The following is a 57671-nucleotide window of genomic DNA, read 5'->3' on the forward strand; positions in this document are numbered from 1 at the left end:
GTGCCCCTTGCAGGCATTATGTGGCATCTGTGCCCGGCGGACAGCGTCGATATTCAGCCAAAGCAACCGGAAAGACAGTTTACAATTAAGAAAAACACGCATTATAAGAACTGTTGGCATTTCATACCGGATAAAGATAAATCCCCTGTGAATCCCGTAATATTCTTCCGGCAGCTCCTGTCCCCTTTCGCAATCGCCTGACCAGAATCAGATAAGAAAAGAGGTTTTACTATGTCAGAAAACGAAGCAAAAGAAACCATGCAGGACTTTGAAGCAGAGCTTGAGGCTTCCTTCCGGAAAATCAACGAAGGAGACATCTTAACCGGAACCGTTATCTCTGTGGATGAAGACGCCATCACATTGGACTTAAAGTATTATGCCCCGGGAATCATCAAAGCAGATGAAGTCAGCAACGACCCCTCCTTTGTCATTGACGAGCACATTCATCCGGGAGATGTCTTAGAAGCAACGGTCATCCGCCGGGATGATGGAGAAGGCAACATTTTACTTTCCATGAAAGAAGCCAACGAAGTGCTTGCCTGGGATAAGTTAAAAGAGCTGTTGGAAAACGAAACCGTTGTTACCGTAAAGGTCATTGAAGCGGTAAAAGCCGGTGTAGTTGCATACCTTTATGGCATTCGCGGATTTATTCCGGCTTCACAGATTACCACAGCCTATGTAGAAGATACCGAAAGCTATGTTGGAAAGGAATTAGAAGTCCGTGTCATTACTGTAGATGAGGAAGATGACCGTCTGGTGCTCTCCGGTAAATCCGTTGCTCTTGAAAAAGAAGCAGAAGAGAGGAATCACAAGATTGCGATGTTAGTTCCGGGCAGTATTGTAGAAGGAACCGTGGAAAGCCTGATGCCATATGGTGCATTTATCAACCTTGGGGACGGACTTACGGGACTTGTCCACATTTCCCAGATTTGTGAACGCCGTATTAATAAGCCTTCCGAAGTATTAAAGGAAGGACAGCATGTAAAAGCCAAGCTTTTAAATACCAACGACGGCAAAATCAGCTTAAGCATGCGTGCATTGGAAGAAGAAATGGTAGATACTTCTGTAGAAGAAAAAGAAGACTTATCCGCCTACACCTCTGATGAAAGTGCTTCTACCAGCCTTGGCGCACTGTTAAAGAGATTGAAGCTCTAAGTCGTATTTCATAAAACGCAACAAGGGACAGATATTTCTATCTGTCCCTCATTGTTTTTAAAGGTTGGAGAATACTTTTATCAAAATTTAGTCTAATTTCCAAATATCTTTGTTGTACTGCTCAATTGTACGGTCAGATGAGAAGAAGCCGGCTTTGCTGATGTTTGTCAGCATCATTTTTGCCCATGCTTTTCTATCTTCATAATCTGCAAGCATTTCATCTTTCTTTGCACGATAAGATTCGAAATCCGGAAGAGTCATGAACCAGTCTTTGTTGATTAACTCATTGAAAAGTCTCTCTAAGTTCTCTGCATTTCCGATTGCTTTCATTTCATCACTTACGATGAAGTCGATTGCACGTTTGATATCTGCATCATTATCATAATACTTGCGTGATACATAATCAGCTTTTGCGTAATGCTCAATTACTTCGTCAGAAGACTCTCCAAAGATGTAGATGTTATCATCTCCTACTAACTGATGCATTTCTACGTTTGCTCCGTCCATGGTTCCGATTGCTACTGCACCATTTAACATGAACTTCATGTTAGATGTTCCGGATGCCTCTTTAGAAGCTAAGGAAATCTGCTCATGGATATCTGCTGCCGGGATTAATTTCTCAGCTAAAGTAACATTGTAGTTCTCTACCATAACAACCTGTAAGTACGGACTTACTTCCGGGTCATTTGCAATTAACTGCTGTAAGCAGAGAATTAAATGGATAATGTCTTTTGCAATGATGTAAGCCGGAGCTGCCTTTGCACCAAAGATTGCAGTAATCTTTCTTGCCGGTTTCTTTCCTGCTTTGATTTCAAAATATTTGTTAATTACATAGAGTGCATTCATCTGCTGTCTCTTGTACTCATGTAATCTCTTAATCTGGATATCAAATACTGAGTTCTCATCTAAGTCGATGTTCTGTGTTGCCTTTAAGTAGTTCTTAAGAACAACTTTGTTCTCAGTCTTGATTGCAAGTAATTTATCTAATACTGCATCATCATTTACGAACTGTCCTAATTTTTCCAGTTCCATTGCATCTTTCTTGAATCCTGGTCCAATCAGTTCTTCAATTAAGGATGTCAATCCCTTATCACAGTGTAATAACCAACGACGGAATGTGATACCATTTGTCTTGTTATTGAACTTCTCAGGATAAATCTTGTAGAAGTTATTTAACTCAGAATCTTTTAAGATTTCTGTATGAAGGTATGCAACACCATTTACGCTGAATCCGTAGTGGATATCCATATGAGCCATGTGTACACGTTTTTCATCATCAATGATGTATACAGACTTGTCATCATATTTAGCAACTACACGGTTGTTTAATTCGTAGATGATTGGCATTAACTGTGGAACAACTTTCTCTAAGAAAGAGATTGGCCATTTCTCTAATGCTTCTGCTAAGATGGTGTGATTGGTATATGCACAACACTTGGAAACGATTGCAATAGCCTCGTCCATGCCGATTCCTCTTTCCATTAACAGACGAATCATCTCCGGGATTACCATAGATGGATGGGTATCATTAATCTGGATTACTGCATAATCAGCAAGATCATGTAAGTTACATCCTCTTTCTACTGCCTCATCTAAGATTAACTGTGCAGCGTTGCTTACCATGAAGTACTGCTGGTAAACACGAAGGAGACGTCCCTTGTCATCGCTGTCATCCGGATATAAGAATAATGTCAGGTTTTTCTTGATATCCTCTTTGTCAAAGTCAATTCCATCACCAACAATGCTCTCATCTACTGTTTCGATATCGAATAAATGAAGCTTGTTGGTTGTGTTTTCATATCCGGTAACATCAATATCATATAATTTTGAAGTTACATTAAATCCACCAAACTGTACCTGGTAGCTCTTATCTGTCTTTGTAAGCCAGCTTTCATCCTGAATCCAAGGATTCTTGGTTTCTTTCTGAAGGTTGTTTTCAAATACCTGTTTGAATAATCCGTAATGATAGTTAAGTCCAACTCCATCACCGTTTAATCCTAATGTTGCAATAGAATCAAGGAAGCATGCTGCAAGTCTTCCAAGACCACCGTTACCAAGTGATGGTTCCGGCTCAACCTCTTCAATTGCACAGATGTCTTTGCCATTTGCTGCAAGTACATCTCTTACTTCATCATATACACCTAAATTAATCAGGTTGTTGGAGAGAAGTTTTCCAATTAAGAACTCTGCGGAAATATAATATAATTTTTTCTTTCCGTTGTGGTTTTCTTTCTTCTCAGCCATTGCTTTTGTCATCTCTAATAATGCGAAGTATAATTCTTCATTAGAGCAATCAGCAATTCCCTTGTTATATTTCTTTGTTACGATTTCCTGTAAATTCATTTTTGACCCTCCGTAAAATTTGAATTCAGTTCGTTCTCTTATGTATGCATTATCTAACATTTCTTTTACATTTTCTTGTAATATACCGATCAAAAGTGGTACAATACTATCATATTTCGGTGATTTTAGAAAAAATCACTTTTTTGTACATTTTGACGAAAGGCGTTTTCCATGAATATTCTCGAATATGAAAATTACCAGGAAAAGAAATCACATGGTTCAGAAAGTTTCCCATATATCACCTATCCCTGTTCAATTCCCTTAGATTTTGAGCGGGTGCCTGCCCACTGGCATGATGAAACGGAAATTATCTACATCAAAAAAGGCTGCGGACTGATTACCGTAGATTTGGAAGAATACCCGGTTCAGGAAGGAAGTATTCTTCTGATTCTTCCGGGACAGGTTCATTCCATTGAACAGTATCTCGATTACAAAATGGAATATATTAATATTATTTTTAAACTGGAAATGCTCCTTGCCAAACAGACAGACATCTGTAACAGCCGCTACTTTACACCGCTTTTAGACGGCACACTGCGGCTTACCACACATTTTACACCGGGTATGCCATTCTATAACGAGGTTGCCGGCTGTATCAATGCTGCGGATGAAGTCTGCAGGACCAATCCCCCGGCCTTCCAGCTTGTGATTAAAGGACAGCTTTTCCTGCTCTTTTCCATTCTGATTTCTAACTGCTGCGAAACAAGTGTCTCCCGCAAGAACCAGAAATCCCTGGAAAAAATGAAACGCATCATTAAATATATTGAGACAAATTATGCCAGTAAAATTTCCATTGAAGAAATGGCAGATGCGCTGGACTTAAGCCAGTCTCATTTTATGAAGTTTTTCAAAAATACCATGGGAACTACTTTTACAGAATATTTAAATGATTACCGGCTGACCATGGCCAGCCGGCTGCTTATTTCGTCTGAAGCTTCTATATTAGACATTGCCGCTGAAGTAGGCTTTGACAACCTCTCTTACTTCAACCGGCTGTTTAAGAAACGCTTTTATGTTACACCCCGTGAGTACCGGAAGCGTTTTGCAGGATAAGTTCTTTTACTTTTTTCATATCCATTGCAGGCAGGTAATAGGTACTGTCCGGCTTTTTGTCATCTTTTGGAGAAATATTCGAATGAATGTAAAAAGTGTCAAGGCCTGCCTCTTTGGCCCCGTTGATGTCACAGCGCACATCATTTCCTATCATCAGTGTTTTCTTCACATCCAGATGATCCTTTTCTATCAGTTGTTCAAAAAAACGGATGTCCGGTTTCTTGGTTCCATAATCGGATGAAATTAAAATATCGTCAAAATATTTTGTAATATCCAAATAATTCATCTCATATTCCGTAAAGATTCTCTGGGCATTGGATAAAAGATATACCTTTTTACCACATTTTTTCAATCCTTTTAATAATTCTCTTACGCCATCATAAATCCGCACATACTCCATAGTCAGTACCCGGAAGAACTGTCCGGTATGAACTGCCAGTGCATCATCAGCCTTTATCCCCTTCTTCGCATAAAGCTCTTTGAATACTTCTTCAATACGAATCTCCGGAAATGCCTCATGGGCATAGTGTGGCTCCTTTTCCAACTCTCCCTTTAAATCTGTCTCTTTGCTTTGAATCAATGCCAGATAAGATTCCTGTAATTCCTGCGGGTCATATAAAGCTCCATGAAATCCGTAAAACAGACTCAGTTTTTCCCATACCTTAGCATCGTTTTCCTCTGTATGGATATCTACCAGTGTTCCATACAGGTCAAACACATAATTGTCGTACATATTACCTTCCATCTCTTTCTTTTATTTAAACATCTTTGTCTTAGCAAAGATTAATGCAACAATAAGACTGCATACCACTGCGATTAATACGATAATGAGAAATCCATAAGGACTCTCTGCAAACGGCATTCCCTTTGCAGCCACATTCATGCCATACGCTGAGAATATCATAGTCGGAACAGAAAGTACAGCTGTAATTATGGCAAGCACCTTCATTACCACATTCAGATTATTGGAAATAACTGATGCAAAAGCATCCATCATTCCGCTCAAAATACCGCTGTAAATATTTGCCATCTCAATTGCCTGCTTGTTTTCAACAATAACATCCTCAAGAAGTTCTTCATCTTCCTGATATTTTTTAATATTGTCATTTTTAAATAATTTTTCCAATACCACCTCATTGGAGCGGAGTGCTGTCGTAAAGTAAACCAGACTCTTTTCCAGTTTCAAAAGTTCGATTAACTCCCGGTTCTGTGTGGACTTGTGCAGCTTGTTTTCCACAATTTCGCTCTGGCGGTCAATACTTCTTAAGTACTGTAAGAAAAGAGAGGATGTCCGGTACAAAATCTGAAGCACAAAGCGGGAACGCATGGCAGGATTAAAATCCCGCACCGTGCCATTGGCAAATGCTTCTAATATCGGAGTCTTCTCAAGACTTACTGTAATGACTGCTTTTTTTACCACAAAAATAGAAAGTGGAATGGTATCATAAAGTTCCTTATCATTATGGGTTTCAATATTCGGGATATTAACCAATACCATGGTATAATTCTCGTCTGTTTCAATACGCGAGCGCTCGTCCGTATCCAGTGCGGAACGCATGGCATCTGCATCAATTCCATACTGATTTACCATTGCTGCGACTTCTGCCTCTGTTGGATTTACAAGGGAAATCCAGCAATCCTCCCCTGGTGATTCAATTTCGGTGATACGGTTCTGTTCACTGCAATAGTACTTAATCATCTTTCCACTTCCTTTCTCTTCTTTTCCTGTAAAAAAAAGTCCCCATCAAAGCCGGAACACTTTGACAAGGGAATCTTGCTTAATCCTTTTTTAGTATATTTCCACCCCCTTTGTTTGTCAACCCTAGCCCATATATTTTCTCATCTGTAGTAATATTTTCTTCTCCATGCGGCTGACCTGCACCTGACTGGTGCCAAGCTTTGCTGCAATCTGGCTTTGCGTGGCATTTTCAAAATAACGCATCTTAATCAGCTGCTGCTCCCTTCCGGATAACTGTTGCAGCAATTCTTCTATCAGAAGCTTATTTTCCAGTTCTTCCTGCGCATTTTTCTTATCCTTTAACCGGTCCAATAGATAGATTTCACTGCCATCTGACTGATAGACGCTCTGGTAAATGGATTCTACTTCTCCATTGGCTTCCACTGCAAGGACAATCTCTTCCTCCGAAAGCCCGGTTTTTTCTGCCAGTTCCTTTAACTCCGGCTCCCTTCCAAGCATGTCTGTCAGTTCCTTTCTTGCATTGCTGATAAGATAGCCTTTTTCTTTCATGCTCCTGCTGACCTTCACCATGCCATCATCCCTCAGGAAGCGGCGGATTTCTCCCATAATCACCGGCACTGCATAAGTGGAAAAGCATACCTCATAACTTACATCAAATTTATCCACTGCCTTCATCAGTCCAATGCATCCGATCTGAAACAGTTCTTCTTTATCATGTCCTCTTCCTAAAAATCTTTGTACCACACTCCAGACCAGTCCCTGATTTCCAAGCACCAGCGTATCTCTTGCCTGCTTATCCCCTTTGTGTGCCCGTTTGATATAAGCAATTGTCTGTTCCATTCTCCACTTAACTTTCCCGCACCAGATTTTTTTTCATTTTTATAACAGTTCCTTCTCCGACCTTTGAACGTACTTCTACTTCATCCATGAAAGCCTCCATAAAAGAAAAGCCCATACCGGACCGTTCCAGCTCCGGCCTTGTCGTAAAAAACGGCTCCTTTGCCCGTTCAATATCCGCAATTCCCTTCCCGCTGTCTTTTACGGTAATATGTACGGTACTTCCGGAAAGACAGCACTGCATCACTACCGTTCCTTCCTTTTCTTCATAGCCATGGATAATGGCATTGGTTACCGCCTCCGATACCGCAGTTTTAATATCCTCTAACTCATCCAGTGTGGGATTCATCTGGGCGCAAAATGCTGCTACCGCTACTCTGGCAAATCCTTCATTTACGGATAATGCCTCAAATTCCAGTTTCATCTCATTTCTTCTTTCCATATTTACAGCCTCCATTTTCATACCTCCTTCTTCTCCCCTTCTTTCATCTGAACCAGTTTATGCAGACCTGATACCACAAAAATTTTCCGGATCCGCTCATTCATATTCTCTGCCACCACTTTTCCGCCGCTGTAATTCATGTTCCGGCACCTTCCGATTACCACGCCAATCCCTGAGCTGTCCATAAATTCTGTACCGGCAAAATCAAAAACCAGTTTGTTAACCCGGTAAGAATCAATCAGTAAATCTGCCTCTGCCCGCAGCTGTGTGGCGCAATGATGATCCAACTCCTTTGGCACCCGGATGGTAAGACATCCATTTTCTAATTCATACTTAAATTCCATTCTTCTATCCTCCATATACATTACGAAAAAAGAATCTGCCCTGGCACATTCCCGCGCCTGCGGCGGTCGCTTGCGACATCTACCTTATACGCCGCAGTGTGCATCCTCGCGGTGCGTTTTGTAGTTTACAGGAAAGCAATTTCCTGTAAACTACAAAAGACGCCCGGCAATCTGCCTGACGTCTTTTGTAAACTGTTTTTCTTTATTCTGTTACTGTTCTGCATTCTGTAATTCTTCCAGATAGCGGGAAGAATTGGCTGCACGTTCCGTATTCGGATAACCATCAATCACTTTCTGATAGTATTCGATGGCTTTTTCATTCTCGCCCAGATTCCGGTAGGTCTGTGCCAGATAATAAATCGCATTGCCATCCTGGTATGCCTCATCCATCTCTACTACCTTTTCAAATCCGGTCTTCGCTTCTTCATAGTTATAATTACTGTATGCCTGATAACTGTCTGCATAAGTCACCTGAAGATACTGGTCATTTACAATTGCGTTGATATTCTGATAAATTTCCTTTGCGGTATCGGAAAGGTTTTCTTCCTTCACACCGGAAAGTGCATCTCCTGCTGCTGTAATATCTCCCTCCTGGAAGGATTTATATGCTGAAAGCAGCTGGTCATAGCTGTTAATCTTATTGGAAGTCTCCTCGGAATCGCTTTTTGCAGAAGACACCTGCTGGTTCAGGTCATCAATCTGATTTTCCAGATTGGTAATCTGCTGATTCTTCGTGGTTATGGTATCATTTGCCTGAACCACTGACGTATTGGCATCACTCTTTGCCTTCTGTCTTACACTTGGCACTACAAGGAAACAGGTAACTGCAACACCAATTGCCACCCCAAGCAAAATGGTCAGTATTGTGGCAAAACCTGAAGTATCTTTGAATTTTGTCGGCTGGATAATGAGGTCATTTCCACTCTTATAGGAAATAAGGTCATCTTCTTTCTTTTTCTTCTTACCGCTGTTGGCACTGCGCAGCATCTGATTGGTCTCTTTCATGTAACGCAGTGTAATCGTATTGCTGGAATCAATTTTCATAGCTGCCCGCAATGACTTCTTTGCCTGCTCGAATTTATTCTCTTTCATGTACAAAAGAGCCAGCAGCTGATGTCCCTTTACCAGTTTCGGGTTTAAGGACAATACCTTCTTCAACTGGATAATTGCAAGATCTGTACTATTCTGTCTGCAATATAACAATGCCTGATTGTATTTCTTAATGGTCTGATTTACCGTTTCTAACTGTGCCGGATTCTTCTGCACAGCGTCCAGATAACGTCCTGCATCATTATCCTTTGGCTGAAGGCTCTTACTAATCACCCATTCACCCATGGCAGATACCGCCTCACCGGTCTCAAAAAGTACCAGTCCCAGGAGATTTCTTGCCTGAATGTTCGTCTTATCAAACCGAAGACTCTTCTTAAGACTTTCAATCGCTCCGGATAAATCACGGACATTGCTTCGCTCTAATCCCTGATTATAATAATAATTAGAGGTCATCACAATTTTCTTATATACTTTTACGTCAATTCCACAGTTCGGACAACGGTTGTCCCCTGTCAGATCTGCTCCGCAATTATAACATTTCATACTTTACCTCACTTAACGAATTCTACTGTCGTCTTGCTTCTTTCATCATTTCTCTTAAAATGTCTGTCATATCCGTTAAGTCCTGATTGTAAATAGCTTCCTCTGCCTCTTCTACTTCCAGGCTTGGTTTGAATTTCTTTAATTCTTCTTCAAAATCTATCATGCTTCATTTCCTCCTGCTATCTTTTCCAATTCTCCAATCAAATACAGGGAACCCGCACAGAATACCATCTGGTTGTCCTTCCTGCATTCCTTTACATATCTGTATGCCTGTGCACAGTCTTCTATTACTACTGTTTCCCGGCCGTTTGCCATAAATTCATCCTGCAATTTCAATGGGTCAATTCCACGGCTGTCCGGGATGCGGGTCAGTACAATACTATCCCACGAAACTTCCTTGCACAGTACTTTTACTGCTTCTTTATGATTCTTCTCTTCCATCATGGAAAAAAGAAGAACTGGCTTTTCTTCCGCAATCTTCTGCACATTTTTCACAAAGTGGGCAATACCATCTGCATTATGTGCTCCATCAAAATAGATAAATGGCTCTGCCTGCTGCATTCTGCCCATCCATCTGGTATGTTCCATTGCAGAGATAATCTCTGCTTTTCCAATTCCGGTTTCCACCTGAAGGACAGATAACGCCCGATATGCCAGTGACGCATTCATCATCTGATATTCTGCCGGAAACGGGATTTTCAAATCAACAACATCATACCCATTGGTATAACAAAAATCAATAGTTTTCCCGGTTATTTTATGAATTTTAAGACTTTCTAAAGAAATACAGTAATAAGGTGCTCTTTTTGCCCTTGCAGTCTGCCTTATCACTTCTGCCGCTGTTTCATTACTTCCATCAAAGATAACAGGAACGCCTTCTTTGATAATCCCTGCCTTTTCTCCTGCAATTGCTTCAATGGAATCTCCTAAAATCTGTGTATGCTCGAGACTGATAGATGTAATAATCGTAAGCAACGGTTCCTCAAATACATTCGTTGCATCTAACCTTCCGCCAAGTCCGGTCTCTAAAATAAGATAATGTACTTTCCGCTTCTGAAAAAGATACATGCCCATGGCAAAAAGATATTCAAAAAATGCTGGATGCGGCAGTCCTTCTGCTTCCATCTGCTCTACCACCTTCTGCACTGCCTCAAAGCTTTCTACAAATTCTTCCTGACTGCACTTTTCGCCATTGATTACGAAACGTTCTTCCATGCATACAAGGTGCGGAGAAGTAAAGAGTCCCACTTCATATCCATGTTCCACCAGCACCTGATTGATAAATGCACAGACACTTCCCTTGCCATTGCTTCCTGCCACATGGATGATTTCAAACTGATGCTCTCTGATAGAAAGTCTCTGCAGCATTTCTTTCGTATGCTCTAAACTGTTTTTCTTTGTGAACTTTGGTATTTCATATATATAATTGCAAATCTCTTCATAAGTCATTTTTGTCACCACTTTTATAAGTATAATATAGTGGAAAATTTTTTCAAGAGGTTATCCTGTTTCCATAAAAAGTTTTCGCCGCAGAAACTGCGGCGAATCGACAATACCTGTCTTTTAACTTTTGTAACTATTTCATCTGAGCCAGACGCTCCTGTACGGTAGCCATCATCTGCTCATATTTTGCAAGCTTATCTTTCTCTTCCTGAATCTTTGCAGCAGGTGCCTTGCTTACAAACTTCTCATTATTTAACATGCCGTGGGAGCGGGCAAGTTCTTTCTTAAGACGCTCTTCTTCTTTCAAAAGACGCTCTTTTTCTTTTTCCATATCTACCAGGTCTTCCAACGGCATGTATACAACAGCTCCCGGAATAACTACGGATACTGCATCTTCTCCGATTCCTGCCTTATCGGACTGGACATCAATCTCGCTGGCACTGATAAGATTCTGGTATGTTTTCTTCATGCTCTCGAAGGTCTCACAAAGTGCTTTGTCTTCAGATACGATAAATACCTTTGCCTTTCTGGATGGTGGAACATCCATCTCTGTTCTTAAGTTACGGATGCCTTTTACCAGCTCTTTTACATGAGCAAGCATCTCTTCTTCTGCCGAGAAATTCCACTCTTCTTTGTAAACCGGCCAGTCAGCCAGCATAATGGTCTCTTCCTGCGGATTTAAGGTACAGTAGATTTCTTCTGTGATAAATGGCATATATGGATGTAATAATTTTAATGCCTGTCCTAATACCGTACGAAGTGTCCAGAGTGCACTGTTGGCAGCCCTGGCATCCTCGTCTTTCTTATAAGTACGAACTTTGGCAATCTCGATATACCAGTCACAGAATTCATCCCAGATAAAGTCATATACTTTCTGTACTGCAATACCAAGTTCGAATTTATCCATATTTTCTGTTACATCTTTGGTCAATGTATTAACTGCTGAAAGAATCCATTTATCTTCCGGTGCCAGGTCAGAAATTGCAGGCTTTGTTACTTCCATACCCTCTAAGTTCATCATAATGAAACGGGATGCATTCCACACTTTATTGGCAAAGTTACGGGATGCTTCTACACGCTCCCAGTAGAAACGCATATCATTTCCCGGTGCATTTCCGGTAATCAGTGTCAGTCTCAAGGCATCTGCACCATATTTATCAATAACCTCTAACGGGTCAATTCCATTTCCAAGAGATTTACTCATCTTACGACCCTGGGAATCACGAACCAGTCCGTGGAATAATACAGTATGGAATGGTGCTTTGCCCATCTGCTCATATCCTGAGAAAATCATACGGATTACCCAGAAGAAAATAATATCGTATCCGGTTACTAATACATCATTCGGATAGAAATAATCTAAGTCTTCTGTTTTCTCCGGCCAGCCTAAGGTTGAAAATGGCCATAATGCAGAAGAGAACCAGGTATCCAGAGTATCCGGATCCTGTGTCATATGGGTGCAGCCGCACTTCGGGCATTTCTCCGGTGCGTTCTTAGATACTACCATTTCTCCGCATTCATCACAGTAATATGCAGGAATACGATGTCCCCACCAGAGCTGTCTGGAAATACACCAGTCACGGATATTATCCGTCCAGTTAAAGTAGGTTTTCTCCATACGTTTTGGAAGGAGCTTGATATCTCCATTCTTTACACCTTCTACTGCCGGTTTGATTAAATCATCCATTTTTACAAACCACTGCTGTTTAATCATTGGCTCTACGGTTGTGCCACAGCGGTCATGGGTTCCTACGTTATGGGAATGCGGAACAACTTTTACCAAAAGTCCTTCCTTCTCTAAATCCTCTACTAGTGCTTTCCGGCATTCGTATCTGTCCATGCCCGCATATCTGCCGGCTTTGCTGTTCATGGTTGCATCATCATTGATAACAACGATTTCTTCCAGATTATGACGTTTTCCAACTTCAAAGTCGTTCGGGTCATGAGCCGGTGTAATCTTTACACATCCGGTTCCAAATTCTTTATCTACATAGGAGTCTGCAATAACCGGAATCTCACGGTCTGTCATCGGAAGCTTTAACATTTTTCCGATAATATCCTGATAACGTTCATCATCCGGATTTACTGCTACTGCAGTATCACCAAATAAAGTCTCCGGACGGGTGGTTGCGATTTCTACGAATCTTCCCGCTTCTCCTACTACCGGATAATTGATATGCCAGAAGAAGCCATCCTGTTCTTCATGTTCTACCTCGGCATCGGAAATAGATGTCTTACAGACAGGACACCAGTTTACGATACGGGAACCTTTATAAATAAGACCTTTTTCATATAATTTTATAAATACTTCAAGAACTGCATCAGAGCATCCTTTATCCATGGTAAAACGTTCTCTGCTCCAGTCTGCGGAAGAACCCATTTTCTTTAACTGGTTGATGATGCGGCTGCCATACTCATCCTTCCACTCCCAGCATTTTTCTAAGAAGCCTTCTCTTCCGAGGTCATTCTTGTCAATTCCCTGCTTCTTTAAGGAATCAATAACCTTTACCTCTGTTGCAATGGCTGCATGGTCTGTTCCCGGCTGCCATAATGCATTATATCCCTGCATTCTCTTGTAACGGATTAATATATCCTGCATGGTATTATCCAATGCATGTCCCATATGAAGCTGTCCGGTAATATTTGGCGGCGGCATTACAATGGTAAACGGTTTCTTGCTGCGGTCAGCCTGTGCATGGAAATATCCATTGTCTTCCCATTTCTTATAAAGTCGGTCTTCAATCCCTTTTGGGTCGTAGGTTTTTGCAAGTTCTTTGCTCATAATTGTTCTCCTTTTTCTAAATTGGACGTTTCGTAATTTGTAAAAGTGCTATCTTTATTAGTAGACATTTCAGTTATCTGAAAGGTATGGGACTTTTGATAGGAAATACTGCTGTTCTAAAGGCACATGTTTTTCTTTTTGCTATAAAGGCTGTCTTTCCAATATTTGACAAGCCAGCTTCACTGTTCGCCAATACGCGGATGCTATTTTAGTTTCCTATAAGCTGTCTACAAGCACTGTCCCGCATCCGCCTCTGTCGGACAGTACCGCCGTCCTGTCAAAGTAACGGAAAGACAGCCTGCAAGCAAGAAAAACATGTACCTTAGAGCAGCTAGTATTTCCTATCAGATAAAGTCCTACATCTTTCAGATAACTGAAATGCCTCAAATAAATATTCTATCTTCCACAAATACTATACTCATGCAGAAACAAAGAATGTGCCTTGGCACATTCTCGCGCCTGCGGCGGTCGCTTGCGACATCTACCTTATACGCCGCAGTGCGCATCCTCGCGGAGCGTTTTTAACTTTACAGAAAAGCAATTTCCTGTAAAGTTAAAAAGCCCTCCCTATCCAACTGGATAAGAAGGGCGAATCAGCGCGGTACCACCTTCGTTATACATAGTATCTATGCATATCTCTTCTCCGTAACGTGGAGTGCCGGGAAAACTTATGCCATTCTGGGATTCTTTATGAGATTCCGTTTGCAGGCTTTCTGGGTCTTCCGGTTCGAAAGCTACCTTCCATCTGTCGTATTCAGACAACCTTTCAGCCGATGAGCCGTCCTCTCTTAGAACCGTACCGATGTACTCCTCTTTCTCATTACCTTTATCTCTAGGCATTATATTAAATTTGCCAGGCACTTTTGTCAAGGGTGAGTTTTTTATTCTTCAAAATTCTTTATAATTCCTTTCGAAATGCCATAAAAATCCATTCTCATTGCCTGTATCCTATGTTATAATAAACGAAAACGAGAAAAATTTATACTGTAATGACAAAGGGAGAGTTTTTATGTCTATGCTAAATTTAAAAGAACTGGATTCTATGCATTTAAGCGTTCTAGCTGAAATTGGCAACATCGGTTCCGGTAATGCTGCTACTGCACTGGCAGGCCTCTTAAATACACCGGTAGATATTGAAGTGCCAAATATCTGCCTGATGGATTATACCAAAGCTGCAGATTATCTTGGTGGGGCAGATAAAACTGCTATTGGTATGACTGTAAATGTAAAAGGTGATATGAATGGTGTTATGCTTCAGATTGTGGAGAAAGAATTTGCCAGCCGGCTTATCAACACCTTTTATAAAAAAAATGTCGCTTCCATTGATTCACTGGATGATATGGATTTATCCGTATTGCGCGAAATGGCAAACATCACAACTGCTGCTTATGTAAATTCTATTGCAAAAATGACAAATACCTTTATTGATATTGAACCACCGCAGAACCATCTTGGTACCATTGGTGAAATTCTGGCTGTCCCGGAAAAAGAATTTACAAAACTGGATTATCAGGTTCTCTTTATTGATGAACGGTTAAGTTTTGCCCATACCCAGATTAAAAGTGCCATGATTCTGATTCTTGAAATAGACTCTATGAAAGTGCTTTTTGAAGGACTTGGTATCGATTTATAACATTGTAAAAGACAAAAAAGGACGTTCCCGTCTGGAATAATTTCCATTCAGGAACGTTCTTTTTCTCTACTCTTCTTCTTTGTCCTCATCTGCAATTGCCGCTGCGGCCCCGGATACTGCGGCTACTACCGCTATTACAGCTACAATTATTACAAATAAGATTAAAATTCCAAGGAAAATCAGAAGTCCACCCTCTGTCATCTTATTACCTCCTCCTTGTGCCAGATATCTATAGTATACTACGATTCTGTATTATCGTCTATAAATTCTATCATATGACGAATATCCTGCATCTCGCAGTCCATTTCTGTAATTACATCTGCAACATGCTTTAATTTATCTGCTATTTCTTCTGAATTATTAATATGTTTCTTATAGCGAAGCTTGTGCTCAAGACTCGCCCAGAAATCCATGGCAATGGTCCGGAGCTGCACCTCCACTTTCATATGGCGCTTCTCGTTCGATAAAAATATCGGCACATCTACAATCAGATGCAGACTACGGTATCCGTTATCCTTCGGATGTGCAATATAATCTTTCTTCTCTACCAGAATGATATCATCCTGCTGCAGCAGCAAATCTGCCATAGTATAAATATCTTCCTGAAAAGAACAGATGACACGCACTCCCGCAATATCAAACATATTCTCCTCAATTGCTTTCATGGAAAATCCAATATTCTTCCGTTTGATTTTTTCAATAATACTTGCCGGTTTCTTCAGTCTTGTTTTTATGGACTCAATCGGATTCCTGTTATATTGTGTGGAAAACTGCTCATTTAATACCTTAAACTTTGTTTCCACTTCCATCATGGCACACCGGTAATACATCATCAAATCCCCAAAGGGTTTCATCTCACTTAAAAAATCCTCCGGATGTGCCTCGTCTTTTATTCTGCTAAAATCTAATGGATTCATCTTTTACTTTCCTCATAAGTTTATTTTTCTTACTTTTCTATCATATCAGAAAATACCCGAAACAACTATTAATTTTTTCTAAAGTTATCGCAGCGCTTACCAAAGTCTGGCAGAAAAGAAGTTCGCTCAAACAAACCTGGCTCCTTCTTTTCTGCTAGATTTTTTCTCGCTACTTGCGTAACAAAGAATGTGCCTTGGCACATTCTCGCGCCTGCGGCGGTCGCTTGCGACATCTACCTTATACGCCGCAGTGTGCATCCTCGCGGAGCGTTTTTTACTTTACAGGAAAGCAATTTCCTGTAAAGTAAAAAAACAGCAGTGTCCATGTTTTCTTCAACATATTTAAGACACTGCTGTTTTATCTGCCTTATCGGTAGCTTTGCTTTATAGATGACTAAGGGTTACATTTTGTTATCCGTTTTTAGTTTTTCTGCCCTAAAGTTACGGTTACCGTCTGTTCCTGATACTGTCCATCTGTCTGACGTTCAAATACAACTTCTACAGAATCACCTGCTGCACAATACTTAATCGCATCATTTAATTCTGTTGTAGATGAAACCTTGCTTCCATCAAAGGATGTGATAATATCTCCTGCCTGTAAGCCTGCCTGCTCTGCCGGTGAACCTTCCTTTACCTGATAGAGATATATTCCTTCCGGCATATTATAGGTCTGTGCAACGGCGGAGGATACATCTACACCTGAGATTCCAAGATATGCGGAACGGGATTCATCCACCTGTTCCCGGTTGATTAATTTTTCAATAATCGGAGACGCTGTATTAATCGGGATAGCATAGCCCATACCTTCTACACTGGTATCAGAATATTTTACAGAACTGATACCGATTACTTCACCCTTGGCATTCAGTAATGCGCCACCACTATTACCAGGGTTAATAGCCGCATCAGTCTGTATCAGTTCATTGGTGGTGGTAGAACCGTCATCATTTTCTACGGACACCTCTCGGTTCAATGCACTGATAACACCGGTTGTAACAGACTGCCCATAACCTAACGCATTTCCGATTGCGACTGCTGCCTGACCTACACTTAAGTCATCAGAATTGCCAAGGGTTGCAACCTTAATGGTACTTAAGGTGTCTGCGCTGATATCGGAAATCGGAACTGCAACGACTGCTAAGTCACTTCCTGCATCTGTTCCTTTTACTTCTGCGGCTACTGTGCTGTCATCTGAGAACTGCACGGTAATACTTTGGGCACCGGATACCACATGATTATTCGTTGCTACATAGATGTACTGGTCATCCTGGCTTACTATGATTCCGGAACCACAGCTTTCCTGTGGCTGTGATGCAGTATATCCATACCAGGTGCTTACCTGTTTTTCACTCATATTCGTAATTGCAACAATAGATGGCATTACATTATCTGCAATATCTGAGACATCCGTCAAATCGGTTACTGCTTTGGATGAAGTATTTGCTGCCTTAACGGTATCTCCGCTGCTGCTCTTATTCAGGGAAGCCTCTGTCTTAGCAGATTCAGAGTTGCTCCACTTCGTTCCAAGCAGCTGATTTGTTCCCGCAAATACGCTTCCTGAAATCAATCCAAAGACTAATGCAATAGCTGCACATTTTGCAAGTTTTACACCAAATCCACCTTTACCATGTTCTTTCTTTACTTTTTCTTTCCGTTTTTTCTTCTGCTGATTCTGTCCATATGGCTGTGTTCCGTGACTATAATAGGCATTTCCCTGTCCATACTGGGTTCCCTGACTATAATAGGCATTTCCCTGTCCATACTGGGTTCCCTGACTGTAGCCCTGTGAAGTATTTCCGTTCACCTGACTGCTCCATGAAGTATTTGTTCCGTCTCCTGTCTGCTGGTTCGTCTGATTATATGAATAAGGAGAGCTGGAGTTAAAATTGTTGTTATAATTGTTTTCCATAAAGATTACTCCTTTCATCTCTTTGTTACTTTCTGATTATGATAATATCCATAAATTGTGTCAGTTCTGTGTTTATTTATTGAGAAAAATATGTTTCTTTTATGTTTAATTTGTAAAAAGCTCTGCAAAAGAGGATATATTTTACATTAGAATTTTTTCTATAAAAAAGGACATTTTATTTTCACACCGAAATACCACCGTTCTTAATATTTCGTTTTGCTTTTTGCTATAAAAACAGTCTTTCCAATGTTTGACATAGATAGCTCCACCGTTCGTCGAAGTACGGATGCCTGATAAGGACTGTTAGGGGCACTTAGGATTTCGTCTGGCACCCGGCAACGCTGGCACAGGACGTGCCAGCGAGGCGCATCTGAACATGGATGTGAATATGCGCCGGTTGCCAGATGAATTTAAACTTTATCCGAAATCCTTAGTGCCCCTTGCAGGCATTATGTGGCATCCATATTCAACGGACGGTGGAGCTATCTTAAGTCAAAGCAACGGAAAGACAGTTTACAAGCAAGCAAAACGAAATTTTAGAACGGCTGGCATTTTAGTGTGCACAAAATAAAATGTCCTTTCATAGAAATAGAATTCTAAGTAAAACCGCATCTTCTTTTCCAATTGCTCTATAAATTACTCAACCGTAACAGATTTAGCAAGATTTCTTGGTTTATCCACATCACAGCCCTTTCCAACTGCTACATAGTAGCTGAACAGCTGTAATGGAATAATTGCCAGTGAATTTGCAAAATATGCATTGGTCTGTGGAATATAGATGACATAGTCTGCAGTCTTCTCAATCTCAGTATTACCTTCATTGGTGACTGCCATGACAAATGCACCTCTGGTCTTCACTTCTACAATATTGCTGATGGTCTTTTTCAGCAGTGCATCCTGTGTTGCCACTGCAACGACCGGTGTACCATCTTCAATCAGGGAAATAGTTCCATGCTTTAACTCACCTGCTGCATAAGCCTCAGAATGAATATAGGAAATCTCCTTTAATTTTAAAGAGCCTTCCATGGAAATCGCATAATCAATTCCTCTTCCGATAAAGAAAATATCCTTTGCTGCAATAAAACGGTTGGCAAATTTCTGGATCTTCTCTTTATGGCTCAGTAACATTTCCACCTGATCTGGCAGCTTCTTAAGGTCACGAAGCATTTCTCCTACTTCTGCTTCTGAAACTTTACCACGAACCTGTGCAAATTTAATTGCCAGAAGATATTGTGCTACAAGCTGTGCACTGTATGCCTTTGTAGTTGCAACTGCAATTTCCGGTCCAGCCCAGGTATACATTACTTTATCTGCCTCTCTTGCAATGGAGCTTCCAACTACGTTTACAATACCAAGAGTCTTAATACCACGCTCTTTTGCCATACGGAGTGCAGCCAGGGAATCTGCGGTCTCTCCAGACTGACTGATAATAATGACAAGGGCTCCATCCTCTAAAATCGGATTCCGGTAGCGGAACTCGGATGCCACATCTACATCTACCGGAATTCTTGCCATTCCTTCGAAAATATACTTACTGGTAAATCCGGTATGATAAGCAGAACCGCAGGCAACAATGTGAATTCTGCTGATATTTCTGATTTCTTCGTCACTCATGCCAAGCTCGTCGATGACAATTCTGCCATCCTTGATACGTGGACTGATGGTATCTCTTATGGTCTTTGGCTGTTCATTCATTTCTTTTAACATGAAATGCTCATAGCCGCCTTTTTCAGCTGCATGAATATCCCACTCGATATGTCTGCATTCTTTTTCGATAGATTCCCCGTCAACATTAAAGAATTCTATTTTTTCTTCGGACAGGCGGGCAATTTCTTCATTTTCAATAAAATATACATCTCTGGTATATTTTAAAATTGCCGGGACATCTGACGCAATCAGATTCTCCCCCTCACCTCTTCCTACAATCAGAGGACTGTCCTTACGGACTGCATAGATAACATCCGGATTCTCTGCAAAGATAATTCCCAGTGCATAAGAACCTTCCACACGATGCATGACCTTGGTAATAGTCTCCAACGGATCCCCGGTATAGTAATAATCCAGCAGCTGGGCCACAACCTCAGTGTCCGTGTCTGACTGGAACTTATAGCCTTTTTCTGATAACTTTTTCTTTAATTTCATATAGTTTTCAATGATACCATTGTGTACCACGGCAATCGTACCGGCTTCATTGAAATGTGGATGCGCATTGATATCACTCGGTGCACCATGGGTTGCCCAGCGTGTGTGACCGATTCCAACCGTTCCCGGCAAGGTAGCACCCTCATGGGTCAGCTCAGATAATACCTTTAATCTTCCGGTCGCCTTAGCCATGTTAATCTTCTTCCCATCAAAGATTGCCATACCTGCCGAATCATAACCACGGTACTCCAGTTTTGAAAGTCCATCCAACAAAATTGGAGCAGCCTGTTTCTTCCCTATATACCCAACAATTCCGCACATAATTCTTCCTCCTGCTTTTCTTTTACATTTTATTCTAATTGCTGTTATTTCATCCTGTCTTTTATAGAACTGTCTTTATAGTCCTTTTGACATTATATAAGATAAACCAAGGATTATCCAGTCCTTTTTTGAAATCTATATCAGCGCATGAACATAATAAAAACTTGCTGCAGATATCAATATGAAAAACATATAAATTCCACCGTATAACATACGATTTACTTTTTGTGGTATCTTTTCAAGTACCAAAGTCAGTCCTGTCGTGACAAAATAAAGAAACGGAATCAGCATCGGCATCAGATACCGCCCCTGTGGCTGATAGTCACTATAAAAAGAATAATAAGTACTCAATCCGCATGGAATTACCATGCATATCAGAAATGTGATATGCAGCAGTCTGTCTGACGAAAATATTTTTCTTTTCCACCCACCTGCCAGATAGCCAATGATTCCAGCAAGAAAAAGTATTCCAATCCCCAGATAGCCCCTGCCCATCAGACTCCAGTCGCAGGTCCTTAATATTCCAATAAAGCTGATCAGTGATGTTCTCAGCCAGCCGGAAGTAAATAACATCTGGTACCATGACCAGCCCTGATGATATGGCGTCGGCCGTTCTGACGGACGGAATCCCGGCTGTGCATACATTTCCCCATATTTATCCGTTGTTCGAAGTCCAAGGAAATCACCATCATATAATATTGCACTCCGGATAAACCACCAGCCAGCTAAAAGTATTGCTACAATAGCAATTACTGCTGCCATCCTGAACATCCGATGCATGTCAGTTCTTTTTCCTTCACCTTCTATTTGCCTTTCCTTCCAGTAGGAAATAAAGAAAAACGGTATACTCATCAAAAGATAACCGTAGGCATTATAATAAGATAATGCACATAACCCTATTCCAGTTCCTAATAGGATACAGCTTTTCCAGTCCCAGTGTCTGTCCCTGCCCCTAAGCCAGGCATAAATAATCCATGCAATTGTAAATAATGCAAAGGAATCATTATTCAGATAACTTCCAAGATACATTACCTGGGGCAGCAGGGTTCCAGACATTACGAACAAAAATCTGCTTCTATTGGTTTGAAATAAGTACTCTCCTATCTGAAACATCAAATATGCCATTCCGGTTATGGAAAGTACACTGGTGAATCTGACTGCCACATACAGCCAATACGCATTTGTGGTAAATAAAAAAGCTATTTTCAAAAAAACTCCGCTTATCATATATGACAGAATCGGAGTAAATCCATATGATATTCCCCAGATTGGATTTCTTAGCGCCGGGTCCGTTCCATCAGGAAGCTTTCCATGGGACGCTATATAATTACAGATATCATATTTCATTGCTTCATCCGGCCCGCTTCCGGAAGTAGTTGCCATACTCCAAATTGTCAACGCCAGAAATAAACATATTAAATACCCTCTTTTCAGAGTCTGATTTGTCTTTTCCATTCTCATTTCCTTTTCATTATTAATTTCTTCTTCATGATGAATCGTTGGTATTATACTCCTGAAAACTTATCCAGACAACTAAGAGTTCTCTTACTATTTTCTTAAGACTTTCTTTACCCTATTGATTTTACAAAAACATACGTTATCATAATAAAGAATCAAGAAGTAATAGTTTATGAAAGGAGCCAATGTTATGAAACTATCCATTGTAATACCAGTGTATTTTAACCATGATAACCTTCTTCCACTTTACAATGATCTGCGGGAAAAGGTTTTATGTAAACTAGATTGTGACTATGAAATTCTCATGGTTGATGATGGTTCCAAAGATAAATCCTATGATGTCATCTGCGAGCTTGCCCGCCTGGATACACATATTATCCCATTAAAATTATCCCGTAATTTTGGTGAACATGCTGCCATTCTTGCAGGACTCTCCCGCTGCAGTGGCGATTGTGCTGTCCGCAAAGCTGCAGACTTACAGGAACCATCCGAATTAATCTTAAGTATGTTAGAAAAATACAGGGATGGTAATAAGGTAGTACTTGCTACCCGTGCTGACCGTGAAGAACCTCTTACACAGAAAGCTGTTTCTTCCCTTTATGCCTATATTATGAAGGAGGTTGCACTTCCCACCATGCCCAAAGGTGGATTTGACAGTTTTCTGATTGACCGCCAAATCATTGACCTGCTGGTCGCAATGAAGGAAAAAAATACCTCTCTTATGGGACAGGTCCTGTGGAGTGGCTTTCAGACTGCAACTGTTCCTTATATCCGGAAAAAAAGAACCATCGGACATTCCCGATGGACTCTTCACAAAAAAATAAAACTTGCCACGGATTCCCTGATAGGATTCTCCAGCTTTCCGATTACCATGGTCACTGCAGCCGGTGCCGGAGTATTTCTCTTTGCACTCATTCTGTTCTTTATTACAATTTACCGGAAAATGACCGGAATTATAACTGCAGAAGGCTATACCTCATTATTAATCGTACTTTTAATGGGTATGGGAATTATTATGCTTTCCATCGGTATTATTGGTTCCTACATCTGGCGTATTTATGATGCCACCAGAAACCGTCCACCATTCATTATTGATGAACCGATGACACCAAAGACCTCCATGGCAGACACACAAACTGCCTTACCTAAAACTGAAAATAAATAAACGGACTGCCCTTCACATAAGCCAGACCAAGGATAAGGCCTATCTCAACAAAGAAAATCACAAGAGACCAGAAATGATTTAAATCCATAACCGGATAAAAACCATTGACGGTCTTTTCTTTTTTCTTTGCTGCCCTAAGATATGCAGCCACTGTTGCAATGCAAAGAATAATAATTGCTGCAATGGCAAAGCTGTACGGATGTGTAATGCCCGCCCGGAAGCCAAATAACTGTTTTAATACCAGCCATGCCTTCGGCACATTTTCTGCCCGGAAGAATATCCAGCAGATGCAGACAAAAATGTCCGTTCCGAGGATGGATAAGGTATCCACCAGAACATTTTTCTTTCTCTCCTGCCCTTTCTGATACCCAGCCAGTTTCCGGAAGCCCTTATGGATACAAAGAGCCAGTCCATGGAGACCACCCCACAATACAAAGCTCCATTCTGCACCGTGCCAGAGTCCCCCTAAAAGCATCGTTATCATCAGGTTTACATAAGTACGAATACGTCCCTTGCGGTTACCACCCAGCGGAATATAAAGATACTGCATCAGCCAGCTTGAAAGGCTGATATGCCACCGTTTCCAGAACTCACTGACATTATGGGATATATATGGAAGGTTAAAGTTCACCGGTAATTCATAGCCCATACATTTTGCACAGCCGATTGCCATATCCGAATAACCGGAAAAATCCATATAAATCTGAATGGAATAGGCTGCTACTGCCAGTGCAACCGTTCCGGAACCAAATATCTGAGGACTACGATATACTTCATCCACAAATACAGAAATATTGTCCGCCAGTACCACTTTCTTAAACATACCAAATACAAATATCTGTATTCCACTTTCCAGTCCCACAAGTGTAACCTTCCGGTTCTCCTTAAGCTGTGGCAGAAACTCCGATGCTTTTACAATCGGTCCCGCTACAAGCTGTGGAAAAAAACTTAAGTACAATGCAAACTGCAAAAAGCTTTTTTCTTTTTCTATCTTCCCGGTATAGACATCAATGGTATAGCTCAATGCCTGAAAGGTATAAAAGGAAATTCCTACCGGAAGAATCAGATTCAGTACTCCCGGTGTCAGATGAAACACATCACAAAAGGAAGTCACAAAGAAATCATAATATTTAAAAATTCCAAGGACCGCCAAAGGCGTGCCTACTCCAATCAGAAGAGAAATCCGGCTCTGCCGCAGATGCTTTTCATCTTTTTTTACCGCGGTAAAAAAGGAAATCCATGTAATTCCCATTAAAAGCAGGCAAAGCCGCATATTCCACCAGCCATAAAAAACATAACTGGCTATCAGAAGGATTCCCTGGCATATGATGCGGCGCTTTATTTCCGCAAAAGGCAGCACCCTCTGTACAAAAAGTAAAAGAAGAAACACTACAAGAAAAAACAGTAAAAAGCTTACACTTGCAAAACTCATCTCTGCTCCTCCTCTCCGATTGCATCATAAATGCACTGTGCCAGAAGCTCATGTCCATATGCATTAAGATGCCCATAGCCAACTGTTGTATTATCAAATCCACTGGCTACGATATGCTCTTTCACATAGGCTTCCTCTACGGAATCTGTCATGTCCGCAAAAATAATATTATATTTTCCACATAATTCTGCAAAAGTATCTCTGGTGTCCACACTTGCAGAGCATTCATAACTACCATCCTCTGTCAATGTCATATCCGGAATATAATAAATCACCGCCTGAACATCTGCTTCTTCCGCTGTCCTGCTGATATAGGCAAGCAGTTCCTCCGTGGCCGCATAGGTGTCATCACCAAATACATCATATCCTGCATTTTCCGTAATCGTTACATCTGCTTCGCCATTGTTCTGGCTCTGCAGATTCTTATACTGCTGATACAGCAGCTTGATATAAGGATTCTTTTCTAATACTTCCAGTGCCGGTATTCCGCTTCCCGCTGTCAGCTCAGGCATTTCATGGTTCAATGCCTGCGCAGCTTCTACCGGATTCATTGCCAGTGTTCCGGTCTCTAACGCAACATATTCAGCAGGCCGATAAACCTTAAGGGCATTTTCCAAATTACTGATATTACGGTAAATGGTATGGGCTGACATTCCCACGTTGTATACATACCGGTTGCTTCCATCTTCGGCGTATTTCTCATTTAGCAAATAAGATACACAATCATCCTCGTTGACATACAGTCCTTCCGTCTGGGAAGAACCCATCATTAAAATAGCAGTCTTTCTTCCATCCGCCGGATAACTGTTGTTATAACCACTGTCATCTGTAGTTCCCATGGCAAAACCTTCCGTTCCTCTCGCCCAGAACGTATCTGCCTGTCTTACATAGCTGGTCACTCCATTTCCACATGGTTCATGTACCGGAGGGTTGTAATAAAATACGCAAAAAAGCGCCAGAATTGCAAATGCTGTAATTCCAGCTCCTATTACCTTTCCGATAAAGCAGAATATTGTTTTTCCTGTTGTATTCCCTTTTTCCGATGTTCTTCCCGCCATGGAGAACCTCCTGTCATGATATAAGAAACAACTTTTCTGAATTCGTTTTCCGTCTCTTTTTCGTCTCTTCCTTATTTCCTGCGAAAGAAAAGCTGTCCTATTCCAGACAGCTTTTCCTATGAATATTTTTATTTATCTTTCTTTACTGTGTCTGGGTATCCGCCTCTGTGTCCTCTGCCGTAAACGGATTTGTATCCCTTACTGTATCCGAAGCAGTCTTTCCAGTCTCATTGATTACGGATTTACTGATATTCTTTACGGTCTGTGTTGTCTCATAATCTTCTACATCAAATAAATACTGATGCAGTAAATTCACATTGGTTTCCAGATCTGTAGGAACTACTACATCGCCAAGCTTTCCTCCCATACGCTCTGTCGTAAGCTGGAATGGCCATCCCTGTGTATCTGCCAGTTCGTAGTCTTTGATGCCTGCTGCCAGTCCCAAGATTTCAGAACTGCTAAGACTTGTGGAAATATCCGGGAATAATTCATCAATCACCTTATTTAATGTAGGAAGACTGGCTGCTTTTGCCTTCTCGACTATTTTACTGATAACGGTTCTCTGACGCTCGGTACGGCCGTAGTCATCACCACCGCTGTAACGGTCACGGCAATAAGCCAATGCCTGGATTCCGTTCACTGTCTGAAGTCCAGGTCCGGAAACGGCTGTTCCATTGGTTCCCATTACCTCATTCATCTCATTGATATATATTTTCATGGTTTCTGCTTCTTTGGAGGTAATATCAAGTTCAATTCCGCCCAGTGCATCTACCACTTCCATAACTGCATTAAAGTCCACAGCTACATACTCTTTAATATCCAGATCAAGATTCTTATTCAATGCTGCAACTGCACCGGTCGGACCGCCTTTTGCATATGCTGCATTGAGTTTTCTTAAATGGTCATCATCATCTACTGCCAGGAAGGAATCACGGTAAACCGATATCAGTCTTACTTCCTTCGTATCATTATTAATACTTGCAATCATGATACAGTCACTGTTTCCGGACTCATATTTACCGGTACTGCGGTTATCAATACCAAATAACGCAATGTTCGTATAACCATCTAACAATTCCTGGGTTTTGGCATCAATATTAATATTCAGCTTATCTTCATCCAAATCACCGGTATTATTGAGTTTGTTTAATTTAATAATTACAAATAATGCTGCCAGAAGAATTAAGATAACCAATACTTCTATTATAAAAAGAATCAATTTTCTCTTTCTTCTCTGGCGTCTGGTCATTTTCTTTCTTTTACGGTTTCTATTATTACTACTTGTACTCATAAGTCATCTCCATTATCTTATTTTCCTGATGTTAAACAGTTTCTATTCATTTTTTCAAAACAATTGAAACTAATATATAACAAAACACTTTTTGTGTCAATATTATCCATGATAGCTTAATATCCTTTTTAGAAAAATTAAGCGATTCTTAATCATTACACCCACGCTGTTATGGGAAAAATCGGATACATTCTTTTCATGCCTCCGGTAAAGAATCAATGGTTCCTTTAAAAATACCGTGCGGTGATATTTCAAATCACATTTCACACCAATCCACTGATCATGCATGGTAACATCCTTCGGAATCGGAAGTACTGCATCCAATACCTCTTTCCGAAATGCCATGCAGCAGCCCATATAGGTATTCTTAATAATATTTTTAATCGCACCTCTTCCACTGTGGCGGTAAACAAAAAAGGACGGCATCAGTGTCTCTTTGCATGCAGCATCTGTCACTCTGGCATCATGAACCACAACCATGGCTTTCTTCCTCCGGAATACTTCCATGACTTTCTCTACTTTATCCGGCATCCAGACATCATCCTGGTCTGCAAGAAAAATATAATCGCCCTGGCACGCCCTAAGTCCTGCTTCCACATTGGCAATAACGCCTTCACCCGGTCCTTCCATAACACGGATTCTGGCATCCTGTTCCTGATAGGACTTAAGGATTTCCCTCGTAGTATCCAGTGAACCATCATCCGATACCACCAGTTCATCACCCAGTCCGATATTTTTAAGTATGCTGTCTATCTGTTCTCTGATATAGGTTTCTCCGTTATAGGTTACTACTAAGACCGATATCATTCTCTCTCTTCCTCTCCTGTAAGAAACAGTGTTTCATACTGCTGTACAATTGCTTCCCAGCTATACCATTTCTTCATTCTGTCCTTCGCTTTCCGGCCAAGCTCCTCCCGCTCTGCTTCATCCATAGTATCCGCCTTCTGAATCAGTGTGGCAAGATTTCCGTTTTCCTTATTCCAGTACAGTGCGGCATCTTCTCCCACTTCTTTATTAAAGCCCACATCTAAAAGCAGGTTCAGTTTTGTGGTGCTGAGTGCCTCAAGAAGGGATGGATTGGTTCCTCCCACCTCATGTCCATGGAAATATCCATAAGCAAAGTAGCGGATTTCTGCCAGCAATGCAGCATCATACACGGTTCCTGCAAATTTAATCCGCTTATCATTTAAAAAGCCGGTTTTCTCTTTTAAACTTTCATAAAAAGCATTTTCTTCCACATTTGTGATAATTACAAGATCTTTTGTGGAATCAGATGCCATAAATTCCCGAATCATTGTCTCGTAATTATTTTCCGGGACAAATCTTCCGACGATAAGATAATAATTTTCTTTTCTGATATCAAACTTCTGATACCATGCCAGCAACTCCTCTGTTGGTTCACCTGCTTTATAAGATAGTGTTCCATATGCGATAAATGTGGTCTTCGGCTGATATTTATGATATTCATCCCTGATATACTGTTCAATATTCTTTGAATCACAGACTAATAAATCTGCATGCTTTACCATTCCCTTTTCCGAATATTTCCAGTATTTACGAATCCATTTATTCCATTTTGCCCGCATAAATTCATGTCCATCCGGGTTTACATAAAGTGTACCAGACAACCGGTGCAGCTGCCTTTTAAAGTGCCCCACAAATGGTCCTATTCTGCATGCCAGCACATAGACAACGGCATCCTCTATCTTTTCTTTTTTAATTTTCTGAATGCAGTAACGAAATGCTGCCAAATCATAATACACGGCTCTCGCTGGTCCGATATCCGGCACCTTCACCCGGAAGCATTTCGCATTATGATAAGTAAATTCTTCATTATGGTCGGACATACACGCCACATGGTACTGAATTTCTTCACTGACTGCCTGTCCGGTCAGATTCTCTACAAATGTCTCGAACCCGCCGTAAGCCGCCGGAATTCCTTTACTGCCTATAATAAATACATGTTTCATTTTCTATCCCTTATAAACTGCTGTAAGTTTTGCATCCAGCATAATCTGATATCCCGCTTTTTTCAGACGTCCGGCAAAATCTATTGCCCGCTCTAACGGTTCTTTATCCAGCGCAATTCCGCCAGCCTTAAGATATGCTTCTTTCTTTATGATACACTGTTCCAGCGGAACGGCGCTGACATTCTGCGGAAGCACTGCCCGGTTGAAATATCCCTTGAAGCAGACCGGAAGTTTTTCAAAAAGATATCCCATCTTTCCATCCGGTAATACGCCAATGCCTGCCGAAACTAACTTCCGGTGTTTTTTAAACCGGACACCTGTCAGTCCCACTTTATTTAAACAGGCATATTGTGCCAGTTCTTTTCGTTCTCTCTCCCCAAGCAATCTGGTGCGACGGCTGTCATAAATGAAAAGATATTCCCTTGTGCTGTTTTCTACCAATTCATTTAAAGCATCTTTTTCCTTTATTTCCGCAAGATTAATAAGCTCCGGCTCCGGAACTTCCTGTTCATAAATCACTTCATAAGAATTATGCCCCTGGGCTTCTTTAATCTCTGCCGGGATTTTCCGCCTCTGCACGTAAGCTTCCAATGCCCGCTTTCCCGCATCATAGGCATAATCCTTGGACAGGGAACTGCCTGCCGTGGAACCACTGTGTATTCTCCAATGATAAAGAATCTTTCGAATATGATAAATGGCAGCCGTCTGCTCTGTCAGGCGGAGCACCAGTTCATAGTCCTGGGCACCATCATAGCAGGGATTGAAATCCCCCACCTTCTCTAGCAGGGTCTTCTTTACCACCAGAAAATGGCAGATATAATTATAATGCATCAGCAATTCCGGATTATAATCCGTCTTAAAATGCGGCCGGCTGTGTATCCCGGATTCTGCATCAATCTTATCTTCATCGGAATAAATCACCTGTGCATCCGGATGGGCATTTAACATCCGCACCACTTCATAAAGGGCATTGGCAGCCAGCACATCATCATGGTCCAATAATCCGATATATTCACCTATTGCCATCGCAACTGCCTCATTGGTATTCTCTGAAATCCCACCATTTTCCAACAGTCTGCGGTAACGTATTCTTGCATCCTCTTTATAATTTTCTGCAAGAAAACGTTCGATTTTATCGGTAGGGCTTCCATCTGCAAGACACAGTTCCCAGTTTTCATAGGACTGTCCCAGCATGCCCTCTATCAGTTCCCGTAAGAAGCACTCCGGTGTCTCATATAATGGTACTACAACAGAAACCAGCGGCATATGTTCAAACAACGTATTCCGCTGCACCTTCCATTCTTCTTTTGTCACCATATAATTCTGCCAGTTTTTCGTATATTCATGGTCTATGGGCTCATATTTTGTTTCCATTACTTTAATCGCCAGTCCCCGGAGTCCATGCTTGCGTATCATTCCAACTGCATATGCAGCCTTTTTCGTTAATCCCATTGCTTACTTCGATCCTTTTCCTGTTACAACAACCTGAATGGTCTTAAACAAGATTTTAATATCCAATGCCAGTGACCAGTTTGTAATATAGTAGGTATCCAGCTGTACCACTTCTTCAAAATCCGTAATGTCACTTCTTCCACTGACCTGCCACATTCCGGTAAGCCCCGGCTTAATTCCGAGTCTTGCCCGGTGCCTTGCCTCATATCCGGCAAATTCTTCCTCCGTCGGCGGTCTTGTGCCTACCAGACTCATATCCCCTTTTAAAATATTCCAGAACTGTGGCAGTTCATCAATGGAAAACTTCCGCATGAACCTGCCAACCGGAAATACTCTCGGATCATCTTCCATCTTAAACATCAGCCCTGACATCTCATTCTGCCCCATCAGCTCTTTTTTCTGTTCTTCTGCATTTACATTCATGGAACGGAATTTATAAAAGCGGAATTTCCTGCCATTTTTTCCCACACGAATCTGAGAAAAGAAAATCGGTCCCGGTGACTGCTTCTTAATAATCGGTGCAAAAATAATGGTAGCAATACCGGCAATCACCAATCCCACAAAACCGCCTACAATGTCCATCAGACGTTTAAAAAACAACTGACGTGGTGTTGCAATACACATACTGGAAGTTAAAACCATATAATTTCCACACTGCTCGATTACTTTATTCGGCATCAGCTTGGAAGCATGTACCAGATTAAAATGTACCGTAACGCCCATTTCCAGCAGATCATCTGCCAGTGCCTGGCTGCTGGCTATCGTATTGCCATTGATAAATACTTCATCTACCACATTATTTTTTACATATTCAAAGAAATCATCTGCATTTGCTACCACCGGAATGCCCCGGATAATTTCTCCCTTACGCATTGCATCCACTACAACAACTCCGTGCACGGCAAATTCCCGATATGGCAGATTTTCAAATTCCTTAAGACAGCTCTCCACCAGTTCATCTGTCGTTACCACTATCATGGCAGACAGATTTCTGTCATTCATCATCTTTTTCTTAATAAAATTCTTAAGCCCGGAACGACCGACAAATTCAAAAATCATAGACAGTCCCCAAAACATCAGGAAAATCTGTCTGGAAAAGTCAGACTGTCTGGTCCAGTATCCATATACCATCATTCCGGCAACAATGATTGTTGTATGAATAACAACATGCTTAAATTCCTGCGTATTCTTTCTCCGCAGAATGCTCTTATAGGATTCGCCGAAAAATACCACGCAGATATCAATCAAAATAAGGACTACCGCTAATCGCTGATATTCCTCATTTAAAAACTCATTTTTTCTTCCAAAACGCATAAAATAGGATAAGGCATATGCAAGTTCCAGACAGATAATATCCAGAATCGTAAAGTCAAGATGCTTCATCCAGCTTTTTCGTTCTTTTTTATACATAATCTATTCCCTCTTATGCAATACAAGCCATCTTTTTAGGAATATTATACCAGTCCTACCCTGTCAGGTACAACCGAATTCTTTCTTAATTTTCTGTGAAAAAAGTATGTTCTTCTTCTGTCAAATGCTGTTTCTGTGAATATACAGCCAGCTTTCCGAATAGTCTTTCCGTTCTTTCTCACTCATCTTCCCATATTTCTCATAAGGAATCTTTGCCAGAACCATCTTTTCATTTCCACATTTAAAACATTCCACTTCATTTCTTCTTGAAACCGTCCGTATCCAGCCACATTTCGGACAAATATAAACTTTCATCATGTGTAACTCTACCTCCCTGTTACTTGTTTTTCTCTATACTCAGTTACAAAGTTACCACTTTCTTACAAATTCTGCAATGCCTTAGTGCTTTTGTCCCAGGGAATAATCTGTCCGGTAACGGGTCAGTCCGGGATGATAATAGGGATCTCCCTGCTTTAAAATATCAATCCAGCGGGTTCTCATATATTCAATCTCTTCCTGAAAACGGCGTACTTTCTCCTCTGTATCCTCCTGTCCTCTGGACTTTGATTCATAATGGTACGCTTCTACGGATGGTTCATATATAATAAGATAACCCTTCTTCCGGATTTTAAGACACAAATCCACATCATTAAATGCTACTGATAAAGCTTCGCAGAATCCGTCCACCTCACGGAACACCTTTGCCGGCACCATAAGAAATGCTGCTGTTGCTGCACTTAAATTCTGCCGCAGGCTGGCTCTATACATATACCCACTATCGCTGCGTACCTGTCCTACACACATATTGGCTGCAATTCCTCTGGCATGTCCACCGATGCCTATGACAATTCCGGCATGCTGTATCGTATCATCCGGGTAATAAAGCTTTGCTCCCACTGCTCCGGTATTTTCTTTTCCGCACAGGGTAAGCATCCGTTCCATGTAATCCTTTGTTATAATCTCAATATCATTGTTTAAGAACAAAAGATATTCACCCTTTGCATAGGATGCTCCATAGTTATTAATGGCTGAATAATTAAAAGTACCCGGTATTTCAGGTTTCCATTCTACCACGCGGATATCCGGATACTGCATCTGCAGCTCTTTATAATAATCAAAGATTTCTTCGCTTTTACTGTTATTTTCTATAATGATAATCTCATAATTCCGGTAGCTGCCCTGCCGAATGGATGTGATGCATTTTTCCAAAGAAGCTTTTTCGTCTTTATTCGGTATCAGAATAGATACCAGTGGCTGCTTCTTTTCGTGACTACCCGCTGCCATAGAGGCATGTTCTACTCTCGGTGCATGCTCCGCCTTTGTATGATAAAGCACTTTGGGAATATGGATGATACTATCGGACTGCTTTGCCGCCCGGCAGATCAGTTCTTCTATTGCAGGATTTCCGTCATTTTCTTTCAGTGCCTGCAGGAATACCGTTTTTCTGATGCAGCATAAATGTCTGATATAACAGTAGTTTTCCAGATAATCCGGGCTGAAGTCCGGCTTTAAAAGAGGCTCTGCTGTCTCCGTTGTCTTTGATTCATCCGGACATCTGACATCTTCATCCGTATAAATCAAATCCGGATTTCCGATTTCTTCCCAGTGAATTCCTGACTGCTTTGTCTCTTTTGGAAAAGCAATGGCATGGGCAAGCTCGTATAAAGCATCCGGTTCTATGGTGTCACCCGCCTCAATAAGAGCTGCGTATTCCCCGGAAAGTTCTATTTCTTTTCCGGTACAGAGCTTATCGATACAGGTTAGATTCCAGTTGGTATAGCTCTGCTGTTCTAACATAGCCAACGCATCTTCTCTATTTTCTCCCATATAAACACAACTGATAAGCGGTCGATAGGACCACTTATCAGATTCTTTTGTCTGTATCTTAAGTTGTGCTTCTGTTACCTTATGGCCTGCTGCATATTCCGCATAGGAAATCTGCTCCGGTTCTCCTTTTTCTTTCAGGCGGATGAAGAATTCCTTTAAACCATAATTTTTTAAATATCGGAAACCTTTTCTGAGGTTATAAAGGCTCAGTTTCATCTTGTCTCCTTTTTTCACTGCTCTAATCTCACTGCGCTAATCTCGTCGTTCTAATCAGGCAGCTTTATTTTCTAAAATTAATCTCTGTCATAAATATCTCTGGTATATACCTTGTCCTGCACATCCTCTAAGTCTGCACTGTTACGGTTGGATACAATAACATCGGACATCTTCTTGAACTCGTCTAAGTCACGGATTACTTTGGAATTATAGAAGCTGTCATCCTTTAAGGTTGGCTCATAAATCACTACTTCAATGCCCTTTGCTTTCAGACGTTTCATAACGCCCTGAATAGAAGACTGGCGGAAGTTATCGGAATTGGTCTTCATGGTCAGACGATAAATACCTACTACAGAAGGATTTCTATCTAAAATCTGCTGTGCAATGAAATCTTTTCTTGTCGTATTGGCCGCAACGATTGCTCCGATAATATTATTTGGAACGTCCGCATAATTTGCCAGTAACTGCTTGGTATCCTTTGGCAGGCAGTATCCGCCATATCCGAAGGACGGATTGTTATAATAGTTACCGATTCGCGGGTCTAAGCCTACGCCTTCGATAATCTGTCTGGTATTTAATCCTCTTACCTCTGCATAGGTATCCAGCTCATTAAAATAGGAAACACGCAGTGCAAGATAAGTATTTGCAAATAATTTGATTGCTTCTGCCTCGGTGAGGTGTGCTAATAATACCGGAATATCCTCTTTGATAGCACCCTGTTTTAATAAGCCCGCGAACTCTTCTGCCTTTGCCCTTAAGCTTTCATCCTCTTTCGGATATCCCACTACGATACGGGATGGATAGAGGTTATCATATAATGCTCTTCCTTCTCTTAAGAATTCCGGAGAGAAGATGATATTTTTGCTGCCAAACTGCGCTCTTACTTTTTCGGTATAGCCAACCGGAACTGTAGATTTGATAACCATAATTGCATCCGGTGCATATTCCATAACCAGCTTGATTACGGCTTCTACGGATGATGTATCAAAGTAATTCTTCTTCTCATCATAGTTGGTCGGAGTGGAAATGATAATAAAATCTGCTCCTTCATATGCTGCCTTTGCATCTGTGGTAGCCCGCAGATTCAATGGTTTCTCTGCTAAATATTCTTCAATCTCCTTATCGACGATTGGAGATTTCTTATGATTAATCAGATCGACCTTCTCTTCAACAATGTCGACTGCCCATACCTCATTATTCTGTGCTAATAAAATGGAATTTGACAATCCCACATAACCGGTTCCTGCTACTGCAATTTTCATGTGTATCCTCCTTATTTTTCATTGTGTTTCAATTTTCCAAATATCATGCGTACTTCTTCACGCACCAGTTCATCCCCTAAGATTAAAAGCATAATGCCATAGGTTACTACTCCAATGATAATCATCAGTAACATATAAATCAAATAACTGCTGAAAGTTACCTTCTGAAACAGCACATATGCAATGACCATCGGAACGGATGCGGTGACATATTTCCAGACACCCTGCATCATTCCCTTAAACGGTATCATCTTATGTCCTAAGATAATGCAGATTAACATTACCATTGCCTCTGCCAGTACGGTAGCAATTGCTGCTCCATCGTAGCTTAATACCGGAATCAGCAGGTAGTTAATGATAAGGTTACTGATTGCACCACCCAAGGTTGCCCAGAAAATAATCTTCTCTTTCTTCTTTGGCATAAATATCTGATATGCAATAAAGCCGTTAATCGGCGAGAAGAACAAATTGATGGCAAGAATTCTAGAAGTTGTAACACTCGGGAAAAACTCGCTGTAATTCTTACCGGATATCAGATGAATGACTTCCGGCGAAATCAAAAGCATACCCACCATACATGGTACAATTAACATCATCATAAAACGGAATGCCTGTTTTAACAGCCGGTCAAAGTTATCCTTCTGATCATTTTCAAGATAATATGCCATCCGGGGCATGATAACCGTACTCAGAGATTTAATCAGCGTACACAAAACCTGATTCATCTTCGATGCCGTTGTATAGATTCCCGCATCCTTATCTCCCTTCATCCATCCTAACATTGTAATATCGGAATTGAGATAAATAACAGATGCAATCGAAACGCCAAACATATATACCATCGGTTTCATATGAACCTTGATATCAGCCCAATGGACTCTTGTTTCAAATAAATGGATGTAATGTCTGCTGTGAATAAAATTCAGCACACCGGAGCCAACGGTAGATACCGCAGTCAATACCACATACCATGCCACATCACCTTCATTCCGCACCAGCACAAATAGCATTACAAGTGCTACTACCTGGAAAATAACGGAACGAATCGTAATATATTCATACTCTTCCAACAGTTCATAAAGCCATTCCATACCAAGGGTGGTAAATAGAATCGTAGAACTGCTGATTAACAGCAGCATTTCATAGCCGTCAAACTTCGGCAGGAACAACGCACCTGCAAATCCGATATAAGCAAGCACCGTAAATACCAGATTGATGAAAAACATTTCCGAAGCAAATTTATTTAATTTTGCTTTATCATCACGGATTTTTGCGCCCTCTGTAATGGCATAATTATTGACACCAAAGGATGCTATCAGCTGAAAATAGCTGACAATGGATGCTACATAGGCAGCCCGTCCTACTCCGGCAGAATTCAGTACCCGCGTTGCATACGGATAGGTAATCAGTGGGAATAATATCGTCATCAAAACCCGAATCAGATTCATTATAAAGTTAAATTTGATTGATTTTACTTCTTTCACAATATGTCCTCGCTGTTACTTCTGCATTACCTCTAAATGTTCCAAGAGAATTCCAAGCGATTTAATCTGATTCTCCAGATTAAAGATTTCTTTTTTACGCTCGGTCTTATAAATATAATCCGTAGAGATATCCTCAAGATGAAGAATTCTTACCTCCGGGCAGTATACCATCGGTATTCCCGCTTCTTTACATCTTAAATATAAAAGTTCTTCTTCCCGGAACATAAAGGTATCCGGCACGAATGCATCTTTATATTTTGTAAGATAAATCGGCGAGAAAATCAGACAGCAGCCATGCAGTACCAGCTCATCCTGATATTCCAAGGAGCCTTCTGTGCAGTCTTCATGTTTCTTTAATTCCGGCATGACATGAATCTTTCCAAGGAAGATGCGAAGCAGCAGCTTTGCTCTGTCCCAAAGATTCCAAAGCGGATAAATAGAAGAGGTAATGTGTTTTAATCTCGTCTCATATACATGGCGTTCTTTTTTCAAACCCTCAATGGATGCAATTTCATAATACATGGCATTTTCCCTGCCATCCTTTAATTCAATATGCGGTCCCATTACTGCAAACTGATGGGCTTCATAGGCTGCCTCCACCAGCTGTGCAAAGTTATCCTGCAATAAAATCACATCATTGTTCATTACACAGATAAAATCGCAGTGCAGCTCTTCTCTTGCATATACATAGCCAAGATTGTTGCCTTTGGCAAAGCCGAGATTTTCCTTGCTCAAAAGAACACTTACATGCTCTGTATCTTTATAGCACTCTGCTAAATCTTTGCCGGTTCCGTTGCCGGATGCATTATCTACTACCACAATTTCATAATCAGCCTGTGCCATTTTCTCCTGAATTGCCGCAATACACTTCTTTGTCATATCAAGAGTACAGTAATGCAATACCACAAAGCCAAATTTTTTCTTCTCACTCATCTTTGATTCCATCCATTCCAGATATCTTAATTGTGTAATAATAAACTGTCAATGAACAGCCATTTTACATGGCATACAAAATACCAAAGCATTGCCTTCCGGTATAATTTTAATGCCTTTTTATCAGACATCTTTCCGGTCTTGCAATATTCTAACCACGCCTCGGATACTGTAAGTCCGTCTTTTTTTATCTTTTCCTCATAGAAAGCCACCTTTTCTCCGGCTGGCTGTTCCTTACATTTATGCATAAAACTCATATCTGCCCGGTGACGTACGAGACTGTAGCGGATAAATTCCGGTGCAATCTTCTGCTCCAAGTCATAGTCCATCAAATTTCTAAGATAGTTGATAAACCGGGAATTTCCCGTCCAGATGCCGTCTCCGGTCTGACGATAGCTCGCCATAATATCCGGCATATAATATACATCCCCATGCTTGATAAAACAGAACGTAATGGTATTATCATTAAAATAATCTGCTACCACATCCATCGGAATATCCTTGATATAGGCACTTCGCATCAGAATAGAATCCGGATGGAAATAGAAACGTCCCCAATAGGTTTTTCCCTTTAATTTCATCGTATGATTGCAGTTTAAAAATGGTGTATTTTCTTTCGTCTTCTCATCATAGGCATAGACATTGTGGGCACAGACTGCATATTTTGCATTTTCCGGCTGATCCATAATCTCTACCTGCTTCTGCAGTTTATGGTCATCGATATAGAAATCATCCCCATCGAGATAAGCAAAATACTCTCCCTTTACATACTGCAAAAGATTCAGACGGTTTCTTGATGCCCGCTGGCTGCTGTTGTATTTCACACCAGGTTCCCGGTCCATCACATAAATTTCCATTCTGTCCGGATATTTCTGCTTCCATTTCTGTAATTTTGCCATGGTGCCATCGGTAGAACCATCGTCACCAATCAGCACCTCAAAATCAAAATCACATTTCTGGTCAAAAACACTCTGCAATGCCTCATCCACATAATCTTCCTGATTATAAAAAGTCACAAGGACGCTTACTTTCATACTATCCTCCAGTGCCTACAATGTAATTGAGTAGGTCAGGTTATTACAATAGGAACTTCCGAAGTCTTCTTTACTGGTAATCAGTCCCATATTCAGATAATTACCCAAATCTTCGGTTGCTGTTCCCCAGGAAATCCGTTTATAGCCACGATTCTTCATTTCCACAATCATGGAATAATACATAAAGGTCATCGGGCTTAATTTATTAAACGCCTGTCTTGCAGCAAGATACTGTGTATGGGCACAGCCTACTTTATCGAAATAAAACATCATGGAGCCAGCTAACATTTCATCCTCTTTGAAAATGCCAAAGAAGCCACATTCCTTCGGAAAACGGTCATTCTTGAAATCTAAAAGCTCTGCTAAAGTATGTACCGGTTTGGTATCATACTTGGAAAGGTTCTCACAGAGAATATCATAGAATTCTTTAATCTCATCATCTGTCGTCAGCGGTCTGCATTCCAGACCTTCCTTCTCACAGTTGTGTACATTGGTACGTTTTCCCTGTGCAAAGTTAGATAGAATTGCCTCTTTATAGGTAGCATAGTTTACATAAGTGCTCAGTTCCTTATGCTCCGTATAGCCTGCATGCTGGAATGCATACTGGAATAAATCACTTTCTACTTCTGAGAAAATATCGGAAGTCATCTTAAGGTAAGCCTCATCATAGCCCTGCTCCTTAAGATAATCCTTTAATTCTTCTACTAATACCACTACATGTTTGGCATTGTGATGCTTCTTGTCGATAATGATACCGCCAAAGGTGGTTCCTTTGTGGGAGAAAAAAACCTTTTTTCCATCCTGCTCTAATTCACATGCCGGAATCAGTGCTGCGATATTATTTTTCTCATTATATACTACCAAAGATACATCTTTAAATCTGCCTGCCGGATGATAATTGAAGAACCGGCGGCTCTGTAAAAAGGTTCCGTTTATGGATTTTTCTGTGATAAATTTATCCCACTGTTCCTCTAAACTGTCCTCATATTTTTCAAATCGAAACATAGTCTCTCCTCTTCTATTTGAATGCATTGATTGCATCAATAACATATCCGGTTTCTTCCTCTGTCATTCCATAGTACATCGGAATGCTAAGCTCTGTTGCAGAAATCTCTTCTGCCAGTGGAAGCTCTCCCTTTTTGATGCCAAGGCTTTCATATGCGCCCTGCAGATGCATTGGAATCGGATAATGTTTATTGGTTCCAATTCCCTTTTCATTTAAGAACTTCTCTAATTCATCCCTGCGTGCACAGCGGATTGCAAAGATGTGGAATACATGCTTCGTATCCGGCATTATAGTTGGCAGAGCGATTTCCGGATTCTTAATTCCGGCAAGATATTTCTCTGCTGTCTCAATACGGTTTGCATTCCAGCGGTCTAAGTTCTTTAATTTAATTCTTAAGAAAGCTGCCTGCATCTCATCCAGTCTGGAGTTATTTCCCTGATAGATATGATGATATTTATAATCAGAACCATAGTTGCCAAGGGCACGTACTTTATCTGCCAGCTCTTTATCATTGGTTACAAAAGCTCCTGCATCTCCTAATGCGCCTAAGTTCTTGCCCGGATAAAAACTGAATCCGGCTCCGTCTCCAAGACTACCCACATGTTTTCCCTTATAGAGTGCACCATGTGCCTGTGCAGAATCTTCAATTACTTTCAGATTATGGCGTTTTGCAATCTCCATGATTTCATCCATTGGTGCCGGCTGTCCATAAAGATGTACTGCCATAATTGCTTTGGTCTTATCGGTAATCTTCTCTTCGATTCTTGCCGGGTCAATGTCAAAGGACTCTAAAGCCGGCTCTACAAATACCGGAGTTGCACCTGTATAAGAAACTGCCAGTGCAGTTGCAATAAAGGTATTGGATGGAACAATGACTTCATCGCCTGTCCCGATTCCATATGCTTTCAGTGGAAGGAACAGTGCATCCAGTCCGTTTCCTACACCGACACAGTATTTCACGCCACAATATGCGGCATACTCTTCTTCAAACTTTGCTAATTCTTCTCCCTGGATAAACCAGTTTTTCGCTAAAACCTGCTGAAATTTTCCGGTAAGTTCGTCCTTGATTTCATCATGCATTTTCTCAAATGACACAAATGGTATTTTCATGGCAATTCTCCTTTACTTATCCTTATTTTCCTCTTTTACAAATGCAAGGAATTTATCGTAATCCCTGATATAATCATTTTCATCATAATATTCTGATGCCAGTACCATCAGCACTGCATCCTCGGAGAAATCATACATTTCCCGCCACATATTATTTGCAATATATAAGCCTTCATATGGCTTGTCCAATAAGACCTCTGCCGTCTCACTGCCGTTATCCAGATGAATCTTACAGGTTCCATGAATCGGAATCAGAATCTGTTCTAAACACCGGTGTGCATGATAGCCTCTTCGTACACCATCTACGGTATCATACATATAGTAAACACGCTTAATTTCAAATGGAATATCACGCATCTCTTCCAATGCTACCAGCTGACCGCGTTCATCCCCATGCTGCTGAAATCTGTACTTAATCACTTCCATGGACATTCTCCTTCTTCCACATTCCTGTGTTCTGCTTTTCTCGTTTCTTTTCTATGTTACTTTCTATTTTCGCTCTTATTTTAGTTCCTGTTTCAATTCTCTTCTTACTCTGCTTTTTCTTTGCCGAATTCCGGATTATCCAAAAATCCCTTCTGCTGATGTGCCGGCTGGTATGCGCCTTTTCGCACCTGCAACATATGGCTTACAAGATAACGGATGGCATCCGGATTGCGGAACAGCCGTAACAAAGTACGAAGATAAAGATTTCTGATTTTATATAATCCCAATACCTTTTTCTGCTTCTTCACATATGGATTATCGCTGTACTGCTCCTGAATCATGGCATAGAACCGGTCTACATCCTGTGCAAGAAGCTCTGAGAAGCTGCTTTTCTTCTTAGTGGATACTCCGGTATCGGCCTCATACCATACCAGATAATCCGGGAAGAAATGCATCGGTCTGCCATCTAAGCCTGCCATCATCTGAAAAATGTCTTCCGCATAGATTACCGTTCCCTCAATCTTCTTAAGATAGGTCATATAATAGTCTACGGTATAACAGGTACATGCACCGGAAGCATTATCACGATACAGCACCAGATTCTTTACAATCTTATCCACATTCCAGCTCTTATATGGAGATAAATCAAAAGGATGCGGAAATTCCACATAATCAACACCGCCATCTTCCCTGCGGCAATAACCCCGCATCAGTCCAAAGCAGGACTCATACCGGTTCTCTTCCATAAAGTCATACACCTGCTGCAGGGTATGTTCATTATAGAATGCATCCCCCGGTCCAAAATCCCGGACATATTTACCCTTTGCCTTTGCCAGACCATCTATGAGGTTCTTTACCGTTCCCTGATTCTTCTCATGAGGAATAAGGGTATAATTCGCAAACTGGTGTGCCGCAAAATATGCTTCTATCTTATCAAAACAGTTTTCTTCTGAACCATCATCTGAGACTACGATTTCATAATCCTTAAAGGTCTGTGCCATGACAGAATCCAGTGTAACTAATAATTTCTTCCAGTCCGGATGATAGGTTACGATTAAAACAGTAAATTTCATCGTTGCTCCTTCTTGTTAACTTATACAGTTTACTATGTTTTCTTAAAATTTGCAACTTATAGCCTTCCGATGAGGAATACCAGACGCACAAATATCTCATCTACGACTTTCTGTCTTAACTTCTTCGGATAAAAAACCTTGCGCAGTGCAATCAGCGGATGAAAACCATCCCTGGTAAAAAGTGCCAGTGCCTTCTGATTTTCCGGGGTCAGTTTTTCATTGTAAAGTTCACTGTATTCCTTAATCTGCTCATGAATATGATGGAAATAGTGATTCAGGAAAAAACGTTTAAAACGCCAGATCTGGAACTTAATAAAGCTGTCCCCACCATCACTGACATTATTATTGTGTCTGCGGTATTTTACCGTCGGACGCTCATCATAGATTACTTCGCCCATTCCAGCACAGACCATATACATCCACCAGTCATGTCCGGTAGATTTCTCCGGCATCTGCTCTGTTACCATGTCCTTTGCTTTGCGGTTAAATACACTGTTAAAGCCAAGAGACACACAATCCACCAATGAATTCACAAAAGAAATATTCGGCGTCTTCCCATCCCGGTGCGCCATGAAATTTAAATCTCCGTCATAGAAATCATAATTGGAAAAATACAATACCGGCACATCTTCCCTTGCATGTTCTAATTTTTCCACTGCCATCTTAATCTTGTCTTCAAACCAGACATCATCCTGGTCACTGAAAGCATAATAATCTGCTTCGCCGCCATTTGCAATGAGCCATTCAAAGCTTTTTACGAAGCCCACATTCTCTCCTGCTTCCAAATGAAGCAGTCCTTTTTCTTCATATTCCCTTACAATTGCAAGGGTTCCATCTTTAGAGCCGTCATCCCGGACATAAAGTTCCACATTGGGATAGGACTGATTTAAAATACTGTCAATCTGCGCCTTAATATACTTTTCTCCGTTATAAGCAGCCAATAATACATTTACTTTTTTACTCATACAATTCCTTTCTTGCCACAAAACCTATCCCGGTATCATATATTCTCTCTAACGAATCAAAATAAGCCTGTTCATCCGCATAAATCTGGCTGTCTTTTAATACCAGTATATAGTTGGCACCGGATTCATTCAGGTGATTAAAATAATCCGTATGATCCGGGTCACTTTGTCCCCAGCCATAATACCGCTGGTCTGAAATTGCCTGATACCATAAATCATCTTCCCAGTATCCTGCCATCGGGACAATTTCCTCGCCCTTACAAATCAATTCATTATATACCCAGTGGTAAAGTTCTTCCTTTTCTTTGGAATATCCCGGCATTCCAAATGATACATAATTATAACGCAAAATATCATTAAAATCTTCTGCCTTGTAAGTAGAAATCATCAATTCACTATGCATGGCAATTTTCTCTTCTATTTTACCAAGATACATTCCTGTCAGGAACACCCACATCAGAAAGCTTCCGGTTATCAATACCTTTGTCTGCTTTTCTGCATAGACAACTGCATAGTAGACCAGCACCAGTGCAATCAGCCACAGCAGGAAATGAATCTTGTAAAAATAATAGGTAGATGCTTGTCCATTTACTGTCTTCAGGAAAAGATATAAAGCAAACAGAAGCGTATATGGTGCCAAAAACAATACCAGATTATTTTCTTTCTTCCTGCACATTCCATAGAATCCAAAGAGCATCAATGGAATAAACAGCACAAAGTTTGAAAACAAATCCCGGTAGCAGGCCCCCTCATTTACCAGTGCGGAAGATACCGTCACGCCATTGGTAAAGATACCTGCATATGTATAATAAAAACCTACCATACATGGGAACAGGAATACCGTCAGACAGATTGCCACGGTATCTTTGGATACCAGTTTCTTTGCTTTAAACTGTTTTACAAAAATGCAGGTGATCAAAGCAAAGAAGGTAACCGGCATAAACATGACGTAACATTCAAAAATGGCAAGACAGCCTAACATCAGGCATACAATATTCTGCCATTTTGGCATATCATCCTTTAAGTAAACATCTGTTAAAATGATAATCATTCCGATAACCGTTACACCCATGCCAAGGTAAACAAAGCCGTAGAGCATGGCGCACAGCGGATAACCAATCATATAGATAAAGGACAGGGCATAAGCTGCCACTCTGCCAAACCGGTCTTTGCTTAACCTTCTTGCAATTCCATAGAAGATAAATGCCGACATCATCAGCTGTATCAGTTCGCTCAAGACAAAGAAACGATAGAAATAGTCCACCGGTGCAAATGGAGCTAAGAATTCGAAAAGCAGTCCGTTTAACACCGTCTCATAAAACATACTGGTTACGGTTCCGGTCTCTACTAAATCCATAGCTGCCCGGAAATGATTTGCCGGATCAATGGTCAGGAAATTAATATTAAAAGCCATTCCGCCATATCTTACCTTGGCAAATATTGCAATAATTGCCACTGCGGTTACAAGAAATGCTGCATCTGCTATGGCAAACTCATACCTCTGCCATTTCTTTTTCTTTACGATAAAGAACCAGAGTAATCCGCCGGTAAGCAAATCAATGATTCCCATTGAAATAATATTAACCGGAATATGAATCACATTCAGTATTGCTGCCCAGAAAGTGTGATAGCAGTTCATCAGAATCAACAGCAATACCATCCATGTCATTCCTGCCTGCTTCCGCTCTGACTTATAGCTAAAGAATGCACCACTTAAAAGTGCCAGCACTGCTATTCCATAAAAAATTGTAGTTCCAAAGTTCCATCCCATCGTATGTTATCTCCCTTTTCCTTTTGTTTTCCCGCGTTTTTCTTTTGTTTCCTTTATTCTATCTTTTCTTTAATAGCAGGTATTCACCAGCATAAATACTGCATATAAAAGCATGATGCCCATGATTCCAGAACATTTTACCGTAAAATGTCTGATATCCTGTTTCACCCGGTCACTTCCCAGCGCCAGAAACGGTAATATCAGCATCAGAATAAAATATCTTCCCTGAATACCATTGATGACAGAAGAACCTACCGGATTGGCAATGCCATCCCCGATATAAAGTCCCATCATAATTGCTGCAAAAGTGATTATAAAAGCAAGCAGCATAATAATCCGGTGTCGTATCTTAATCCGTCCTCTTACTTCCTGACCGTCTAATAGACCAACACCCAAAAGGAAGCATGGTCCAAATACCAAAAACAGTGTCAGTGGATAATTCATACTGCCTAAAATATTTAACTGCATCAGATATGCATTGATATTTACCAACAAGGTAGAAATGATAACCTTTACTGCCGCAGCCGGATACATCTTTAAATACTGCATCTGTGTCATGGTGTCTGCACCGCCGCTGGCACCTGCCTGCAAGCCGCTGATTCCGGAGGATACCCGCAGCATAACATAGCCACCTAAGATGACGAACGGAAGTAATGCTATTATAAAGGATTTCCAGTAATCTTTTCTGCTGTTAAACTTATCTTTCGGTATCATAAACACCAAAAGGCCAAGACACGCATAGACATATTTACTTAAGAACATCATCAATAATAAAAGTCCAAGCACCAGTGTTTTCTTCCAGTTCAGTTTCACTTTTTCATCAAAAGCATAGTAACAGCACAGTGCTACAAATAAGAAGCCCACACCATTTAATACTGCATCCTGGGAAAGAGAGGATGCCTGATAAATGCTTAAAGGCATCACTGCAAACATTGCCATAAGATTCTTATAAAACGGCATAAACCGCACCGCTGCATATGCCAGTCCCATATATGCCAGCAAATTGAAGATACGTCCCATCAATATTACACCATAAATACTGAAATTGAACGTCCTTCCAAGGAAGATTCCAAGCCCCTGTGGCCAGTATACTACGGAAGTCACACTGTCATAATAAGTCATCTTTATCTTATTTTTTGAAAACTTATGGCTCTTTAAATATTCCATATAGGCAGTTCCTTCACTGCCATTTGGTGTCAACTGCCGATAAGCAATTTCCTGCACATTTTCCGGCACATAAATCACACCATCCTCATGCGTGAGATTAGCAAAGGAACCAAGTATATTTCCATAGGACACGTCCATGCTCCGGTAGAAATGGGAAGGTCCGTCACATTCCTGAAATGCCGGATTGATTACTGCCATGCTAAGTCCCATCACAAAAACCAGTATCAGTACCATATTTTCCGGCTTTGCCCATTTTACCGGCATTACAAAGATTCCAATTACCACTGCCATTCCCAGTGCAAACAGAACAAAAAATGTCTTATTGAGTCCACCACCATAGACTACCGACATACGAAGTCTTGCAGCCGTTGCCTCTTCATTAACAAGAAGCGTCTGCTCATAATCTCCGGTCAAGGCACAATAATATACCTCCGATGCCCTGGTCTCCTCTTCTAACGTCAGATATACACTTCGTGTTCCCTCTACCCCATCTAAGGTCAGTTCCATGCTTACCACTTCTTCTGTTCCGGTAGACTTTGGCACATTACATTTTACTGCACTTAATACCTCATCTGTCTCTGCATCCCTAAGCATTGCCTGAATCGTAATATCCTCTCCGGAATCATTCGTCATAAGCAACGCGATATTCTGCATATTGCCGGAAATTGTAAAATACTGTGACACCACCGCATCTTCAGCAGCAATATTTTCCTCTTCTCCACTCATATCATTATAATTATCCTGATTAGAGTTATAGAATATGCTCCGATGCTTTACCAGCAACAACAGCATGACAATAAGAACTACTCCCGCCACGATATATTTCGGTGGTATCTTCTTTAACTTTTCCTTCATTTTCCTTACCCCTGTTTTCTCTTTCTATCCCTGCGATACAGCCACAGACAATAACCTGTCAGCAATAATGCTCCAAGAATACTTACTACTTCCCCCTGTTTCATATAAGGGATATGATAGACTGCCTTCACTTCATGATTTCCCGCCGCAAGCTTCACTGCCAAAAAACCATAATCTCCATTGATAGTCTCTGTTTTCTTACCGTCAACATAAACTTCCCATCCATCCTGGTCCGGAATTGTAAGAAGCAGAAAGCCTTCCTTTTCATTCGAAATAGTTCCGGTAAAATATTTTCCATCTGCTACAAATGAACCCAGTGTCACTTCTCCGGTTTCGGTATCATGCAGCACATCCTCTCCATCCGGTACGATTAAGGTATCCTTTAAAAGCAGCCTCCGTCCTGTCTCATCCATAGATTCGCATTCGCTCTTAGAAATCGTATTGGTATAGAAGGACGCAGCAGAATCAGCATACTTATTTCTGTAAATATAAACGCTGCCTGTTCTGCCAACATATTCACACCAGGAATAATCCAATTCTCCCATGGATAAAATATATTTTAAGTTAATAAGGCTCATTGGATAGACTTCCGATTCATCAGAATATTCAAAAAGCCTCTGGGCATCGGATACCTTTACTTTGGTATATAACATATTATAAAAATCTGCAAGATGCCGGTTAATGGTACTGTTATAATCTGTCACAGAAGAATAACCCATGACCTGGGAATCTCCATAGGTAGATACCGCTGCATATCCTTTATCCACACGGAAGAAGCCTTTATCCTGCTCTTTTAAATATTGGAGGGCATCCATGGTATCATTTGTCATGGTATGACCATCATATCCCATTGCTTCTGTCCAGGTATATGCTGTCCAACGGTTATTATTGGTCATATGGCTTTCCAGACAGGTGGATAACAGAATACATACCAAAAACAGACTCCCCGCAACCTTTTGAACCTGACGATTCTTCCAAAGTCCCACCGCAAGTAAAATAATTGCAAAAGCAACAAATAAGGTAAGAATTACTGCATCATATTTCTTCACTTCATCCGATGCCCGGTTATATGCTTCAATCACTACATACATGCTGGCTACCAATCCAAGTAGCAGCCCGGTGAAGCTGAACTCTTTTTTTATCATAAGTCTGTCCCACTCCACAGCAACCAGTAAAGCTGCTATCGGCATAAGCACAAAGGTATATCTCGTCTGTGCATAAGCAAATCCATTGAATGCAATAGCAACACCCGGATTAAAGATTAATAAAATTCCAACTAGAGCTATCAACACGCCATACCATATTTTCTTTACATCCTTACATCGCTTTATGCTCTGTACAAGAAGCTGTCCCAAAAAGAAATAGATAAATATCGTAAAGCACACATTTGGCATCTCATAATAATTAGTCCAGCCATCAATGCAGCTATAATCGTTGATATAATATAAGTTATTCGAAATCAGTCTGCCTGCTGTCTCTGCATTCTGTGCCATGGTATAGGACGAAAACAGACCGCCAAAGAATTTTGCCAGTGCCGATGCCTCCGAATCCAGTCTGGAAGAACTAGAGGTCAGATAGGATGCCGCCGGAAGCAGCATCACTGCACCGGTCAGCACACCGCAAATAACACTTCCTAATATGCAGCAGCCTCTTTTGATGCGCTCCTTCACATTCATTCCAAGATTTGGATTCAAGAGCCGCAGTATACAATAGATTGCCGCAAATGCCAGTGCCATATACGTATTGTAATAACTGTAGATAATCGATGCTGCAACGGAAATTCCAAGCCCTGCCACATATCTTATCTTAAATTCCTGTATCAGCTTCTCTAAAAAAATCAATATCAAAAGAAGATAGATACAGATGGTTCCCAAAAGGTAATGCTGTCCCCAGAGCATCAAATATCCGTTAAAAGCATAGAGATACCCGCCGATACAAGCAGCTTTCTCGCTTACCGGAAACAGCTTTAAGAAATAGCGGCACAGCAATGCTGAAATGATAATTTTTAAAATCTGCGCAATTACCAAAAGCCGTCTTACTTTTCCGATACCGAGTACCACGCCGCCTAATATCACAAACAGCCCAAAGGGATCAAGGGTCTGTGAAATATTATTGATAAAACTGGTTCCCAGTCCATAATCCCAATTCCAAATGGAAAATGTTCCTTCCGTAATTCTTCGCACACAGTTTAGATAATACGGATAATACTGCTGCATCGTATCTGCGCCCATATCCATATAGATAAAAAGCCGCTCTCCAAAAATAAAATCGTAGAATACATACAGTGCTGTAATTCCTACAAATCCAAGAAAGACAAAAACTGTCAGCCACTTGCGAAGCTTTTTATACTCTGCCGGAATCAACTCCATTCCATGCAGTAAAATACAAAGAAGCCACAGTGCTGCTCCCGCTTTTGCAATCTCCTTCTTATGCATTCTTGCAAACACACTGAAAGGATTGCGATAGCTTACATTTGTAAGATTATAATGTAACCCCGGCTGGGAAGAAATCTTAACCCGGATATACTTTGTTGTTTTCTTTATCTGAACCGGATTGTGCCCCAGTTCAAAGGTATACGGAGACGATTCTTCTGCAAAGGTCTCGTTTTCCGACTGCCAGATTTCTCCTAAGATTCCCTCGCCCTCAATACGGCTCATCTCAAGATCAATTAACTTATCCGAATCCACCGGAATCACAAAATAAGTATCTTCTCCGGTCACATAACCATTTCCATCCTCCGATGGAATCAGGTCGTTGGCCCCGGCTAACACTTCATCCATATCCTGATACTGTGGAAAAATAGTGGTATATATCTTTAGATTGTCAAAACCTCTTGTTCCAACCGTTCCCACCAGAACCAGCCCTGTAAGAATCAGAACCAGTTCTGCAAGCAATACTGCTGCATTTTTTAACCATTTCTTCCTATCGACTTGAATCTGCATCTTCCTTCTCCTCATTCAGCATCTGGCGTACCACATAAAGGGGTCTTTGTTTTGACTGCATAAAGATATTTCCTACATAAATGCCTACCAGACCGACTACCATAATAATAATTCCTCCGATGAGACAGTTGGTTGCCACGATACTGGTCCAGCCTGCTGCCACATGTCCGGTAAAATAATAGATAATCAGTCCGATAATCACCAGTGCTGAAATGATGGACATCAGAAATCCAAAGCCCATGGTGAATTTCAAAAGTTTATCCGACTGGGAGGTTAAAATCTCTCCCGCCATCTTAAAACGTTTCTTCATGTTATAAGAGGATTTTCCCTCAAAACGCTGGTCGTGTTCCACATCAATTGCAGTCTGCTTAAATCCAAGCCATTTCACATAAATTACAAAGGCACGGTGCATCTCACGCATCTTACAGTAATTATCGATTACCACCCGTTTGCTGATACTGAAATTACAGATTGCCGGGTCATAATGTCCATCCGATGCAAAAGAATAAATCTTATAGAACATCTTTGAGACAAGCACTTTTAAGAAAGAATCTTTTCTATGAGCTCTTCTTGCAAAGACTACATCGTACCCTTCCTGTGCTTTGCGATAAAGATTCGGAATTTCCTCCGGTCTGTCCTGCAGATCGCAGTCCATTACGACAACCCAGTCTCCTTTGGAAGCATCCAGACCTGCAGTTATTGCCATAATCTGTCCGAAATTCCGGGATAATTCAATCCCCTTTACACGGCTGTCTTCTTTACATATTTCTTCGATTACTTCCCATGAATTCTGCGGGCAGGCATCATTTACCAGAATAATTTCAAAATCATCGGTAATCGTGCTGACTGATTCCACCAGACGTCTATGCAATTCATGCAGTGCTGCCCGGCATCCATAGACCGGAACTACAACTGATATATCCATTTTCATACCCTCCTATAGGTAAAACACGATAATACCAAGCAGTATCAGTGCATTTCCAAATACTTTACGCTTTGTAATCGGCTCTTTAAAAAAGAAAAAGCTTAAAATCATAATCAGAATATAACCCAATGATTCAATGACCGGGCCATTCTTATACTCAATGCCATGATAAGCTAAAATCGTCAGTACCGTTGTTCCAACCATCATCATGTATCCGATAATTACATAAGGATTCAGATATTCCTTAATCACGTTATCGTACTTCTTTGCTGCACTTTTCTTTAATAAGACCTGAGAAAAAGAGGCAACAATAACAGACGCTACAAGAAAAAGCCAGTATATCATCCTTCTATCCCTCCTTATTCACAATCATGGTGCCGGCAATTACCAGAAGGACACCAATAATATTCTGTACCGAAATATGTTCTCCAAAAATCAGTGCTGCCCAGATCATAGACCACAAAATCGCAATGCTCCGGTTTGCATATGCTACCGACAAATCAACCCTTTTGATAATCTGCTGCCAGAAAATGGCATACAATCCAAGGATGCAGATTTCTACTCCGTAACACAGGATAAATCCCATGGATAAAAACTCATATCCTGCTGCAAACTTTGCTGCCACACCGGATAATGTGTATATCATAATTACCAGCTGCAGTAAAATCAGCAGTAGCCACTTTTTCTTTCCTTCTACTTTACTCATCGTTCCAACCAATCCTTAATCTCTGCCTGATTTTTTCCAGCCAGAATGTAATAACCAAAACGGCTTCCACTGTCTACTACCTGATGTTCCCCTACCGGTTCCATTTCACTTACCATCTGAAGCAGTTCCGGACTTTTGCTCTTAATCTCTTCCAAAACATCCAGATCCTTCTTTGTAAACACAAAGCGGATTCCCGCACACATCGGCTCATGTTCCGGTGTCAGTTCCGGTTCCTGTCCCAAAGCAGTCTCAATTACCATGCGGACAAAGTCATATCCGGAAGATAAATATACCAGATGGGAGCCAATACAGTCGCCACCCATACGGGAACCGATTTCAATGATTCTTACATTGCCATCGGCATCCAGTTTAAATTCCGAATGGGAAGCACCATTTTCAATCTCAAGAGCAGTAAGTGCCTTCGGAATAAATTCCTTCACCCGGTTCATTTCGATTTCAGAAAGCTCCGGTGGCTCCATATGTCCGGTCTCAATAAAATGAGGATATCCTGTGGTATATTTCTTTGTCACCGCCAGCACATGATGTCTGCCCTGATAAGAAATACATTCACAGCTATATTCATTGCCTTCGATATATTCTTCAATAATTGCCTTCTTTTCAAAGGAATTACGCACTGCCTCTTCCACTGCCGGAGCAATCTCCTCAAGGCTCTCCACCCTCATAATACCGCGGCTTCCGGAACGGTCGGTCGGTTTTACAATCATTGGAAACTGCATATCTGCTACAGCCGCCGCATAATCATCCCCTTCGCATACACTGACAAAGCCCGGTGTAGGCACACCATGCTTCGAAAAAGCTTCCCGCATGGCAAATTTATTGGTAGATATATAGATACAGTTGTCAGAATTATGTGGTAATCCAAGCTGCTCTGCCAGATACTGCACGGTAATATTGGCAAGATCAGATGCTATTGTTGCAACTGCATCCGGCTGAATCCTCCGGCATTCTTCTAAGATTGCTTCCTTTTCCACAATGCTGATGGGATAAAAATAATCTGCTGTCCGTTCTCCGATAGAGCCATCTTTCCATGCAAATACATGTGTCTCATATCCCATCTCTTTCGCCTTTAAAATGAGCGGATTCTGAAAAGAATTCGCTCCTATAATTACAATTTTCTTCATATTGCCATCCTCCCGGCACTTAACTTTCCTTGCGGCGGCTTGCGATAAACTTATCCCATCTTCCGCTTTCTAATTCTTTTTTATAATCTTCCATTATTGCACGATAAGAAAGATACTCCGGCACGAAACCGAAATCTTCCTTCGCCTTTGTTATGTCAAACAAAAAGGATGGTGTATTATTTGGCTTATCCGGGCGATAGACAATCTTAGATCCCTTACCCGGTCCAAATACGTCAATAACGGTCTGCACCTGCTCCTCTAAAGTTAGTTCTGTACCGGATGTCATATTATAAAGACCATAGGTCTTATCACTGCGTAATGCCAGCACAAATGCTCTTGCAACATCCTTTACATAAATAATGTCTCTGGAAATCTGTGGGTCACCCCAGATTTCAATGTCTTTTCCGGCTTCTGCATTCTCAATAAAGGTCTGGATTCCGGTCTTATAATATTTACCATTCACATAAATCTCAGAATGAGGTCCTACTCCGTATACCGGTGGCAGGCGGAAAGATGCACACTGCATGCCATGCTGCTCATTATAATATTCCATCACATCATTGGCTGCATTTTTGGAAATCACATATACCGCATGGTCTCCGGTATACATAAAATCTCTCGGCTCTGTCTCTTTTAAAGCAACGCCTTTTTTCCATGCATTTCTTACATCTGCATAGCTGCTGGTGGAAATCACTTTCTTAATGCCATTCTTCCGGCAATACTCTAATACATTAACGGTTCCTTCCACATTAATGCGGATATAGTCTGCGGCATTCTCATCTGCACTGATATCCACCGGTGCATTTGCCGGAAGCAGACCTGCCAGTAAAATGACACCCTCTACACCTTCTGTCGGTAATTTATCAAAATCTTCTTTTTTCGAAATATCCAATGACACACAGGTAACGCCTTTTGCTTCCAGTTCCTGCTTCATGATTGCATTTCTTCCAGTTGCCAGCACCTCATAACCTTCTTCCAAGAAGCGGTCTACGGTATACATTCCAATAAATCCTGTTGCCCCAATAACAATAACCATTTACTCTGCCCTCTGTCCTCTTTCCTGTATTTTCATTTATCTCTCTTTGTAAAATGCATTAACCTTATCTATCACATAGTCTGCCTGTTCCAATGACAGATTATAATATAATGGCAGGCGGACCAGCCTCTCGCTTTCCCTCGTTGTATAACGGTCTTCTCCTGCAAACATACCATAGCGCCGACCTGCCGGTGCTGTATGTAATGGAATATAATGAAATACTGCCTGTACCCCCTGTTCCTTTAAATAACTGATTAAAGCTGTTCTTTCCTCTAAATCTCTTGCTTTCAGATAAAACATATGTGCATTATGTACGCAGCCCTCCGGTATCGTTGGACGGATAATTTTACCCTCATCAGATAATTTTTCCAATCCATCCCAATAGCGGTTCCAGATAGACCGACGTTTTTCATTAATCTTATCTGCTGCTTCAAGCTGTGCATAAAGATATGCTGCATTCAATTCACTTGGCAGATAAGAAGAACCTGCTTCTACCCAGGTATACTTATCAATCTGTCCCCGGAAGAATTTGCTGCGGTTAGTTCCCTTCTCCCGGACAATCTCTGCATTTTCCACATTTTTCTCATCCCGGATTAAAAGTGCTCCGCCTTCTCCCATACTGTAATTCTTTGTCTCATGGAAACTGTAGCATCCGTAATCTCCCATGGTTCCAAGTGCTTTCCCCTTATAAGAAGCCATGACACCCTGGGCCGCATCTTCGATCACCAGAAGATGATATTTCTTTGCAATGGCAAGAATTGTATCCATCTCGCAGGATACTCCGGCATAATGTACCGGAACAATTGCTCTTGTCTTATCCGTAATTGCATGTTCAATCAGTTTTTCATCGATATTCATGGTATCCGGCCGGATATCTACAAATACCGCCTTTGCCCCTCTCAACACAAAAGCATCTGCTGTTGATACAAAAGTATAGGCTGGCATAATTACTTCGTCTCCCGGCTTGATTTCTGACAGAATTGCCGCAAGCTCTGTTGCATGGGTACAGGATGTTGTCAGCAATGCCTTTTTTGTTCCTGTATGTTCTTCTAACCAGGCATTGCACTTCTTGGTATATTCCCCATCCCCACATATTTTCTTATTTTCTACCGCCTTACGGATATAGTCCATGCTTTTTTCCATATAAGGTGGTTCATTGAAATTAATCATTTCCAAACCTCCATTATGTTTCATTGTATCTACTATCTTTTATTTTATCATTTTATTATTCCTTTAATGAAAAGTCTGCTTTATCCAGTGTTAAATTTGGATTATAGTACGGATCTCCATGTTCTAAAAGTTCTCCCCATCGTTCTCCAAATAAACCTATCTCCTGCTGGAATCTCGCCACCTTATCAGCGGAATCCTCCTGCCCTCTGGACTTTGATTCATAATGATAAAACTGTGCATATGGATTATATACTACAAGATAGCCCGCTTTTCTTACCTTCAGGCAAAAATCAATATCATTAAAGGCTACCTTAAATTCTTCATTTAAGCCCTCTACCTCATCAAATACACTTCGCCTTACCATCAGACAGGCTGCCGTTACTGCTGACAAATCCTGAACGCTTATAATTCTTGAAAAATATCCATTATCATCTCTGTCCTGTCCGATAAAGGCATGTCCTGCAACACCACCAAAGCCAATGATGACGCCTGCATGCTGTATCGTGTTATCTTCATATAATAATTTGGCTCCAACAATCCCCACATCCAGACGCATACATACATCCAGCATTTCTTTGATGCTGTCCGGTTCAATCATTTCTGTATCATTATTTAAAAGCAGAACATATTCCCCATTTGCCTCTTTTGCACCAAAATTATTGATTCTTGAATAATTGAAATCTTCCTTGTAATATAAGACCCTGACATTATCCCTTTTCTCAATCTCTTTATAATAAGAGAAGGTCTCTTCTTCTGTACTGTTATTCTCTACAATGATAAATTCAAAATTCCGGTATGTGGATTTTTCTTCTATGGAATCCATACATTTTTTTAAATCCGCAGCATGATCCTTATTTGGAATCAAAATAGATACTAACGGCTGCTCCTTCCAGAGATAATGGGTACGATACATCCCATAGAATGGTCCCTGCTCCACTTCTGCCGGAATTCCGATTCTGTCATAATGTGCTTTTACCGCTTTGCACCCATTCTCAAAGGCATATAACTTGCTTTCCGGATTCTCGGAGGTTGACTGTGCATGACAGCGCCAATGATACAGCACCTTCGGAATATGCACGATATGCTCTGCTTTTTCTGTACAACGTAAAATAAAATCATGATCCTGTGCACCATCATAACAGCTTTCAAATAACCCCGCCCGCTCCATCACATCTTTGCGAACAACAAAGAGATGACAGATATAATTCATGGTACACAACAAATCAATATTATAATCGGATTTAAAATGCGGCTCAAAAAATTTCTTTCCACTCATATCCACTTTATCTTCGTCCGAATAAATCACATCTGTCTGTGGCTCCTTCTGTACCGCTTTTGCACACTGATACAGTGCTTCCGGAGAAAGTAAATCATCATGGTCTGTCAGCACAACAAAATCACCGTCTGCCATTTTCAATGCTTCATTGGTATTGCCGGCAATTCCCTCGTTGCTGTCTAAAAGGCAATATTTAATCCGCTTATCTTTTGCAATATATTCCCCGACAACAGGCTGGAGGCTGTGTTCCCTGCCACTTCCATCCGCAAGGCAAAGCTCCCAATTCGTATAAGTCTGTGCCTGTACCGATTCTATCATTTCCCGCAGATATTTTTCTTTTGTCTGGTACAGCGGAACTGCAATGGAGAAACATGGACCATTTTCAAATACTTCCTGTCTCTGTCGAGCCAGTTCTTCTTCCTTCACACCATATTTTTTCAGAAAATCCTCGTAATTTCCATAATCTCTCTGACCACTTAACTTCTGGCAGACCTTCTTTATAGTATTTTTCAGTCCATAATTCTTCCAGTAGCGCAAAGTCTTCTGAAAAATATTCGCGGTATCCTGGCCGTTTTCTCCGTGTCTTATTTTATCTAATGCTGCAACATAAGTGCTTTCTCTTCCATCGGCACTTAATTCCAAAGTCAGCTTGCTGCCACCCTTATCCGGCACATATATCTCAAAGCCGCATTTTGCATCGGAAGAAAGCTCCGGGATTACATCTACTACATCCTTCCGGTATTTCCAGTGAACCTTTGTAGAGACTTCTGTTCCATCTACAATAACCTTGCATGCCGTCTCTTCTCCTGCAGCACTCCAGCCAGTCAGAATAAACTGATTCTCCTCAAAACGTTCCATTTCAAGATTGCTGTCCAGATGATGAACCAGCTTTTCAAACTGCTTTCTGTTAGCATGAAAAACTTCCGTTTCTTCCGTGCCAAGACAGCTGCATACCTTGAAGTCAGTCACAGCTTCTTCCGGCAGCTGCAGGCTTGCGGTAATTTCCTGTCCCACATTCATCCGATAGTGAAGATATCTTCTCCGCACCTCCGGCCCTTCTGTGCATACAATGGAAATCGGCATTTCTTTCTGATTCACATATACTTTCAGTGTTCTTTTCTCCGGATTATCCTCCGGAAAAAATCCACGAATTATCAATTGTTTTTTATCCTGTACATGCAGTCTGATACATTCTGCAACAAAGTCACGTTCTGCCATAGCTGCCTCCGTTCTTAAAAGAAATCATAGCTTTCTATATTGTACCAAAAATAAGCCGGATGGTCAAATAATGACCACCCGGCTTCTATGCCTTTTCTATTCTTTTAATACTTGTATAACTGATTCATATAATCATTTAAAATACTATAACCATATCCTTTTTCTGTAGCCCAGCCAAATCCAGATGGATTCTCTGATATACCAAGCCACTCGATATATGGAGCTGTTCCGGAACGATTTGCCGCAAACCAGGAACTGTAACGTTTATCCACAACCGG

The 57671-nt window shown here is 41.0% G+C and carries 48 protein-coding genes (1 of these 48 running past the window's edge); 4 read left to right on the forward strand and 44 right to left on the reverse strand.

Translation table 11 applies throughout. From position 1 onward, the window contains the following. Positions 1–231 precede the first annotated feature (231 nt). The gene (locus tag DXB39_RS06095; protein WP_117840533.1) at positions 232–1155 is read left to right on the forward strand and encodes a 30S ribosomal protein S1; all 924 of its coding nucleotides are present in this window, start codon (positions 232–234) and stop codon (positions 1153–1155) included. 87 nt (positions 1156–1242) lie between these two features. Here DXB39_RS06095 and DXB39_RS06100 read toward each other — a convergent pair whose 3' ends face one another. Continuing rightward, positions 1243–3498, reverse strand: coding sequence for a glycogen/starch/alpha-glucan phosphorylase (locus tag DXB39_RS06100; protein WP_022244419.1), 2256 nt, complete (start codon positions 3496–3498; stop codon positions 1243–1245). 171 nt (positions 3499–3669) lie between these two features. On the opposite strand from DXB39_RS06100, the gene DXB39_RS06105 reads away from it, so the two are divergent. Further along, positions 3670–4551 (forward strand): AraC family transcriptional regulator, encoded by an 882-nt coding sequence (locus tag DXB39_RS06105; protein ID WP_117697475.1) that lies wholly within the window; start codon positions 3670–3672, stop codon positions 4549–4551. Here DXB39_RS06105 and DXB39_RS06110 read toward each other — a convergent pair. The 9 genes from DXB39_RS06110 to DXB39_RS06145 form a co-directional block, all read right to left on the reverse strand. After that, positions 4514–5284 (reverse strand): HAD family hydrolase, encoded by a 771-nt coding sequence (locus DXB39_RS06110; RefSeq protein ID WP_243005981.1) that lies wholly within the window; start codon positions 5282–5284, stop codon positions 4514–4516. The genes DXB39_RS06105 and DXB39_RS06110 overlap by 38 nt on opposite strands. A gap of 21 nt (positions 5285–5305) precedes the next feature. Next, entirely contained in the window at positions 5306–6250 is a 945-nt protein-coding gene (locus DXB39_RS06115) for a magnesium transporter CorA family protein (RefSeq protein WP_022244422.1), read from the reverse strand. 123 nt (positions 6251–6373) lie between these two features. Beyond that, positions 6374–7090, reverse strand: a complete 717-nt coding sequence (locus tag DXB39_RS06120) for a SigF/SigG family RNA polymerase sporulation sigma factor (RefSeq protein WP_117840529.1) — start codon at positions 7088–7090, stop codon at positions 6374–6376. A 7-nt stretch (positions 7091–7097) separates the two neighbouring features. Further along, a complete protein-coding gene (gene spoIIAB / locus DXB39_RS06125; protein ID WP_117697634.1) occupies positions 7098–7529 on the reverse strand; it encodes an anti-sigma F factor in 432 nt (143 codons plus the stop codon). Positions 7530–7546: 17 nt separating this feature from the next. After that, the gene (locus DXB39_RS06130; RefSeq protein WP_117840527.1) at positions 7547–7873 is read right to left on the reverse strand and encodes an STAS domain-containing protein; all 327 of its coding nucleotides are present in this window, start codon (positions 7871–7873) and stop codon (positions 7547–7549) included. A 210-nt stretch (positions 7874–8083) separates the two neighbouring features. Next, positions 8084–9466, reverse strand: coding sequence for a tetratricopeptide repeat protein (locus tag DXB39_RS06135; protein ID WP_117840525.1), 1383 nt, complete (start codon positions 9464–9466; stop codon positions 8084–8086). 22 nt (positions 9467–9488) lie between these two features. Further along, entirely contained in the window at positions 9489–9629 is a 141-nt protein-coding gene (locus tag DXB39_RS14915) for a hypothetical protein (protein ID WP_022244427.1), read from the reverse strand. Next, positions 9626–10915, reverse strand: coding sequence for a bifunctional folylpolyglutamate synthase/dihydrofolate synthase (locus DXB39_RS06140; protein ID WP_117840523.1), 1290 nt, complete (start codon positions 10913–10915; stop codon positions 9626–9628). The genes DXB39_RS14915 and DXB39_RS06140 overlap by 4 nt, the downstream gene beginning before the upstream one ends. A gap of 127 nt (positions 10916–11042) precedes the next feature. After that, positions 11043–13691, reverse strand: a complete 2649-nt coding sequence (locus tag DXB39_RS06145; RefSeq protein WP_117840521.1) for a valine--tRNA ligase — start codon at positions 13689–13691, stop codon at positions 11043–11045. Positions 13692–14700: 1009 nt separating this feature from the next. On the opposite strand from DXB39_RS06145, the gene DXB39_RS06155 reads away from it, so the two are divergent. Next, positions 14701–15324, forward strand: coding sequence for a chemotaxis protein CheC (locus tag DXB39_RS06155; RefSeq protein ID WP_117840517.1), 624 nt, complete (start codon positions 14701–14703; stop codon positions 15322–15324). Positions 15325–15390: 66 nt separating this feature from the next. Here the strand turns inward: DXB39_RS06155 and DXB39_RS15155 are convergent, their stop codons facing one another. The 5 genes from DXB39_RS15155 to DXB39_RS06175 all read right to left on the reverse strand — a co-directional run bounded on the left by DXB39_RS15155 (position 15391) and on the right by DXB39_RS06175 (position 22068). Then, entirely contained in the window at positions 15391–15525 is a 135-nt protein-coding gene (locus DXB39_RS15155; protein WP_022244432.1) for a hypothetical protein, read from the reverse strand. A gap of 38 nt (positions 15526–15563) precedes the next feature. Next, positions 15564–16241, reverse strand: coding sequence for a GTP pyrophosphokinase (locus DXB39_RS06160; RefSeq protein WP_117840515.1), 678 nt, complete (start codon positions 16239–16241; stop codon positions 15564–15566). A gap of 421 nt (positions 16242–16662) precedes the next feature. After that, a complete protein-coding gene (locus tag DXB39_RS06165; protein ID WP_117840512.1) occupies positions 16663–18150 on the reverse strand; it encodes a S1C family serine protease in 1488 nt (495 codons plus the stop codon). A gap of 636 nt (positions 18151–18786) precedes the next feature. Next, entirely contained in the window at positions 18787–20613 is a 1827-nt protein-coding gene (gene glmS / locus DXB39_RS06170) for a glutamine--fructose-6-phosphate transaminase (isomerizing) (RefSeq protein ID WP_117840510.1), read from the reverse strand. Between the two features lie 135 nt (positions 20614–20748). Further along, complete coding sequence (locus tag DXB39_RS06175) at positions 20749–22068, reverse strand: ArnT family glycosyltransferase (protein WP_117840508.1); 1320 nt, start codon at positions 22066–22068, stop codon at positions 20749–20751. Positions 22069–22261: 193 nt separating this feature from the next. Here DXB39_RS06175 and DXB39_RS06180 point away from each other — a divergent pair, with 193 nt between their 5' ends. After that, positions 22262–23236, forward strand: a complete 975-nt coding sequence (locus DXB39_RS06180) for a glycosyltransferase family 2 protein (protein ID WP_117697452.1) — start codon at positions 22262–22264, stop codon at positions 23234–23236. Here the strand turns inward: DXB39_RS06180 and DXB39_RS06185 are convergent. From DXB39_RS06185 to DXB39_RS06325, 29 genes are all read right to left on the reverse strand, one after another. Continuing rightward, on the reverse strand, positions 23217–24668 hold the full coding sequence (locus tag DXB39_RS06185) for an MBOAT family O-acyltransferase (protein WP_117840506.1): 1452 nt from the start codon (positions 24666–24668) through the stop codon (positions 23217–23219). The genes DXB39_RS06180 and DXB39_RS06185 overlap by 20 nt on opposite strands. Further along, positions 24665–25726, reverse strand: coding sequence for an SGNH/GDSL hydrolase family protein (locus DXB39_RS06190; protein ID WP_117697448.1), 1062 nt, complete (start codon positions 25724–25726; stop codon positions 24665–24667). The genes DXB39_RS06185 and DXB39_RS06190 overlap by 4 nt, the downstream gene beginning before the upstream one ends. Before the next feature lie 142 nt (positions 25727–25868). After that, the gene (locus DXB39_RS06195) at positions 25869–27017 is read right to left on the reverse strand and encodes an LCP family protein (protein WP_117840504.1); all 1149 of its coding nucleotides are present in this window, start codon (positions 27015–27017) and stop codon (positions 25869–25871) included. A gap of 102 nt (positions 27018–27119) precedes the next feature. Next, positions 27120–27824, reverse strand: a complete 705-nt coding sequence (locus tag DXB39_RS06200) for a glycosyltransferase family 2 protein (RefSeq protein WP_117840502.1) — start codon at positions 27822–27824, stop codon at positions 27120–27122. Continuing rightward, entirely contained in the window at positions 27821–28987 is a 1167-nt protein-coding gene (cps2T, locus tag DXB39_RS06205; protein WP_117840500.1) for a beta 1-4 rhamnosyltransferase Cps2T, read from the reverse strand. Before cps2T ends, DXB39_RS06200 begins: the two co-directional genes overlap by 4 nt. 3 nt (positions 28988–28990) lie before the next feature. Then, complete coding sequence (locus DXB39_RS06210; protein WP_117840498.1) at positions 28991–30439, reverse strand: glycosyltransferase family 2 protein; 1449 nt, start codon at positions 30437–30439, stop codon at positions 28991–28993. 3 nt (positions 30440–30442) lie between these two features. Further along, positions 30443–31849 (reverse strand): sugar transferase, encoded by a 1407-nt coding sequence (locus tag DXB39_RS06215; protein WP_117840496.1) that lies wholly within the window; start codon positions 31847–31849, stop codon positions 30443–30445. A 120-nt stretch (positions 31850–31969) separates the two neighbouring features. Further along, entirely contained in the window at positions 31970–32167 is a 198-nt protein-coding gene (locus DXB39_RS06220; protein WP_022244445.1) for a hypothetical protein, read from the reverse strand. 81 nt (positions 32168–32248) lie between these two features. After that, positions 32249–33892, reverse strand: coding sequence for a glycosyltransferase family 2 protein (locus DXB39_RS06225; protein WP_117840494.1), 1644 nt, complete (start codon positions 33890–33892; stop codon positions 32249–32251). A gap of 77 nt (positions 33893–33969) precedes the next feature. After that, positions 33970–35154 (reverse strand): nucleotide sugar dehydrogenase, encoded by a 1185-nt coding sequence (locus DXB39_RS06230; protein ID WP_022244447.1) that lies wholly within the window; start codon positions 35152–35154, stop codon positions 33970–33972. 11 nt (positions 35155–35165) lie between these two features. Continuing rightward, a complete protein-coding gene (locus tag DXB39_RS06235) occupies positions 35166–36638 on the reverse strand; it encodes a flippase (protein WP_147343719.1) in 1473 nt (490 codons plus the stop codon). A gap of 15 nt (positions 36639–36653) precedes the next feature. Then, positions 36654–37571 carry a glycosyltransferase family 2 protein gene (locus DXB39_RS06240; RefSeq protein ID WP_158561572.1) on the reverse strand — a complete coding sequence of 306 codons (918 nt, stop codon included), beginning with the start codon at positions 37569–37571 and terminating at the stop codon, positions 36654–36656. Positions 37572–37597: 26 nt separating this feature from the next. Further along, positions 37598–38605 carry a glycosyltransferase family 2 protein gene (locus tag DXB39_RS06245; protein ID WP_117840490.1) on the reverse strand — a complete coding sequence of 336 codons (1008 nt, stop codon included), beginning with the start codon at positions 38603–38605 and terminating at the stop codon, positions 37598–37600. A 15-nt stretch (positions 38606–38620) separates the two neighbouring features. Beyond that, a complete protein-coding gene (locus DXB39_RS06250) occupies positions 38621–39610 on the reverse strand; it encodes a GNAT family N-acetyltransferase (protein WP_117840488.1) in 990 nt (329 codons plus the stop codon). Between the two features lie 13 nt (positions 39611–39623). Continuing rightward, positions 39624–40721 (reverse strand): DegT/DnrJ/EryC1/StrS family aminotransferase, encoded by a 1098-nt coding sequence (locus tag DXB39_RS06255; protein ID WP_117840486.1) that lies wholly within the window; start codon positions 40719–40721, stop codon positions 39624–39626. Between the two features lie 12 nt (positions 40722–40733). Beyond that, the gene (locus DXB39_RS06260) at positions 40734–41147 is read right to left on the reverse strand and encodes a sugar 3,4-ketoisomerase (RefSeq protein ID WP_022244453.1); all 414 of its coding nucleotides are present in this window, start codon (positions 41145–41147) and stop codon (positions 40734–40736) included. Positions 41148–41251: 104 nt separating this feature from the next. After that, on the reverse strand, positions 41252–42220 hold the full coding sequence (locus tag DXB39_RS06265) for a glycosyltransferase family 2 protein (RefSeq protein ID WP_117840484.1): 969 nt from the start codon (positions 42218–42220) through the stop codon (positions 41252–41254). Positions 42221–42276: 56 nt separating this feature from the next. After that, positions 42277–43185 (reverse strand): glycosyltransferase family 2 protein, encoded by a 909-nt coding sequence (locus DXB39_RS06270; RefSeq protein WP_117840482.1) that lies wholly within the window; start codon positions 43183–43185, stop codon positions 42277–42279. Further along, a complete protein-coding gene (locus DXB39_RS06275) occupies positions 43178–44956 on the reverse strand; it encodes a hypothetical protein (RefSeq protein ID WP_117840480.1) in 1779 nt (592 codons plus the stop codon). Before DXB39_RS06275 ends, DXB39_RS06270 begins: the two co-directional genes overlap by 8 nt. A 69-nt stretch (positions 44957–45025) precedes the next feature. Further along, the gene (locus tag DXB39_RS06280; protein ID WP_117840478.1) at positions 45026–46978 is read right to left on the reverse strand and encodes a DUF2142 domain-containing protein; all 1953 of its coding nucleotides are present in this window, start codon (positions 46976–46978) and stop codon (positions 45026–45028) included. A gap of 5 nt (positions 46979–46983) precedes the next feature. Continuing rightward, positions 46984–49920, reverse strand: a complete 2937-nt coding sequence (locus DXB39_RS06285) for a YfhO family protein (RefSeq protein ID WP_158561571.1) — start codon at positions 49918–49920, stop codon at positions 46984–46986. Further along, the gene (locus DXB39_RS06290; RefSeq protein ID WP_117840474.1) at positions 49901–50845 is read right to left on the reverse strand and encodes a glycosyltransferase family 2 protein; all 945 of its coding nucleotides are present in this window, start codon (positions 50843–50845) and stop codon (positions 49901–49903) included. The genes DXB39_RS06285 and DXB39_RS06290 overlap by 20 nt, the downstream gene beginning before the upstream one ends. Positions 50846–50857: 12 nt before the next feature. Further along, complete coding sequence (locus DXB39_RS06295) at positions 50858–51190, reverse strand: EamA family transporter (protein WP_117840472.1); 333 nt, start codon at positions 51188–51190, stop codon at positions 50858–50860. A 4-nt stretch (positions 51191–51194) separates the two neighbouring features. Next, complete coding sequence (locus tag DXB39_RS06300; RefSeq protein WP_022244461.1) at positions 51195–51551, reverse strand: hypothetical protein; 357 nt, start codon at positions 51549–51551, stop codon at positions 51195–51197. Next, a complete protein-coding gene (locus DXB39_RS06305; RefSeq protein WP_117840470.1) occupies positions 51548–52693 on the reverse strand; it encodes an ATP-grasp domain-containing protein in 1146 nt (381 codons plus the stop codon). Before DXB39_RS06305 ends, DXB39_RS06300 begins: the two co-directional genes overlap by 4 nt. A gap of 19 nt (positions 52694–52712) precedes the next feature. Continuing rightward, positions 52713–53729, reverse strand: a complete 1017-nt coding sequence (locus DXB39_RS06310; protein ID WP_117840468.1) for an NAD-dependent epimerase/dehydratase family protein — start codon at positions 53727–53729, stop codon at positions 52713–52715. A 36-nt stretch (positions 53730–53765) separates the two neighbouring features. Next, positions 53766–54899: a dTDP-4-amino-4,6-dideoxygalactose transaminase gene (gene rffA, locus DXB39_RS06315; RefSeq protein ID WP_117840466.1), complete on the reverse strand. Its 1134-nt coding sequence runs from the start codon at positions 54897–54899 to the stop codon at positions 53766–53768. Positions 54900–54954: 55 nt separating this feature from the next. After that, the gene (locus DXB39_RS06320; protein WP_243005980.1) at positions 54955–57393 is read right to left on the reverse strand and encodes a glycosyltransferase family 2 protein; all 2439 of its coding nucleotides are present in this window, start codon (positions 57391–57393) and stop codon (positions 54955–54957) included. Positions 57394–57497: 104 nt separating this feature from the next. Next, on the reverse strand, positions 57498–57671 hold the final stretch of the coding sequence (locus tag DXB39_RS06325; protein ID WP_117840465.1) for an N-acetylmuramoyl-L-alanine amidase. Its footprint extends 3036 nt past the window's final position; only the last 174 of its 3210 coding nucleotides appear in the window; its start codon lies off the right edge, out of view; the stop codon is at positions 57498–57500.

Source organism: Roseburia sp. OM03-7AC (assembly GCF_003462625.1).
In the GTDB taxonomy this organism is placed as follows: domain Bacteria; phylum Bacillota; class Clostridia; order Lachnospirales; family Lachnospiraceae; genus Roseburia_C; species Roseburia_C amylophila.

Bases quoted from the DNA above. Each gene is read 5' to 3' on its own strand.
- DXB39_RS14915 (WP_022244427.1), bottom strand. From the start codon at position 9,629: ATGATAGATTTTGAAGAAGAATTAAAGAAATTCAAACCAAGCCTGGAA.
- DXB39_RS06245 (WP_117840490.1), bottom strand. From the start codon at position 38,605: ATGAAAGTAAGCGTCCTTGTGACTTTTTATAATCAGGAAGATTATGTG.
- DXB39_RS06225 (WP_117840494.1), bottom strand. From the start codon at position 33,892: ATGAAACTGAGCCTTTATAACCTCAGAAAAGGTTTCCGATATTTAAAA.
- DXB39_RS06270 (WP_117840482.1), bottom strand. From the start codon at position 43,185: ATGAGTAAAAAAGTAAATGTATTATTGGCTGCTTATAACGGAGAAAAG.
- DXB39_RS06295 (WP_117840472.1), bottom strand. From the start codon at position 51,190: ATGATATACTGGCTTTTTCTTGTAGCGTCTGTTATTGTTGCCTCTTTT.
- cps2T (WP_117840500.1), bottom strand. From the start codon at position 28,987: ATGAAACATGTATTTATTATAGGCAGTAAAGGAATTCCGGCGGCTTAC.
- DXB39_RS06255 (WP_117840486.1), bottom strand. From the start codon at position 40,721: ATGAAAATACCATTTGTGTCATTTGAGAAAATGCATGATGAAATCAAG.
- DXB39_RS06250 (WP_117840488.1), bottom strand. From the start codon at position 39,610: ATGTTTCGATTTGAAAAATATGAGGACAGTTTAGAGGAACAGTGGGAT.
- spoIIAB (WP_117697634.1), bottom strand. From the start codon at position 7,529: ATGGAAAGAAGAAATGAGATGAAACTGGAATTTGAGGCATTATCCGTA.
- DXB39_RS06310 (WP_117840468.1), bottom strand. From the start codon at position 53,729: ATGGTTATTGTTATTGGGGCAACAGGATTTATTGGAATGTATACCGTA.
- DXB39_RS06220 (WP_022244445.1), bottom strand. From the start codon at position 32,167: ATGATGAAAGTTTATATTTGTCCGAAATGTGGCTGGATACGGACGGTT.
- DXB39_RS06280 (WP_117840478.1), bottom strand. From the start codon at position 46,978: ATGAAGGAAAAGTTAAAGAAGATACCACCGAAATATATCGTGGCGGGA.
- DXB39_RS06110 (WP_243005981.1), bottom strand. From the start codon at position 5,284: ATGTACGACAATTATGTGTTTGACCTGTATGGAACACTGGTAGATATC.
- DXB39_RS06100 (WP_022244419.1), bottom strand. From the start codon at position 3,498: ATGAATTTACAGGAAATCGTAACAAAGAAATATAACAAGGGAATTGCT.
- DXB39_RS06165 (WP_117840512.1), bottom strand. From the start codon at position 18,150: ATGGAAAACAATTATAACAACAATTTTAACTCCAGCTCTCCTTATTCA.
- DXB39_RS06130 (WP_117840527.1), bottom strand. From the start codon at position 7,873: ATGGAATTTAAGTATGAATTAGAAAATGGATGTCTTACCATCCGGGTG.
- DXB39_RS06195 (WP_117840504.1), bottom strand. From the start codon at position 27,017: ATGAGTACAAGTAGTAATAATAGAAACCGTAAAAGAAAGAAAATGACC.
- DXB39_RS06210 (WP_117840498.1), bottom strand. From the start codon at position 30,439: ATGGGATTAACGAAAAAGGCTGCATATGCAGTTGGAATGATACGCAAG.
- DXB39_RS06155 (WP_117840517.1), top strand. From the start codon at position 14,701: ATGTCTATGCTAAATTTAAAAGAACTGGATTCTATGCATTTAAGCGTT.
- DXB39_RS06095 (WP_117840533.1), top strand. From the start codon at position 232: ATGTCAGAAAACGAAGCAAAAGAAACCATGCAGGACTTTGAAGCAGAG.
- DXB39_RS06185 (WP_117840506.1), bottom strand. From the start codon at position 24,668: ATGAGTTTTGCAAGTGTAAGCTTTTTACTGTTTTTTCTTGTAGTGTTT.
- DXB39_RS06120 (WP_117840529.1), bottom strand. From the start codon at position 7,090: ATGGAACAGACAATTGCTTATATCAAACGGGCACACAAAGGGGATAAG.
- DXB39_RS06260 (WP_022244453.1), bottom strand. From the start codon at position 41,147: ATGGAAGTGATTAAGTACAGATTTCAGCAGCATGGGGATGAACGCGGT.
- DXB39_RS06305 (WP_117840470.1), bottom strand. From the start codon at position 52,693: ATGAAGAAAATTGTAATTATAGGAGCGAATTCTTTTCAGAATCCGCTC.
- DXB39_RS06135 (WP_117840525.1), bottom strand. From the start codon at position 9,466: ATGAAATGTTATAATTGCGGAGCAGATCTGACAGGGGACAACCGTTGT.
- DXB39_RS06320 (WP_243005980.1), bottom strand. From the start codon at position 57,393: ATGGCAGAACGTGACTTTGTTGCAGAATGTATCAGACTGCATGTACAG.
- DXB39_RS06200 (WP_117840502.1), bottom strand. From the start codon at position 27,824: ATGATATCGGTCTTAGTAGTAACCTATAACGGAGAAACCTATATCAGA.
- DXB39_RS06240 (WP_158561572.1), bottom strand. From the start codon at position 37,571: ATGAGTGAGAAGAAAAAATTTGGCTTTGTGGTATTGCATTACTGTACT.
- DXB39_RS06145 (WP_117840521.1), bottom strand. From the start codon at position 13,691: ATGAGCAAAGAACTTGCAAAAACCTACGACCCAAAAGGGATTGAAGAC.
- DXB39_RS06300 (WP_022244461.1), bottom strand. From the start codon at position 51,551: ATGAGTAAAGTAGAAGGAAAGAAAAAGTGGCTACTGCTGATTTTACTG.
- glmS (WP_117840510.1), bottom strand. From the start codon at position 20,613: ATGTGCGGAATTGTTGGGTATATAGGGAAGAAACAGGCTGCTCCAATT.
- DXB39_RS06140 (WP_117840523.1), bottom strand. From the start codon at position 10,915: ATGACTTATGAAGAGATTTGCAATTATATATATGAAATACCAAAGTTC.
- DXB39_RS06180 (WP_117697452.1), top strand. From the start codon at position 22,262: ATGAAACTATCCATTGTAATACCAGTGTATTTTAACCATGATAACCTT.
- DXB39_RS06290 (WP_117840474.1), bottom strand. From the start codon at position 50,845: ATGGATATATCAGTTGTAGTTCCGGTCTATGGATGCCGGGCAGCACTG.
- DXB39_RS06115 (WP_022244422.1), bottom strand. From the start codon at position 6,250: ATGATTAAGTACTATTGCAGTGAACAGAACCGTATCACCGAAATTGAA.
- DXB39_RS06265 (WP_117840484.1), bottom strand. From the start codon at position 42,220: ATGAAATTTACTGTTTTAATCGTAACCTATCATCCGGACTGGAAGAAA.
- DXB39_RS06230 (WP_022244447.1), bottom strand. From the start codon at position 35,154: ATGAAAATTGCAGTAGCAGGAACCGGTTATGTGGGATTGTCAAATTCC.
- DXB39_RS06190 (WP_117697448.1), bottom strand. From the start codon at position 25,726: ATGGCGGGAAGAACATCGGAAAAAGGGAATACAACAGGAAAAACAATA.
- DXB39_RS06275 (WP_117840480.1), bottom strand. From the start codon at position 44,956: ATGGGATGGAACTTTGGAACTACAATTTTTTATGGAATAGCAGTGCTG.
- DXB39_RS06160 (WP_117840515.1), bottom strand. From the start codon at position 16,241: ATGAATCCATTAGATTTTAGCAGAATAAAAGACGAGGCACATCCGGAG.
- rffA (WP_117840466.1), bottom strand. From the start codon at position 54,899: ATGATTAATTTCAATGAACCACCTTATATGGAAAAAAGCATGGACTAT.
- DXB39_RS15155 (WP_022244432.1), bottom strand. From the start codon at position 15,525: ATGACAGAGGGTGGACTTCTGATTTTCCTTGGAATTTTAATCTTATTT.
- DXB39_RS06285 (WP_158561571.1), bottom strand. From the start codon at position 49,920: ATGCAGATTCAAGTCGATAGGAAGAAATGGTTAAAAAATGCAGCAGTA.
- DXB39_RS06105 (WP_117697475.1), top strand. From the start codon at position 3,670: ATGAATATTCTCGAATATGAAAATTACCAGGAAAAGAAATCACATGGT.
- DXB39_RS06215 (WP_117840496.1), bottom strand. From the start codon at position 31,849: ATGTATAAAAAAGAACGAAAAAGCTGGATGAAGCATCTTGACTTTACG.
- DXB39_RS06175 (WP_117840508.1), bottom strand. From the start codon at position 22,068: ATGGAAAAGACAAATCAGACTCTGAAAAGAGGGTATTTAATATGTTTA.